Source organism: Acinetobacter sp. ANC5681, assembly GCF_023488045.1.
GTDB lineage: Bacteria > Pseudomonadota > Gammaproteobacteria > Pseudomonadales > Moraxellaceae > Acinetobacter.
The window spans coordinates 1-57,671 of sequence record NZ_JAMFKZ010000003.1 but is presented as its reverse complement, the minus strand read 5'-3'; the positions used below and the strand labels follow the sequence as shown (position 1 = coordinate 57,671).

Genomic DNA, 57,671 nt, shown 5'->3' with positions numbered 1-57,671 from the left:
AATCAGTAACTCAAAAGGAGAGCTGTAGTTCAGCTCAGTTTGGGGATGTGGTCTTTGCGTACGTAAACGTTCAAAAAAAGTCTGAATTTGTTTTTTGGTCATATTTTTGACAGGCATTTAGATTCCCTGTAATTCATTCAAACGTTGTTGTAAATCAAGTAATTGTGTTTGCTTGGATTCATCTGCACGTACACTTAACTGCTTTTCTAATTTTTTGATTTGCGTTCTAATTTTCGCAAGTTCAATTGTCGTTTTTGCATCTAATACAGGATTTTCTTTTGGTTTATCCATGAGTGTGATCAAGGGTACATTGTTAAGTGCTTGAGAAAATTGAGCAAAAAACTCGGTATCAATTTCAGCACGGACAATCGGTCCTTTACGACTCAAACGACGTTTTTCTTCTCGTTGAATATGCGCATAGTAACGATGTCTTAGATCATCTTGTTCAAGGGTACGCTGTTGAACTGTAGGTAATGGATTGGAATCTTCGACCAGATCAATACAATCTACAGGACAGGGTGGAATACATAACTCACAACCTGTACATAGATCAGTCAAGATACTATGCATTAATTTTCCGCTACCGATAATGGCATCAACAGGGCAGGCACTAATACATTTAGTACACCCGATACATTCATCTTCACGAATTATCGCTTTCATTTGTTGCGGTCGACCATCTGCTTGAATATCCCAAACACTCGGTTCCGCAATCATTGTTGGTCTTTTTAATAATGCTGCAAGTGCATCTGCAACGGGTTGCCCACCAGGAACGCATTTGTTTGCATCTTCACCTTCCACGATCGACTTTGCATAAGGTAAACAACCATCACGATGTCCACATAAACCACATTGCGTTTGTGGTAAAAGTTGGTCTACTTGAACGATAAGAGAGAGTTGTTGTGCTGAAACTGACATGAAAGAAGATAGGATAAAAACAATGTCGCTATTATAGCAAAGAATAGTTTAATCGGCGGCAATCGTTGCTTAAATCTACTTTTTATAGATTTTTATTTTTGCAATTTTATAGTGCTAATATTGTTTTATTTTAGTGCTAAATCTTGTATTTCGAATGATTTCTAATGCCTTATTACTAGGTTAAATGCTTATTTAAGCTATTTTTTTGAATATTTATTATAAAAATAATGAATATTTTTTAAATTAAAATATTGATTTAAAATAATAAAAAATATTATTTATGAAGATTGGCTTGAGAGTTGATCATAAAGGGTATTAAATGTGTTTAATATTCTATTTTGGTGCATTTTTTGCACTAAATTAAATCAATATCTGGGGGTGAGAGTTGAAATACGATAGCTTAAATGATTTCTTGGAGTATGTTAAAGCTAGAGATCCATATCAACCTGAGTTTTTACAAGCAGTAGAAGAGGTCATGACGAGTTTATGGCCTTTTATACAGAAAAATCCTAAATACGCTCAATACGGTTTGTTAGAGCGTTTGGTTGAGCCTGAACGTGTTATTCAGTTTCGTGTATCGTGGATGGATGACCAAGGTCAAACTCATGTAAATCGAGCTTTTCGGATTCAATTTAATTCAGCGATTGGGCCATTTAAAGGTGGCATGCGTTTTCATCCTTCAGTAAATTTATCGATTTTAAAATTTTTGGGTTTTGAGCAAACTTTTAAAAATGCATTAACGACTCTCCCTATGGGGGGTGGTAAAGGTGGTTCAGACTTTGATCCAAAAGGAAAGTCAGAAGCTGAAATTATGCGTTTTTGCCAAGCGTTAATGTTGGAGTTATATCGTCATTTAGGATCAGATACCGATATTCCAGCAGGTGATATCGGGGTTGGTGGTCGTGAAGTAGGCTTCATGGCGGGGATGATGAAAAAGCTGAGTAATGATACGGCTTGTGTTTTTACGGGCAAAGGTATTTCTTTTGGCGGAAGTTTAATGCGTCCAGAAGCGACTGGTTATGGCACTGTTTATTTTGCTGAAGAAATGCTGAAAACTCGTGGTGATAGCTTTGCAGGAAAAACGGTTTCGATTTCGGGTTCGGGAAATGTAGCGCAATTTGCCGCTGAAAAAGCTATGTTTTTGGGTGCAAAAGTGGTGAGTCTGTCAGATTCGAATGGCACTGTTTTTGTAAAAAATGGTTTTACTGATGCATTACTTGCCGAAGTGATGGAGCTGAAAAATATCAAGCGTGGACGTATTTCAGAGTTTGCATCGAAGCATGGTTTTGAATATTTTGAGGGTAAAACCCCTTGGCATATTCCTGTTGATATCGCATTACCTTGTGCCACTCAAAATGAGCTAGGTGCAGAAGATGCAAAATTATTACTAGAAAATGGTGTGATGTGTGTTGCAGAAGGAGCCAACATGCCATCTACCTTGGACGCAGTTGAACAATTTATCGCAGCTAAGATTTTGTATGCACCAGGTAAAGCATCAAATGCGGGCGGAGTTGCAACTTCTGGTCTTGAGATGTCTCAAAATGCGTTACGTTTTGGTTGGACACATGGTGAAGTTGATGAACGCTTACATGCCATCATGAAAGATATACATGCCAATTGCTTAAAATATGGAACCAAAGAGGATGGTACTGTCAATTATGTTGATGGTGCAAATATTGCTGGTTTCGTCAAAGTAGCAGATGCCATTCTTGCGCAGGGTATTTATTAAGGGTCTCCCAAAATCCCACTTTAATAAAGAGGGGATTTCCATAAAAAAATCCGATGTTGAAACATCGGATTTTTTTAACTGGCTAAAATTATGGTTTTTTCACGATTTCTTGTTCAACCACCATATCTAACACATCTGCAATACTTGATTGATCGGCAGCAGGGTTTTTAATGTCGAAACGTTTAACTCGAACGATTACACGTTGGTTTGGATTATGTTCAAAATCTTCGATTTGACCATAGTAAAGTGACCAATTTTTATCAGCGTATGTTTTGATGCCTTTATCGTCATATTTAATTTCACGAACTTGCATACAAGTTTGTGGTGCTACACCCGTACATGATTTAGTTTGTGGTGAAATTTCGAGGAAAACGATTTTAGCTTCAGACTGGTATTTTGCTTCAGCTGTCATTTTACCAAGGAACGTATATTTTTGACCTTTACTATCAGTTATCGTCAAGATCGCTTGATCATTTTGGGTACTGAGTGTGAAAGGAACTTTTTTCTCACTAAAAATATCAGCAGATATGCGTTCTTGTTGCATTAAATCATCCGCACACGCCATCATTGTTGATGCCAGTGGTGAGGTTACAATGGTATTATCTTCAACTTTCCAAGTCCCGCCTTGATTATTACAACCAGTTTGAATAGATAATCGTTGATTATCATCGAAAGATAAAACTAAAGGTTTTGATGCTTTTGAACCTTGATAAGTCCAATTATATTCAGTTAAATTTTTTGCTGCTGTTGTATTAATTTGAGAAATAACATTATCAGTTACATTTTGTACAGTTTGGCACGCCATCAAAGAAAGCGGTAATAAGGCAACAACTAAATATTTAATTTTCATAGTCAAACAACAGTAAATAAATAACAGTCATTAGCTTAAAGTATTCTTAAAAAAATAAAATGTAATCAGTTTATGGATTAAGTTCGTTAAATATATCTATTTGTAAATTTTAAGAAAATTGATTAGGGAAATGACTTACTCAAATATAAGTAAGCCATTTGAAAAGTCTGATGTTTGGTTTTTAATCAAAACGATAAATATCCATACCTAATGATCCCATTGAAAAACTACTATGCACGATACTAAAACGATGACCTGTTCCCATTGCAAAGAATAATGGTGCAAAATGTTCAAGGGTAGGATGATTTCGTTGCACGTAGGGTAAAGATGGCCAGTCAAGTACAGCGTCATAATCTTGATGATTCAGTTTACTAACTACACTATTTCGAAATGTGCTTGCCCATATTGGAACTTCAGCATCTGCATGCCATGAAAGTTCAGAAAGATTATGGGTAATGCTACCAGAGCCAATTAATAAAATTTGTTGTTCACGTAAAGGTGCTAAAACTTGCCCGATTTTGTAAATTTGCTCAGCATTCATTTCGATGGGTAAGGAAATTTCAATCACAGGAATATCTGCTTCTGGATACATATGTAATAAAGGCATCCATACACCGTGATCTCGTGGTCGTGTGCTATTTGCATGTGCAGGAATATCTGCTTCTGCAAATAGAGTCAGTATTTCCTCAGCAAGTTTTGGAGCGCCCGCAGCAGGATAACGGATCTCATAAAGTTCAGGGGGGAAACCACGAAAATCATGCCACGTTTGAGCTCGAGTTGATGTACTCACTTCTAGCGCTTGGCTTTCCCAATGAGCAGACATCACAATAATTGCTTGCGGTTTTGGTAAATTATTGCTTAAACGATGCAATGCGGGACCCACTTGTTCAGGATCAAGTGCAAGCATGGGAGAACCATGAGAAATAAATAACCCGGGTAAAGTCTGGAAATTCATAGATAAGCACCTGATTGGAAATACATCATTATCGTGACAAATTCATGAGAACAATGACAGCCCTTAAACATCAACAGATTGTTCTATAATCAGAACAATTTTAAGCACGATGATAAGGATGATTATGATTGATACTCATCGCTCTATAAAGTTGTTCAATCAGTAGAATACGAACCATGGGATGTGGCATTGTCAATTTAGAAAGAGACCAATGCCAAGCTGCTGCTTTGCGAACTGCGTCTGAATGTCCATCAGGACCACCAATCGCAAGAGCAATATCATTGCCTTCAAGCATCCATTGTTTCATGGTATCTGCCAGTTTTTCTGTACTGAGTTCTCGACCACCTACTTCTAAGGCAATTAACGTTTCATTGGGTTTAAGTGCATTTAAAATACTATCGCCTTCAATTTGACAATATTTTAAAATATCTGCTTCGGAATCATTTTTGCCTCGTTTTGCCATCGGGAGTTCAATCACTTGAGTTTGTACAAAAGGTTGAATGCGTTTGAAATAGTCTTCAAATCCAGTTAACACCCAAGCAGGCATTTTTTGTCCGATAGTCAGAATACGAATTTTCATAGAATAAATAGATCGAGAAATTACGCCTATTATAAACAGTGTTCTTTATCGATAGTGATCAGCATGAAAGGGAATAGTCGCTGAAAGTGTATTTATTGATTACGTTGTATAAAAAACGCAGCTCAAAATTGCGTTTGAGCTGCGATCAAAGTGTCATCAGTCTGGAGTTCGGATGACACTAAAAAATGGGTTCACTGAGTCAAGCTTCATCTTTATTTTTATCGACTCTATTTTATTATGCAATATATTGGTTGTTTTTCAACCCAATTATGTAACAAAAAAAGAGAGCCTAAGCTCTCTTTAATTTTCATTTACTTACTTGTTTAATGGCGCGCAGCCTTTGCTTCTTCTACTGGTTTAACAATAGGCGTTTTAGCTAAAGGCTTCGGCGTATCCGTCAATGCTAAAGGTAAGATCTCATCAATACTTTTTACAGCTTTGATTTCTAAGCCTTCTTTTACATTGTCAGGAATCTCAGCCAAGTCACGAACGTTATCTTGTGGAATAAAAACTAATTTAATTCCACCACGGTGAGCTGCAAGAAGTTTTTCTTTTAGACCACCAATACGCATCGCACGACCACCTAGACTCGTTTCACCTGTCATCGCAATGTCTGGACGAATCGCAATACCAGTAAATGCTGATACAAGCGCAGTTGTGAGTGCTAGACCAGCAGATGGACCATCTTTTGGCGTTGCACCTTCAGGTAAGTGAACATGGACATCAGTTTCATCAAAACGTGATGCTTCAATACCTAATTCATCAGCACGAGTACGAACTACAGTCATTGCAGCAGTAATCGATTCTTTCATCACATCACCGAGCGAACCCGTCGTAATGAATTTACCTTTACCTTTCACGGCTGCAACTTCAATAGTAAGCAATTCACCACCTACCGAAGTCCAAGCTAAACCATTTACACGACCGACTTGCGCTTCATCTTCAGCAACACCAAAGTCAAATTTGTGTGGACCTAGGTATTCAGGAAGATTGGCAGAAGTGACATCAACTTGTAAGTTTTTAGACTTCTTGCTAACGGCTTCTTTCACCACTTTACGTGCAATTTTAGACACTTCACGCTCTAGGCTACGGACACCCGCTTCACGTGTATAACGTTGTACGATGTCACGGATTGCTTCTTCGTGAACAGTCAATTCTTTTGCACGTAGACCATTGTTCTTAATCGCTTTTGGAACAAGGTAACGTTCAGCAATATTTACTTTCTCATCTTCGGTATAACCCGGTAGACGAATGACTTCCATACGGTCAAGCAATGCTTCAGGAATATTCATGCTGTTAGCCGTACAGATGAACATGACTTCTGAAAGATCAAGATCAAGATCTAAATAATGATCGTTGAACTTACTGTTTTGTGATGGATCAAGTACTTCCAATAATGCTGATGCAGGATCGCCACGGTAGTCTTGTGCCATCTTGTCAATTTCGTCGAGTAAGAACAGTGGGTTCTTCACGCCAACTTTTGTTAAAGATTGTACAATTTTACCCGGCATCGCACCAATATAAGTACGACGGTGACCACGGATCTCAGCTTCATCACGTACACCACCAAGCGCCATGCGAACAAACTCACGACCTGTTGCTTTAGCAACAGACTCACCAAGTGATGTTTTACCCACACCTGGAGGACCAACTAGACAAAGAATAGGACCACGGAGTTTTTTCACACGAGATTGCACTGCAAGATATTCAACAATACGATCTTTGACGTCATCTAAGCCGTAATGATCTGTATCAAGAATTTCCTGTGCTTTCGCTAAGTTAATGCTGACTTTGCTCGCCTTATTCCAAGGTGTATCTAAAATGACTTCTAGATAGTTACGAACAACGGCAGCTTCGCTTGATGCAGGTTGCATTGCTTTCAGTTTGCGAAACTCGGCTTCAGCTTTTTTGCGTACATGTTCAGGCAAATCTGCTTCAGCAAGACGTTTTTCAATTTCCGCAACGTCATCTTCAGCACCGCCGTTCATATCAGAAAGTTCACGTTGAATAACTTTCATTTTTTCATTTAGAAAGTATTCACGCTGGTTCTTTTCCATTTGACGTTTAACACTGTCATGTAACGTTTGTTCAATTTGCTGTTCAGCAGATTGATTCACCAAATAGCTCATCAACTCTTGCAAATGCGCTTCAAACTCGTCGTGCTCTAAAAAGTTTTGTTTCACTTCAATGTTTAAAGGCACACGGGTCGCAACGAAGAACATCAGTTGTAACAGGTCTTCGATTTTATTAGCTGCTGCAACAAGCTCACGTGCATTGCGTAATTTCGCTTCAGCATATTGAGCGAATAGGGTACGTAATTCGTTTAAGCGAGTTGCTTGAGCTTCCTTATCCAATGGTAATGTAATTGGACTGAGACTGTGCTCGGCAGTCAAGTATTCTTCACCATCAATGATGCGCTCTAATTTAGAACGATGCAGACCTTCAATCAGTACTTTAATGCAGTTTTCATCATTTTCATGATTTACGACTTGTACGATTTTAGCCACAGTTCCATATTGATAGAGGTTATCGTGATCAATTTCTTCTGTAAGCGAATCTTTTTGCGCAACTACAAATACTAAATTGTCACCGTTACGAGCCACATCCACTGCATTGATCGATTTTTCACGACCCACAAATAGCGCAATTTGCATGTGTGGATAGACCACAACATCACGTAATGCTAATAGTGGTAATACACTTGGAACCTGTGGCTCTAAGCTTGATTCATTATTTAAAATATATTCAGACATGGGCACTCCTAATGAGTGACAACGGTGTTGCCATGTTTTTTATAGTGATGTGCATTTCAAAAATTACAAGGGTTTTTACTTAGAAAATATTAAAAAAACTAAATTGGTCGGTTTTTTTCTAAAAAATATTAGAACAATAAGGTTAAGGCTTGAAAATATAGAACTTTTTAGGTGTTAGTAAACCATGAATCGGTTGATCCCATTTTTGTCTAGGTAAAGTTTGATCAATATATTGAAATGTATGAGCGAGACCCAAACGAAAAGGTCGATGCGGCGCACTTGCCAAAGTACGATCATAGAAACCACCTCCCATGCCGATTCGTGTCCCTAAGTGATCACAGGCAAGTAAAGGCATAATTAAAATATCCAAAATGGAAATATGATGACCGCGACTTGCCATGGGTTCTTTCATCCCGAGTGGATGATGGGAAAAGCGTTTATTTAAATATTGACTGGAGCTGATTTTTACCCATACAAGTTCTTGATTCATCGTGCAGATCATGGGTAGGTAAACGAGTTTTTTGTGTTTAAAACAAAGTTGAATGAGTTTGTGAGTGTGCACTTCGCCAAAAGCATGAAGATACAATCCAACGCTTTTTGCAAACTTGAATTGAGGTATTGATCTGAGGCGATTTAAAGCGTCTTGCTCACTTTTTTTATGTTCAAAGCGATTCACTCGTTTTCTTTTTAAACGAATATCTTTTCTGAGTACATGTAAATCACTATTCATCGTATTCAAAATATAACAAAGCCTCGAGAATCATACTTGATTTAAGTGTGCTTAAGTATCTAAATAAATTGAAGTTCTAATCTTGTTGGTCAGTTCTGGATTCTGACAATTCAAAGTAATCACACAGCTGTAGCACTAGACTTAATCAGTGTGCTGTCAAAAATAAGAATAAAATAACAAATTTTGGTTTTATGTGGCAAAAATATCACAAATTGCGTAAAAAGTGCTCTATAATCTTGCTGTGAAAATTGCAAATACTTGGTTATTTCACATATTTAAACAATTAAAAGGAATATTTTAGCGCTATGAATGAATGGGGTGTTTTATTTCATTCGTTACGATATTCACTGTGTCACTTTATAAAAATATTGAAAAGACCATAGGGTAATGTTGAGAGGGGAAAAGTATGTTTGATTCAAAAAATGTAATTGTCTTAGATCAAATGCTTATCTTAACTAAAGAAGGTAAAAATGATTTGGTTTATCACAATGATACGCTGTTGAAAGTAATGATGATCTCTAATCAGCATCTCATCGTCGCCGATGATTACCAAACCAGTTTCTTATTGAAACAGAAGGATGAAAATGTGATTTGGTCATTTATTTAATGTTATGTACTTTTTTGATGAGTATTGATTCAACTGTCTAGATTGATTGATGGAATTTATTGTTTGAGTTCCATCAATATTGGGCAACATTCATTTTCTGTCGTTTTACACTCGTCTAACCATGTGGAAAGTCTTTGCTTAAGACCCATAAGTTCCTGAATTCTTTCATCGATCTTGCTCAATCGTTGTTCAATAACATGTCTCACTTGGATGCGATCTTCTAAATTCAATGTGAGCAATTCTTTAATTTCATTCAGTTGTAATCCAGCATCCTTCGCTTTCTGAATAAAGCTCAAGGTCTCTAAGTCTTGCTGACTATAATGTCGGTAACTTTGAGTACTTTCAGGTACACGCATTAAACCTATACGCTGATAATAACGAATGGTTTCGACATTAACGTGGCAGGATTTTGCTAATTTTCCGATTGTAAGGTTCATTTTCTCATACCTTTGTTGGGATAGTGAAAAAGCACTTGACTCTGTACCTAGGTACAGACTTTATCCTAGTCCTATCGAGAAAGAAAAGATAGGTGTCGTCATGACTCAACAACCATCTTCATGCTGTTCTAAAAATGAAGTATCGCTTGTGTACGAATACATTGATCCAGTTTGCAGTATGACAGTCGCTGAAAATTCGCAGTACTATTTTGATTATCTAGGTATCCGCTATTTATTCTGTTCAGCAGGTTGCCAACAGAAATTCAGCTCAAAACCTGAAAATTATTTAAAATCAGATCAAGATCTAAAATTGACATCATCTTGCTGTGCTAAGCAGCCTCAACAAAAAGCAGGTTCATGTTGTGAAAGTGAACCACAGCAGCCTATTGAATTAGCTCAAACATCTTCTTGTTGTGAGTCTAAGCCAACGAAGCAAAAACTAAGTTCATGTTGTGGCTCTAAACCAGAAGTAGCATCTATTCAAGATGAAGCTAAAAAATCTTCTTCTTGTTGTGGTGGAAAGCATGATCATTCAAGTGAAAGCAATTTAGTTGATACAGAAATTGATCCTGTTTGTGGTATGTCAGTCAAAACCACGACAGATTTAAAAACAGATTATGAAGGTAAAACTTATTATTTCTGTAATCCCTCCTGTCTGGACAAATTTAAACATGACCCTGAATTTTATCTAATTCCAGTCGATCAGCGTCCAGTTCCCGAGGGAGCAATGGACATGGATTATACCTGTCCAATGGATCCTGAAATTGTACAAAAAGGGCCAGGAACTTGCCCAATTTGTGGGATGGCACTGGAACCGATGCAACCCACTTTGGATGATGGACCAAATCCTGAGCTAGTAGATTTTAGTCGACGTTTTTGGACTACATTACCTTTGAGTTTGTTGGTGATGATCTTGGCCATGGGTTCACATATTCATGCCTTTATTTCGCCACATATTCAGCCGTGGATTGAACTTCTTTTAAGTTTGCCTGTGGTGTTATGGGCGGGTTATCCCATTTTACAACGTTGCTGGGTGTCTTATAAAACAGGACATCTGAATATGTGGAGTTTGATTGGTGTCGGGGTACTTGCAGCATTTATTTATAGTGTTATTGCCACGATTTTTCCATCATTCATCCCTATTGAAGCGAAAACAGGACACGGTGTTGCTGTGTATTTTGAAGCAGCATGTATGATTGTTTCATTGAGCTTGTTGGGTCAAATTTTAGAACTAAAAGCACGTTCACAAACAGCAAATTCATTAAAAGCTTTACTGCGTTTACAACCTGCTAAAGCGAAACTTGTGCAGCATGATCAAGTTGTTGAAGTAGATATAGCGATGGTCAAACAAGGTGATATTTTGCAAATATCATCGGGTGAGCAAATTCCATTAGATGGTCTAGTCGTTGATGGAAAGACCTATGTTGATGAATCCATGATGACAGGTGAGCCTGTTCCTGTGAAAAAGGAAAAAGATGACCGAGTGATTGGCGGGACAATTAATCAACAAGGCGCTATTCGAATCCAAACAACTGCTGTGGGTACGAACACGACATTAGCCAAAATGATCCAAACTGTCGCTGATGCGCAACGCTCCAAAGCACCATTGCAACGAATTGCAGATGTGGTTGCAAAATATTTTGTGATCGCCGTACTCAGTATCAGTGTGCTGACTTTTATTGCGTGGATGGTATTTGGGAAAGCACAGTTTGATTTGGCTTTAATGTGTGCAGTCGCTGTTTTGATTATTGCTTGTCCATGTGCTCTTGGCTTGGCAACACCGATGTCAGTGATGGCAACCACGGGTCGAGCAGCTCAAAAAGGTGTGCTGTTTAAAGATGCAGAAGCAATTGAAGCCTTAAGCAAGGTCAATACCCTGATTATTGATAAAACAGGAACATTGACCGAGGGTAAGCCAAGTTTAAAAGAGATTCGGTCTTTATCTGAAGCGTATAGCCAGACACAAATTGAGTTATGGATTGCATCAATTGAACAATATTCGACACATCCAATTGCACAGACATTAACTAAACTGGTTGATCCAAATCAATTGCTCAATGTTTCTGATTTTGAAGATGTCACAGGCTTTGGTGTGAAAGGAAGCATTGATCACCAGACCCTGTATATTGGCAGTCAGAAGCTTATTGAACAGTTGGCGTTGACCTTAGATGCTGATTTAATCCATGAGTTGGATCAAAAACGTGCACAAGGCGATGTGTTTAGTTTTTTGATGTCAGAACAAGAAGTGATTGCCTATATTTCGATTCATGATGCAATCAAACAAAATGCCAAAACTTTGATTGATCAACTACATGCTGATGGAATTGAAGTAATTATGGCAACTGGTGATCATCAGAAAAATGCAAATATGGTTGCAGATGCTTTAGGTATTAAAACAGTCTATGCCAATCTTGATCCTAAGCAAAAACTTGAAATTGTGAAACAAGCACAAGCTCAGGGAAAAATTGTGGCAATGGCTGGGGACGGTATCAACGATGCACCAGCACTGGCGCAGGCGAATGTTGGTATTGCGATGGGAACAGGAACAGATATTGCCAAGCAAACAGCGCAAGTGACTTTAGTTAAAGGGGACATTCAAGGGGTTGCACAAGCAGTTCATATGGCAAAATTAGGGGTAAAAAATATGAAGCAAAATCTTGCATTCTCTTTTGTTTATAATGGATTAGGTGTTCCTGTTGCAGCAGGTTTATTTTATCCACTAACAGGATTATTGCTCACACCAATGTTTGCTGCTGTAGCAATGTCATTAAGCTCGCTCTCTGTTGTGGTGAATGCTTTACGTTTGAATAAATCATAATTCATTTTAAGAAAAATAAAGCCCCTATTCTCATAAATTGAGAGTGGGGCTTTATTTTGACCCAACTGACATCATCAAAATGAATGCAGTCAATTCTATTCCTTTGTTTTATCCTTAACTTGAATCAAAACTATTGGGAAATAGCTAAGGATGGATCTAAAGATGCAAAACAATAAATTTAGTCGTGTTGTAAAATCAATTTTACTGGCTTTGTTGCATAAACCTATGTGTAAAGGCTTTTCATCGATATAATTTTCAAATGAAGAGGCCTACACACAAAATCTACCGCACAACCAATTGGCCTGCATATAATCGAGCACTCATTCATCGCGGAAATATTGCCATTTGGTTTGATCCTGCTACGCAATGGTATGCTCCATCAAAAGGCAAACAAGGGCGAAATCAAACCTACTCCGATGCAGCCCTCCAACGCTGCATCCTTTGGGGCTTATGACACCAAGCAATGCCGTCAGGCCATTGCAGATTGGCAAGCACATACGGTGATTCCACCTAGAAAAAATGCGAAACCATGGAAAGATACAAAGAGTAGCTCGCTAGAGCGAAATGAATGACTTCGAACAGTTAAACGTTTAGGCAGGACACTATGGAAAAAATGGTCAGGCTATATCATCGACGAAGTTTGGTTGAAACTAAAATGCACTGCATTAAATTGTTAGGAGATAACCTCAGTGCAAGGCGTTTTGATAGCCAAGTCAATGAGATTCATGCACGTGTAGCAGTCCTCAACAGATTTACGGAATTAGGTCGACCACTTACCCAAGTTACGCCTTAAATTTAGCTCAATTAGGGGGCTTTGCATTTCAAATCTTTGTGCAACAAAGCCGTGATGAACTATTATAAAAAAGATTTAGAAAATTTAATCGGGATTAATTTAACAGTATAAATTCTATTCAAAATAAATAGTTTATTAAAAAATACTTGAGGTGAAATCATTATTTTTATAATTAAAAAAGTTGCTCCAGAGATGCCGCTGCATGGTCGTTACCCTGAACCCGATGAGTTCAAGGTGGAGGTGACGCATACTTACTGGGTTTCCTACTCGGGGGTAGGCATACACTCAAAATATACAGGACACATCCATAAATTTAAGTATCGGCAGGGGACTAGACGTACTGGCGAACACCCTAGAGACAGTTTTAGTATAACCGATCTTTACACGATGACAATCGCTACTTGTAAAGATAATTATTAATTGATGAGGCTTTGTGCAATTTTACTCAACAGTTTGTTCTATATCTTCCAAAATCGTTTGAAGTAAATGCTCACAATGTGCATATTTCTGTAATGATTTGTTTAAGCTAAACACTTCCTGAGCCATTTGCAGGGCAACCATAATCACAAGCTTGTTATGTTCAACACGTGGGGCATTACGGCGCATGTCATGAAATTTCTGGTTCAGTAATTCAGCAGCACGCTCTAGTTCCTCACGCTTTTCTTCAGTCGTGTTTAGCCGAAACGTCTGTTCAATGAGGCGAAGTTCAACAACAATCGGTTCACTCATGATCAGGTCTCCTCTTGTGTTTCAGCATTTGGGTGGGCAAGTTGCTGAATCTCTTGTGCATGTTGATCCTGTGCTGTACCAAGAACAGCCAGACGCTGGATAATCGCCTCAACTTTAGATTTTGCCAACTCATTTTTTTGTAGCAAGCGATCACGATCTTGTTGTAAATCTTGAATTTCTTGCTGACTATGACGTTGCTGTGCTTGTAACTTCTCTTTATTTACACGTAGATCATTACGTTCAGCCAAAATTTCCTGGAAGCGGTTTTTCAAATCAGTAGTACTTTTCTCTAAACGCCCGTAGCGTTCAGCCAAAGTTGTTGCATCTTGATTCAGTTGTTTAAATTGATCTTGTAACTGAGACAATTGTTCAGTTAAGTTATCAACTTCTTCCTGCTTTTGCGTGATGATGCTATTTTTCTGCACAACTTGTGCATGGTGGTCAGTTTCAGCGAGTTGTTTAGCCTCAGTAAGCGAAGTATTCTCTCGCTCTAAATGATGTAAGCGTGTTTTTAAAACACCAATATGCGCTTGTAGACGCTGTAATTGTTCTAACATAACGAAGGTCGCACAGAGTTGCAATCAAAGGTAATATATACAGCAGTATAGAGATTGGATAAACGAATGCAAGACGATATTTCAGGTTGGACGGAATGGAATGCCCATTTTGATGGGATTGAAGAAATTTCAAGCCCAAGTGAGTTACACGGTTTACTCACAGGTATAGTTTGTGTCACACAAGCGCCAACCACCGATGAATGGTCACAAATTTTAAACACCCTCAACGTGCCAGCTTTACAGTCAGAAGCACTCGAAAGTTTAACGGATGAAGCAGAAGATGTTTCTCATGCTTTGTCAGATGATGAATTAGATTATTTGCCGATGTTGCCAGATGATAGCCATTTGCTTGTAGATCGTGTGCAAGCTTTAGCCGATTGGTGCGCAGGCGTAGTCCTAGGTTTTGGTTTGGCTTCAGGTCATATTCGTGGTGAAGAACAAGAGCTGATTGAACATTTACAAGATGTTGCAGCAGTTGAGTTTGAAGACTCTGATAATGATGAAGAAGGCGAAGAAAGCTATCAGGAATTATATGAGTTTGTACGCCTGATTCCTGTGAGCTTGTCGATTGGTCGTAAAAAGATTGCTGTGGCTGAAAGTTCTTTGTTACAAAATTTTCATGCCAAAAGCAGAAATCAAGATAATCAGCCGACTGATCCGCAAACGGTTGTCGAAATGTTCACCCCACATCGTCCGAGTTAAGGCGGTTTTAAATCTCCCTAAATCCCTCTTTATAAAAGAGGGACTTTCTAGCTGTAGGATAATATGAAATTAACTCAAGCTGATTTTAAACAACGTCGTGATCTTCTTGCTAAACAAATAGGCAGCAATAGCATTGCCATTATTGCAACGCGAGCAGAAATGTATCGTAACCGCGATGCGGATTATAAATATCGTGCAGACAGTAGTTTTTATTATCTGACTGGATTCGTCGAGCCAGAAGCCGTTGCGGTAATCGAAACCTTTGCAGAGGGCGAGGAATATAGCTATAGCTTGTTCTGCCGTGAACGTAATCGTGAAATGGAAATCTGGAATGGCTATCGTGCTGGGATTGATGGTGCGATTGAAATCTATGATGCAGATGAAGCGTATGCAATTGATCTGCTCGATGAAGAAATTATCGACAAGTTGTTAAATAAACAGCGTCTTTACTATCGTATTGGCCAAAATGCGGAATTTGATGCACGTGTCAGCCAATGGATTCAAAAGGCAGATGCACAACAGCGTCGTGGTGGTGCCGCACCCGCTGAAGTGGTTCAGTTAGACCGTATTGTTGATGAAATGCGCTTGAAAAAATCAGCAAAAGAAATTGAATTGATGCAGATCGCATCTAATATCAGTGCAGAGGCGCATACCCGTGCCATGCAAACCGTTAAACCGAATATGATGGAGTATGCACTTGAAGCAGAACTCAATTATATCTTTGGTAAAAAGGGTTGTGTACCTGCTTATAACAGCATTGTCGGTGGTGGTGAAAATGCTTGTATCTTGCATTATGTTGAAAATAACAAGCCATTAAACGATGGCGATTTGGTCTTGATTGATGCAGCATGTGAATATGAGTTTTATGCATCGGATATTACGCGGACTTTCCCTGTAAATGGCAAATTTAGTCCTGAACAGAAAGCACTTTATAATATTGTTTTAGATGCTCAATTGGCTGCCATTGATGCAACTCGTATTGGCAATCACTATAAATATCCACATGAAGTAGCTGTCAAGATTTTAACTCAAGGTTTGGTTGATCTTGGGTTGCTGAGTGGCAATGTGGGTGAGTTGGTTGAGAGTGAAGCATTCCGTCAATTCTTTATGCATGGTACAGGTCATTGGCTCGGTATGGACGTGCATGATGTCGGTGCGTACAAGACTGGCGAAGATTGGCGTGCTTATGAAGCAGGTATGGTTGTCACTGTTGAACCTGGTTTATATGTTGCACTCGATGATGAAACAGTTGATGCAAAATGGCGGGGTATCGGCATTCGTATCGAGGATGATATTGTTGTGACTGAAAGTGGTCCATTGGTTTTGACGAAAAATGTAGTGAAAACTGTTGAAGAGATTGAGCAATTAATGGCTAGTTAAGTCAGAAATATTGATCTAAAGGTTTATTCTAGGATAAGCCTTTTTTATTTGTCGAATTAAAATAAAACACAGACCAAACAAAGTACAAATTCCATTGCTGATTTAAGTTAGAGTAAGATAGTCTCCAAACATCAAGTCATGAAAAACTGATAAGGAATAATATTATGCAGCAACAAGTCATCATTGTCGGTGGGGGTATGGTTGGACTCAGCCTTGCCTTAATGTTGGCAAAATCTAATATCGCAGTAAAGTTATTAGAAGCTGTGAAATATCCAAATTACGATGACGAAAACGTTGCCCCTTATCATTCTAGCTTTGATGCGCGTAACACCGCATTGTCACGCCGTAGCGTGCAAATTTATCAAAAGTTAGGATTGTGGGATGCATTACAACAGCATGCGACCCCAATTTTACAAGTGCATATCACAGAGCAAGGTAGCTTTGGTAAAGCACGACTAGTTGCAGAACAAGAAAAAGTAGAAAGCTTTGGACAAGTAATTGAGAATGCATGGCTAGGTCGAGTATTACTCACCCAAGTTCGTCAGCAGCCTCTGATTGAATTAATTGAAGGGGTGCAAGTGACGTCACTGACACAAGATGCAGATGAGGTTCACATCGAAGCCATGCGTAATGGTGAATATATACACTCGCTCAAATCAAAGTTAGTGATCGCAGCAGATGGTCGTGATTCTTTCTGTCGTCAAGCAATTGGTGTGGGTGTGGATGAACATGATTATGACCAAGTTGCGATTGTCACAACGGTTCAAACCTCTAAACCTCATCAACAGGTTGGTTTTGAGCGTTTTAGCGCATTAGGACCATTGGCGCTATTACCTTTACCTGGTGAATATCGTCGTTCTGTCGTTTGGCCAGTTAAAAAAGGTACTGAAGCTGAATGGTTGGGTGAAGAAAATGATCAGCACTTCTTAGATGCTCTACAAGAAACTTATGGTGATCGTGCGGGTAAATTTGAAAAAACGGGTAAACGTTTTAGTTATCCATTGTCACAAGTTCTGGCTCACAAGCAGGCGGTTGGTCGTGTAGTTCTCATGGGTAATGCAGCGCACACAATTCATCCTGTTGCAGGGCAGGGCTTTAACCTTTGTTTACGTGATGCTGATGTATTGGTTCGCTATTTACTAGAACAGCTAGCGAAGTCTGATGATATTGGTCATCCTGATAATTTATTGGCTTATGAGCAAGCACGTTTAACAGATCAGCAGCGTGTGATTAAGTTCTGTGATTCAGTGGTGCGCGGTTTTAGTAATCAAAATCCGCTTCTTAAATTAATAAGAAATACAGGATTGATTGCATTTGATGTGATTCCTGGCATTAAGCCTTTGGTTGCGAACTATGCGATGGGACTAAAAGCATGAGTGAAATGTTAGATGTCGTCATTGTTGGTGGTGGATTAGTCGGTGGTTTAACAGCGTTGTTGCTAGCACAAGGTGGCGTGCAAGCAACAGTATTGGATGCTGCACCAGTGCTTGATCAAGACAAAACTTTAGCCGTGATGAATCCACGTGTGTTGGCTTTAAGTCAAGCAACGATTCATCTACTAAAGACAGTTGATGTTTGGAATGATTTAGCACGACAAATGCCATATTCAGGTATGCAAGTCTGGAATAAAAATGGTTATGGTGAAATAAATTTTGGACATGCTTCCGAAGAGCAACCTCGTGCAGATCAAGCTTTAGGTTCAATGGTTGAGCCAAGTGTTTTGAATATTGCGATACAGCAAAAAATGTTACAGCAGCTCAAAAATTACCGTACTCAAGTAAAAGTTATTCGCATTGAGCAAATTGCAAAAGGTTGGTCGATTCAACTCGCCGATGGCACGATCCTCAAAACTAAGTTATTGATCGGTGCTGATGGTGCAAACTCATTTGTACGTGAGCAAGCTTATATTGATTTAGATATTTTAGACTACAAACAAGCCGCAATCAGTTGTGCGATTAAAACGACACAACCGAATCAATATATCGCACGCCAAATTTTTCTACCTACTGGTCCACTTGCATTTCTACCTATGGCAAGCTTAGATCAACAAGAAAATGGCTACTGGCAATCAATTGTATGGACTCTACCTGATGATTATGCGGATGAATATTCGAAGTTATCAGATCAGGAGTTTATGCAATTACTGACACGTGAAAGTTTGCAAATGTTGGGTGAAGTGGTCGATGTAAGATCAAGAGCACAATTCCCACTTAAAGCAAGAGCAGCTCAGCGTTATATCAAATCTGGTTTAGCTTTGATTGGAGATGCTGCACATGTCATCCATCCTTTGGCAGGTCAGGGCGTAAATATCGGTTGCTTAGACGCAGCAGTTTTATGTGATGTTTTATTGCATGATTTAAAACGTGGTGTATGGGCAAATGAGCAAACTTTGCTTCGCTATGAACATCAACGTAAAGGTCAAAACGACGCTATGATGCACAGTATGTCAGCAATCGGGTGGTTAGAAAGTTCAGAATTATTTCCATTTGTTTGGGCACGGAACTTTGGTCTAAAACAAGTTGAACAATTCGATTGGTTTAAAGATCGCTTTATGCGACAAGCGAATGGATTAGGGGCTTTACAGCACACTCGTTATGCTTGCTAAAAAACAGTAGATATTTTTTAAACAATCATTTATAAATCAGAGTGAATTTGGTTATAAAAAGCACAATTTAATGAATATTTTGCTTTGATAAATGAGAAGAGCTTGTTAAATTTCATCAAGTTCTGATGACCAAATAACGATGATGAGAGTTTAGTCATTGTGGGGAGAGTAATATGACGGAAATGAATGATTACGACGAAAACACTGAAGATTCTGCGGTAGACGATGAAGAAGCGAAAGCTGCAGAAAGTGGTGCTGATAGCGAAGAGTCAAGTGCCAATGATGCAGATTTGGCTGAAGCAGAAACCTTAACAGTGACTGCTAAACAGAAACAACGCCAAGCTCTAGAAGATGAGGTTGCAGCGTTTTTGGCACGTGGTGGGCGTATTACCGAAGTGCCACCGGGTGAGACTCACGAATAAGCTGAAAAGATTTAAAAGCATCACGACTGTGGTGCTTTTTTATGTTGGTGAGATTCATGCTCACATTCAAGTGGTTGATGTAACTCTTTTAAAATACCACATTGCTGAATTGTACGATATTGAGAGCATTGCTGTTTTAAGTGATAAAGATCTTGCTTGAGATGTTCTAGATTTTTTATTTTCTGAGAAACCTCATTAAGATATTGATCTATTAGATGGTCCACTTCCATACATGTTTGATCTGGTTTTGCGGATAGTTCTTTGAGTTTTTGAATATCGTGCAGCGTAATTCCAAGCTCTCTGCAATGCTTTAGAAATAAAAGCTCTGAAAGCATCTGTTCAGAGTAATAGCGATAATTTCCCGCACTTCTTTTTGCTTTTTCAAGCAATCCAATTTTTTCATAATAACGAATGGTATCGACTGACACACCAGTCTCTTTTGCTAATTGTCCAATCGTAAGATTAATCATGCTTGACTCTGGAGTTACTCTAGGGTTTTAAATCACTATAAAAGATTATGTGAGAAAAGTCATGGCAGGATGTGGATGCAATACAGCATGTGCCCCAGCAAAAAAAATTAGTCCAAAATTCAGAAAAGCACTTTGGATTGCTTTAGTTTTAAATGCAATGATGTTTTTTGTTGAGATTATTGGTGGTTCACATGCACGTTCTGTGTCGTTATGGGCAGATGCATTAGATTTTGCAGGTGATGCCGCCAACTATGCCATCTCATTGGCAGTGTTGTCGATGACCTTGTATTGGCGGGCAACAGCGGCTTTGTTAAAAGGTATTACCATGGCTGTGTTTGGCATTTTTGTTATGATGAAAGTGATGTGGACATGGTGGCTTGGGATCACGCCTGAACCAATGCTGATGGGAACGATTGGTGTACTGGCATTAGTTGTGAATGTGGTTGTTGCATTAATGCTTTATGCATTCCGTGATGGTGATGCAAATATGCGGTCAGTATGGCTTTGTAGCCGTAATGATGCGATTGGTAATATTGCAGTGATTATCGCTGCGGTGGGGGTATTTGGGACAGGAACCATGTTTCCAGATTTAATTGTTGCTTTTATCATTGCATATTTAGGTGTTTCATCTGGTCTTAGTGTCATTCAACAAGCTAGAGCAGAAAGAAAAATAGACCCAGATACTTTCGGTACAAAAGCTTAAAAGAGATTGTTTTGATACTTTATCTTAACAAAGGTGTAGATTTCACAGAAATCTACACCTTTGTTTTTTTTAATCTTTTTGAGTGAGTTCCAAAGCACGTTGATAAGCAACTTTCTTTTTGATACCTGTCAAATCAGCAGCCAATTGAGATGCTGCCTTGACTGATAAATCCTGTAATAAGCGTTTTAGCAACTCATCCAATTTATCTTGCTCCATATCTTTTTCAGCAGTGGCACCACCCACCACAACTACAATTTCACCTTTCTCTTGGTTGTGATCATTTTCAATAAAAGTGACCAATTCTTTTAAAGTCATTTTTTTAATAGTTTCAAAGGTCTTTGTGATTTCACGAGCAAAACCTACAGGTCGATCTTCACCAAATACCTCAGCCATATTTTTTACACTGTCTAAAATACGATGTGGCGCTTCATAGAAAATGAGTGTTTGTGTCTCATCTTTTAGTTTTTCAAGTTGGCTAATTCGTTGTGAAGCCTTTGACGGTAAGAAACCTTCAAAACTAAAGCGATCACTTGGTAAACCTACAGCACTCAATGCTGCAATTGCAGCACAGGCACCTGGTACTGGAATGACGCGGATCTTATGTTCTTGTGCTGCGCGTACTAACTTAAATCCAGGGTCACTAATTAACGGTGTTCCTGCATCACTAATCAGAGCAATACTTTCACCATTTAACATTCTTTGTATAAGTTGATCAATTTTGTTACTTTCATTGTGATCATGGCACGCTGTTAACGGTGTTGAGATATTATAGTGTTTAAATAATTGAGCAGATTGACGAGTGTCTTCTGCCGCAACCACCGATACAGATTTTAAAATATCAATCGCACGAAAGGTCATGTCATCTAAGTGCCCAATCGGGGTTGCTACAACAAATAATTGAGCACTCATAAAAGGTAACTCCCTCATGTATTACAAAAAATATTGTTTGCTGCTAGGTTTGGCAGCGCTTGTAAGTCCTGTATATGCGGACATACTCGTGATTCTACCTGAATCGGGTACGATGGCGCGAGCGAGTCAAAGCATCAAACGCGGTTTTCTGAGCGCTTATACCGCATCTGGCAGTAAAGAAAAAATTATTTTTGTAGATTCTGAAAAAAATAGCATAGATTCAATCTTCAAAAAAAAGCTGACAGCGAAGACTCGATTGGTTGTTGGGTCATTGGCAAGACCTGAAATTGAAAAGGTGATCGAGCTTGATCCAAAAATTCCTGTACTGGCCCTCAATGATGTCAACACACAGTCAGCCAATGTCTGGCAATATAGTCTGGCCAAGCAGGATGATGCGGTTGCCCTCAATCGATTGCTGAAAAAGGATGGGGTGAAAAAATTACTTGTTTTACGCCAGACAGGAACCGAGTCAGCCACTGCGCTGTTTTTCGTGGCATTAATGGCGGAATTCGGTTCAGATATTGAAATGGTCAATCAGTTACCAAAAAAACTCTCAAGAAAAGAGGGCGCGTTGCTATTGGGTGATCATCAATGGATGGAACAACTGGGACCACTACCTGAGAAGAATATTTATGCGACACCCCTGAGTATTGAACAGGGACAGTTCATACCTTTGGGGCTGAGTTTCTGTGATGTACCCGCGCTATATAATGGGCAATGGGCAGATTTAATCGAAGCCTATAAGAAACAACCAGAAACAATGGCATTTCAACGTTTATTAGCTTTTGGAGGAGATGCTTGGACGATAAGTCAACAGTTCTTGGAGCAAACTGGACAGGTGCAGTTCTCTTTTGTTGGGCGCACAGGTGCAATTGAGTTAAAAGACCGTAAAATCTACAGGCAGCCATATTGTTACAGGCAGCAGAAAAATAGCATTGAAATTTTAAAATAAGATATGGGCACAATGGAACAACACAAACATCTTTTGGGACAATGGGCAGAACAGACGGCATTGCTATTTTTACAGTCCCAGCAGTATCAATATGTCAATAAAAACTACCATTCACGTTTTGGAGAAATTGACCTGATTGTCAAACGTGGAAATGAGCTGGTTTTTGTGGAGGTGAAAGCCCGTTCCGAAGGCAGTTATGCAGGGGCCTGTGAAGTGATTTCGTATTCACAGCAACGTAAGATTATTAAGACGGCGCAGTTCTTTTTACAAAGATATCCCAATTATTACAATTTTGACTGTCGTTTTGATGTGATCTGTTTTGATTTTCCACAGAAACTTGCAAAAACACTACAACCAGATTTTTCAAAATTGAAGTATGATCAGCAATGGATTAAACATGCGTTTACTTTGGATTGAGATACGGTTGAGTCATTTCAAGAAAAGTGCAGTAGATTGAAAAAGTTAGTGGATAGGGAGTCTTGCCAAGTGTTGAAACGTTTAACGATGACGTTGGTTTGCGTTGCAAGTTTATCGGGATGTGCGAGTTTTATTTCTGGTGGAACAGGATCGGCGCCTGTTGGTACAAGCAGTGGTGAACGCAGTTTAGGGCAGGTTTTTATTGATTCCTCAATCAAGCGTACTGCAAATATCAACCTATACAAACTAGACCATCGCTTTAAGCAGTCACGCATCAATATTGAAAGTTTTCATAGTAATGTTTTATTAACAGGGCAAGTTCCTGATCCTTATTTGAAACAATTAGCAGAAGACAATTTAAGAGCGATGAGTGATGTAAAAGCTGTGCATAACTACATTACTGTTGGTGATAAAGTAAATTACAACACGATTATGCAGGACTCTACTGTGACTGCAAATACTCGTGGTTTGCTAATGAGAGCACCTGTTGTATCTGACAGTAAAGTATTAGTTCATACTGAAAATGGCATCCTTTATGTGATGGGGCGTTTAAATACTGCTGAGATAAGAGACTTAGATGATGTCTTACAAAAAGTTGGTAATGTGAGTAAAATCGTGACACTGATTGATAATATTGATCAACCATCTGGAACGGTAGCAAGTGCTACAGCAGCAACACCGATGATTGGTGGTGCTTCAACACAACCTTTAGTTGAAACTCCAGTTGCAATTGATCCTGATCAGACTGAACCAGCGACTATTACTCCGACTAAACCCTAATCTATGAAGCAACTTATTCAACAAGTACAAGAAAATGTTATACGGGCGAAAAACTTTTATCAGGAATTTCGCCTGTATGATTTAGCAAGCTATTCGATGAATTATCTTACGCCAAAGGATACTTTTGAAAAAGAAGAACATCTTGCTTATGGATTAAAAGCCAGAAATCGACTGGATCTTTATCGAACCAAGAATCCAAAGAAACAAAAACCTTTGATTGTTTTTGTACATGGTGGATCATGGCAACATGGTAATAAGAGAGATTATTTATTCATTGGCGAAACCTTTGCTCGAGAAGGTTTTGATGTTGCTGTTATTAATTATCAACTCGCTCCAGAGAATATCTTTCCAGCATTTGTCGATGATCTAGCGCAAGCGATTCATTATTTGAATCAAAATAAAGTTAAATTGAATATTTCAACCGATAACATCATTTTGATGGGACATTCTGCGGGTGCCTTTAATGTGATGTCTGTGGTGTATTCTGCTCAGCCTCAGCAATTTAAATATACAGATAATATTAAGGCAATTGTTGGTTTGGCTGGCCCGTATCATTTTGACTATAAAGATGATCCTTTATCTGAACATGCATTTGATCCAAAAACATCGTACCAACAAGTGATGCCGTATTATTTTATTCATCCGAATAAGATTAAACATTATCTATTGATGGCTGAGAATGATCAGTTGGTTGGTAATCATAATAGTTTCGATCTTGATAAGGCATTGAGAGAAAAGGGTAATCATAGCCATGTGATGATTATTCCTAAAACTGGACACATTACCATTGTGGCGACTTTGGCCAGTTTTATAAGTCATTACTTCAAAACCAAGCGAACGATTTTGCATTTCTTAGATGAAGCTTTAGAAGATTAAATAAAAAAAGCATCTTGATTAAGATGCTTTTTTATTATCAACGATTTGCATAATCATTGCATGTGCAATACTACCTTTAAATGGAATTTCAGGTAGTTGATCAAACTTAAAGAATTGAGCCTCGCTAATTTCTTCCACTTGTAATTGAATATCACCTGAATCATATTCAGCATGAAAAGCAATCATTAAATTACTTGGAAATGGCCACGGTTGGCTCGACATATAACGAATATTTTTTAGTTTTAAACCGACTTCTTCAAAAGCCTCTCGTTGCACAGCTTCTTCTAATGTTTCTCCGACTTCAACAAATCCGGCAATTAGCCCGTACATATTACTTTTATTATGCGCCGATTTCGCAAGTAAGATTTCATCATCACCTTTGGTAATGATTGTAATAATACAAGGCTGAACGCGAGGATATTGATGATAGCCACAAGCTGGACAAACCATTGCGTATTCTTTGGCGTGAATTTCAGTCATATGACCGCAATGGCTACAGAATTTATGATTACGTCGCCATTCTAATAGTTGGACTGCTCGACTGGCTTGAAGAAATTCTGTAGTTGACCATGACTGAATCAGTTCACGGATTGGAACGAGCTGATAGCCATCCGGAATGGCTTCATTTTCAAGTAGATCACGCGCAATAACGTGATCATTATGATTCAAGGGTAAATCACTTGCTAACTTTTCAACTTCTGGCAGTTGAAGATTTTGGTCGACTAGCAGTTTTTGGTGTTGAAAAATATAAGCAAGTGATAGTTGAGTCATTATGCGGCTATGTTTTGTAATTGCTGACTGCTTGATAATGCCACATCAAACATAGATTGCAATACAGGTTGCTTATTGTTTAGGTTATCAACGAGTAAATCTAAACCAGCAACAACATTTAGAATGCAGTTAATTTGCTCAGCATCAATCGCTTCGTTCTGATTCAAACGATGCTGTGCAAAATGTGCTGCACCTAACAGTGCAGTTTGTTGAGCAGAGCTACCTAAGAATAAGGCAGCGCCTGATAACTCATTCAGATATACAGGAAGGGCTTCTAATGTATTAGATGTTGGATCTTGTACATACGAACTTAAGGTTTGAGTCAATGTTTCAATCAAAGTCTTAGTTTCAGTCAACAATGCTCGATGAGCTTCATCTAAGCGATCTAAAGAAATTTGCATATTGTTGACGCGTAATTGTAAACGACTGGAAGTGTAATTACGCTCTAAGATACCGATTGAATTCATCGATGCCAAAATGCTATTCATTAAATGTTGAATAGAAGTTGCATCAGTTAATGTATTCGGTTGACTCAATTTTTCAGCTTGCTGAGTTAATTCTTTAGCTGCTTCATTTAAGTTAAGTACCTTAAATACATTAGAAAGTTGTGTTAACTTTTGCTGTAGTTCTTGGGTTTTTTCAGCCGACATATTTTGATGGTTATACTCAATTTCATTACGAATTTGAGCCATTTCATTTGTTATTAATTGACTGATTGTATGTACCGTTTCATAGTCAGGACCGTATAAATGACGACTCAAAACTTGAAGTTGAGTATCACTGAGTAATTCATCACCAATGTTCAATTGTTGACGAATATGTTGTGATAAATCATCTTCTTGACTGATGCAGATCGTCAAAATATCTGCCAAATCAGCAATACTGTTTTGATAAGTTGTTGGTTGAGCCAAGAATTTTGCAATATTCGTTTCGATTTGAATAAGGGTACGTAAACGTGCTTCTGTAATCAAAAGCTCATCAATATGTCCTAAGCCTACATTGACCAATTGCCAATATTGTTGGCTCGGTAGATTGTTGGCTAAACCTGCAAGGTAAACACCAACGAGTTTAATTCCTTGTAAATCGAGAGGAGATTCACTTTGTTTAATCAGCTTGTTTAAGCATAATTTATAAAGTTGGTGGATATATTTCGATTGTTCCAAACTTGGTGCTTGTGGCAAATTAAAGTTTGGTGTCATGAAATCCAGTAACGGTTGAAGCGTTTGACCTTCTTTGGTAATTGGCTTGCCTAAAGCTTTCTCCAAGCGATTAAGCGTATCAATTAAGAACTGAGGTACTTTGACTTCACGTAAACAAATAAACTCAATATAGCGTTTTAACATCGTTGTACCTTCACTGAGAGCAACGATATCGCTAGTTTTAATTTGTTGCGGTTGAGCCATGATTTGACGCATAAGCTCAGCTGAATATTGAGTGATTTGTGCTAAATGAGGCATATCAATTAATGCAAGTACTTGTGTGCACTGTTCGAACTGATTAAGTGCGTCATCAATACCAAAAGGCAATGCTTGTTCTTCGGCAAGCGTATTGACCGCTGTCTCCACCAATTTAATCGAATTGTCGATCTCATTTTTTATTATTAATAATGCAGTTGGGTCGAAATGAATCGAGGTTTGGTAAGACATATGACCTACACCTTTCCTAAGTTGTTATATCCATGAACCTCCTAGAGTAGGAGGCAAAATCACTAACAGTTAATATAACTTAAGTTTGAAAACTTGAAATACAAAAAATTACGCTCAACAGCAAATTTATTTTGCAAAAAGGCAAGCGCTTCCATGTTTTTGCTCAAATTGTTTGACCCAAGTCTCATGTTCATTTAGTTCATGTTCTGATGGATAGATAATTGGTAAATCTACTTCGATACGAGAACGAATGGTTTTATTTTGGTTTTGTTCATTTTGTGAAAGGGCATCCATATCAAAAGAAACTTGTCCACCCGTCATTGCGAGATAAACATCAGCCAAAATTTCAGCATCGAGTAACGCACCATGGAAGGTACGATCACGTGCAGGAATTTCATAACGGCGAACTAAAGCGTCTAAAGAGTTCTTTTGCCCAGGATGTTTATTTTTAGCTAAAGCCAGTGTATCTGTAACTTCGCAAACATCTGATAGTAATGGCAGACCAACACGTTTGAACTCCATATTTAGGAAGTTCATATCGAATGTCGCGTTATGCGCAATAATTTCAGCGCCTTGTAAAAAATTAAACAGTGTGTCGGCAATTTCTGCGTATTTAGGTTTATCTTGCAAAAACTCGTCGCTGATACCGTGAATATCCTCAGAGTCACCTACAGGTTTTTCTGGATTGATATAAATATGAATTGAGCTTCCCGTAAGTTTACGATTGATCATTTCAATCGCACCAACCTCAATAATACGGTCACCATCTTGGAAATAGAAACCTGTAGTTTCGGTATCCAGAATAAGTTGGCGAGGGCCTTGTAAGTGTACTTTTGCCTCAGTAATAACAATCTGAGGGTGAACTTTCGCTGTTGATGTATTTGGGCTTATTGAGTGACTCATTACAGCTACATCAGGATTAATTTCCTCGATACTGATCTCTTCGACTTCTTCAACCAAGTTATCAATATCTTCATCAAGGTCGAGACCAAATGGGTCATCTAATAACCAGTCAGATTCAGGCTTTTTTGTATCAGCGTTAGCCTGCACGAGAGATTTCATTTGTTGAGCCGTTTGTTCGGCACCCAGATTGGCCAATTGATCAGCCATTTCATTACCAGCATGTCCAGCATGCCCTTTGATCCAATTCCATTCAATTTTTCGGTTAGCGCAAACAGCATCTAACTTTTTCCATAAATCAGGATTTTTAACATCTTTCCAATTTTTCTTTTTCCAACCATGAATCCATTCAGTAATACCTTGTTTAACGTAATTGGAATCAGTCCAAATAATCAGATGTGCGTCTGTAGGGCAAAAACTTACACCTTCAATCGCAGCTTGCAGTTCCATTCTGTTATTGGTTGTTTCAGGTTCTCCGCCACAAAGTTTATGTTCACCTTGTTCGGTAATGATATATGCACCCCAACCACCTAAACCTGGATTGCCTTTACATGCGCCATCAACATAAAGTGTGATTGTTTGAGACATAGTTAAACCTAAAGTTAAAAGTTTGTGTTGTATTGCGAGATTACATTCATAAAAAACGATGTTTTATTTGAATGTATATGGCTAGAGTTTAGCACTCTAGCTAGATAAGTTATATTTTAAAGCTTAATTCTGGTGTTGAGCGGTTACAAAACTCATATTTTTTAATTTCTTGTAACATTTCCATGCAAATCACGTTAAATTATTGCCTTGTCTAAGTGACATGCTTTACTACAATGGCAAATCAAAGAAATAAACTAGCGTGAGTTGACTGGAAGTTTTTATGTATAAATCGAACACATTGGTGCTGCAAACATCTGCAACATCATTATTCAAAATCACTGTACTCACTTCTGCTCTAACTGCGTTGGGAATCACGACAGGTTGTTCCTCAACACCACAATCAAACAAAGTATCATCATCTAAGCAAGTTGGTTCAGGTTATTTAGATGCAAGTAGTTTAGATTCTTTAGAAGATTTATTATCAGCTACCGATATGCGCGCTGTTGAAGGTGATCGTTTATTGGTACTGAAACACGGTGATGTGTGGAAGCGAATGACGGTTGGATTCAAAATGGATTTAAACCATTGGGATTCTCGTATTGAAGCACAACGTAGTTGGTTTATTTCTCGTCAACCATATTTAGATCGCTTAAGCGCGCGTGCCAGTCGTTATTTGTATCATACGGTTAAAGAAGCTGAACGCCGTGGTATGCCAACCGAATTGGCTTTACTTCCTGTTATTGAAAGTTCTTACGATCCAGCTGCAACCAGTAGTGCAGCAGCAGCGGGTTTATGGCAATTTATCCCAAGCACGGGGCGTATTTATGGTTTGCAGCAAACCAGTCTATATGACGGTCGCCGTGATGTGGTTGAGTCGACACGCGCTGCTTATGAGTTTTTAGGTAGTTTATATAATCAATTCGGTTCATGGGAATTGGCTTTGGCTGCTTATAACGCAGGACCGGGTCGTATTCAACAGGCGATTAACCGTAACCGTGCAGCAGGATTGCCAACAGATTACTGGTCATTAAAACTTCCGCAAGAAACCATGAACTATGTTCCACGCTTCTTGGCGGTTGCTCAAATTATTAAAAATCCAAGTGCCTATGGCGTAAGTTTGCCGCCTATCGCAAACCGTCCACACTTCCGTGAAGTTGGTTTAGCTGCACCTTTGGATATGAATCAAATTGCTTCAATTACAGGCTTAAGCCGTGCGGAATTGTATGCTTTGAACCCTGCTCATCGCGGTGAAACCGTTGATCCAATGAGCCCAATGCGTATTTTAATTCCTGCAGATTTAAGTCCGTCAGTCGATGCGAAATTACGTTCTGGAAAAGTAAGTTCAGGTGGTTTCTGGGCAAGCAATAGCCAACCACCTGCAATGAATAACAATACATCTAATGTCGCTACTACCACAGTTCGAACCAATATCAACTCAGGTCAGACGATTACACCGTCAACTAAGACACCACCGCCTTTAACGGCAAGTAATACAGTAGTAACGCGCCCAACAACATCAACGCTGACTAAAACCAATACACCACGAGGTTCTGATGCATTAGCTTCATTTGCTGCTGCTGCTGATGTACCTAGTGCCCCGCGTATTCCCGTTGCGATTACACCAGCGGAAAATGTAAAGCCAGTTAAGATTGAGCCACCGATTTCGGTTAAAGAGCGTGAACAAATTATTGCCGCTGTAAAAGAAACCGGCGAGAAGAAAACAGTTACTCAAGTATTAGAACCACAAGCGACACAAGCAGAAAAAGACCAAGTCGTTGCTGAAATTAAAGCAATTGCACCTCAAGGTACAGAAATTGTCGATCCATTTGATGGCAAGATTAAATTAACAGCAATTCAAACTAGCCAATCTGTTGCTGATCAGAAAGGCGTTGAGGTCAGCAAGGGCTTTGCTTATCCAAAGAACTTAGTTGAAGATGCAGCGACAGCAAATAGTGAAGATGCCAAACGCAATCAAGGAAAGCCGTATATTAAAACGGATACAGATGTTGTTGTGGTTGCACCGAAAGGAAAACGTAGCACTTATGTCGTGTTACCAGGCGATACCTTGGCTTTGATTGCACAAAAAAATGGTGTCAATTGGCGTGATATCGCAACGTGGAACCAGATTGATCCGACTGGAACTTTATTTGTAGGTGCAAGCCTGTATTTATATGATGCAAAACCACAGGTTGTTGAGGCTGCAAAAGTCGTTGAGCGTAAACCTGAGAGTTATGTCGTACAATCAGGGGATAATCTTACCAATTTAGCAACCCGTTTTGATTTAACTTTAAAACAGTTAGCAGACTATAATAATTTATCAGTGACAGATAATTTATTTGTTGGCCAAAAACTAACGCTCAAAGAACCAAAAAACAATCCACGGAACACTCAATTAAACGCGCCACAACAGTCAGCTCGCACTGTCGAAAATAAAGCAACGACGATGCAAAAGGTAGCCACGAAATCTTATACAGTGAAGCGTGGGGAATATTTAAAACTGATTGCTGATCGTTATGCTTTATCTAATCAAGAATTGGCTGATTTAACTTCTGGTTTGACTGCAAGCAGCAATTTATTTGTTGGGCAAAAAATTAACGTACCGCTGCATGAGGTTTCAAAAACAGAAGAAACTGTCGAACCTAAAAGTGCGGTTAAATATGAAAATGTAACAGCATCAAGTAACTATAAGACAGAGTCCTATATTGTACAGCGTGGTGATACTTTATCGAGTATCGCAACAAAATCTAAAATTACATTGAGTGAATTGGCTGAACTGAATAACTTCAAAGCCAACAAAAGTGTTCGTTTAGGGCAAGTTTTAAAAGTGCCAGCAGGTTCAACGATTCCTGAGCAATATGTCGTGCAATCTGGTGATAGTCTTAATGCGATCGCAAATAAATATCAGCTTACTGTGAATTATATTGCTGATCTAAATGGTTTGGAGCGCACAGCAGGTGTTCGCGTTGGACAAAAGCTAAAACTCACAGGTGATGCACCAAGCAAAAATAATCTCAGTGCAAATAGCAAGTTAAAAGAGAAAGAGCGTGAAGAAACTGCACCAGATGTTTATACCGTAAAATCAGGTGATACTTTAAGCAACATCGCGAGTCGTTATTATTTACAACTAGATTATGTAACTGCTTTAAATGGTCTATCTCGTGGTAGTAGTGTTCGTGTTGGGCAAAAGCTAAAACTTACGGGTGATGTACCAAAAGCTGAATCAGCAAAATCTGAAAATAGTAAAAACAGTGCTAAGTCTACGCCAAGCAAGAATACTGAAAAATATACGGTGAAGGCGGGTGAGTCTCTAAATAGTATTGCGAACCGTTTTGGACTGTCTGGTCGTGAATTGGCTGAGTTAAATGATTTGAAAGCCAATGCAAGTTTGCAACGTGGTCAAAGTATTTTAGTCCCTAAAACAGTGACTGAATACAAAGTAAAACGTGGTGATACTTTGATTGGTCTAGCAAGTAAATATGGTATGGATACTAGTGCACTTGCTGAAATGAATGATTTCACTCCAAGTACACAACTACGTATTGGTGATGTGATTAAAGTTCCAAATCTGTAATTAGGAATGAATCAATTTGTTTTAGTTAGAAGGCTTAGTCTATTCTATGGACTAAGCCTTTTTGCTCAGTTCGTATGCGCCACCATGCAGACGACACCTTATTTAGCCATGCATGTTCAACCTAAATATGCAAAGTTAAATGCGATGCCTTATGCCAATCCGAATGCACCTAAAGGGGGAATGCTCAGTCAATCTAGTTTAGGCACATTCGATAATTTAAATAGCATGAATGGCAAAGGGAGTTCTACGGAAGGTGTAAATTATCTTTTTGATAGTTTAATGGATCGTGCTTTAGATGAGCCACGCGTCATGTACCCATTATTAGCTGAGAAAGTGAGTTACGATCCTGATCATCTTAAAGATGTGATCTTTCATTTAAACCCTCAAGCCCGTTTTAACAATGGTCAGCCCTTGACCGCAGAAGATGTTAAATTTACTTTTGATACTTACCAAACCAAAGCCAATTTAGGCTTTCAAATGTATTTGTCTGATTTAGCAAAAACAGAAGTGCTTTCTAAGTATCAGGTCAAATTTATTTTTAAGTCCAAGAATAATGTGGAAATGCCACTGATTTTGGCGAGTCTACCGATCTACTCAAAATTGGATTGGAAAAATAAAGATTTTACGCGTGTGACATTGCAACCGATTGTAGGTTCAGGACCTTATATTGTTGAGCGAATTGATGCAGGGCGGAGTATCACTTATAAACGCAGTCCAAACTATTGGGCCAAGGATTTACCAGTCAATAAAGGGCGTTATAATTTTGATCGACTCAAATATGTGTATTATCGAAATTTAGATGTTAGTTTTGAGGGTTTTAAATCTCGCCAATTTAATTTATATGAAGAAAAAAATATTCGTAATTGGATGACAGCTTATCATTTTCCCGCCGTGCAAGCAGGTCAGATCAAAAAATACAAAGCACGTTTGGGGACACCGCTCGATATTCAAAGCTTGGTATTTAATATTCGTCGTTCACCACTGAATGATATTCATCTTCGTAAAGCCCTTACGTATGCTTATGATTTTGAATGGCAAAATAAAGCTTTATTCTTTAATCAAAATCAGCGTTTACAAAGCTATTTCGATAATACTGATCTGGCTGCAACAGGTCGACCCAGCGCCGCAGAATTAAAAGTCTTGAAACCTTTCTTCGCTCAACTAAATCCAGTCATACGACAAGGTGTGTTAGCAGATTGGCATTATCCTGTTTCTGATGGTAGTGGTTTCAATCGGCAGAATTTATTGGTTGCACAAAAGATTTTAAAAGATGCTGGCTATGTGATTCGTCGTAATCAATTATATGATCGGCAGGGTAAAGCGATTCGTATTGAATTATTAATGCAGCAAGAAAACCCACAACGTGAGTTGATGCCTTTTGTGCGTAATTTGAATCGTTTGGGAATCCAAGTTAACCTCAGACAGGTGGATGTTCCGCAATATGTGGAGCGAATCCGTCATCAGGATTTCGATATGATGATGTTGAAATTGCCACAGACATTGACACCCGGTAAAGAGCAAGCCCAGTTTTGGGGGAGTGCTGCTGCGGATGAAGCAGGAAATTATAACTATTCAGGGATAAAGAACCCTGCAATTGATCAGATGATTAACAAAATTGTCGCCGCAAAAACCCGAGAAGAAGTCGTCTTGTATACTCATGTCCTCGATCGTTTATTGCGTGCAGGGTATTATCAAATTCTGACCTATGGTAAACCTGAGCGATGGTTTGCTTATTGGGATATGTATCAGCAACCGAAAATAAAACCGAAACTTTCTGTAGGATGGGAATATTGGTGGGTGGATCGTGTAAAAGCTAATAAACTCGATCAACCAATACGAAAATCTGACTTAAAATAATGAAGGATCTTATGAGATGGTTCACTATATTCTGAAAAGAATGTTATTGATGATCCCGACATTATTTTTCATTGTGTTGATTAACTTTATTATTGTCCAAATTGCGCCAGGTGGACCTGTCGAACAAGCCATCCAACATATACAAAATGCACAGGGTTTAGGTACAGGAGCAAGCGCTTCATCTAGCCTAAGTAACTTGGCGCAATATCAGGGTGCACGTGGGCTCAGTCCTGAAATGATTGATAAAATTAAAGAACAATATGGTTTTGATCGTCCTGCACATGAGCGTTTCTGGTTGATGATCAAAGGCTATTTAACATTTGATTTTGGTACAAGCTTTTTTAAAGATAAACCTGTTACGCAATTGCTTTATGAAAAACTGCCTGTCACTTTGTCTCTAGGCTTGTGGAGTACCTTTCTGATTTACCTGATTGCGATTCCATTGGGCATCAAGAAAGCCAAAAATAATGGTTTGCTGTTTGATCAATCGACTTCGTTGTTGCTGGCGGTGAGTTATGCCATTCCATCCTTTGTCTTTGCGATTCTGCTCATTGTTTTCTTTGCAGGTGGGAGTTATCTACAGTGGTTTCCATTACAAGGATTAGTCTCTGAAAACTTTAATCAGTTAAGTTTTTTCGCCAAAATAAAAGACTATCTATGGCACATGAGTTTGCCGATTCTGAGTATGGTATTGGGGAGTTTTGCTGCACGAACCTATCTGACCAAATATTCTTTTGTAGAAGAATTAAAGAAACCGTATGTTCTGACGGCACGATCAAAAGGTTTAAATGAAAATCAGGTACTTTATGGGCATGTTTTTCGTAATGCCATTTTAGTGGTGGTTGCAGCTTTGCCCGAAGCATTGGTGGGTATTTTCTTTGTCGGCAATTTATTTATCGAAATTATTTTTAATCTCGATGGGATTGGTTTATTGGGCTTTGAAGCAATCACCCAACGTGATTATCCTGTAATTTTTGGAACTTTGTTCTTATTTACCTTATTTGGAATGATTTTACGTTTAATTGGTGATTTGCTTTACCAAATGATTGATCCTCGGATTGATTTTGAAGCGAGGGGGGGAAAATGATGTCACCTCTGATGCGCGCACGATTTCACCGTTTTAGACAAAATAAATTGGGCGTCCGTTGTCTCATTCTATTTTTAATCATTTTTATTTTGTCATTATTTGCTGAGATTATTGCTAACGATAAACCTTTGTTGGTTCGTTATCAGCAGTCTTTTTATTTTCCTATTTTTAAAGACTATCCAGAAACCACGTTTGGTGGTGTCTTTGAAACGGCGACAGATTATCAAGACCCTGCGGTAAAACAACTAATTCAAAATCAAGGCTGGATGATTTCTCCACCCGTTGCATTTTCTTATCAGTCACCAAATCTTTCGCTTACTGTACCAGTTCCCTCCAAACCGAGTTCACAAAACTGGCTTGGAACGGATGATCAGGGACGAGATGTATTCGCTCGTATTCTCTACGGTTTACGTGTTTCTCTCCTATTTGGCTTTGCTCTGACACTTTGTTCCGCCGTGATTGGTGTTATTGTCGGTGCAATTCAGGGCTATTACGGTGGTTGGATCGATTTAATTGGGCAGCGTATTTTAGAGGTATGGGGTGGTTTACCTATGCTTTTTATCGTCATGATTTTGGTCAGTATGTTTAGCCCTAGTGTCTATTGGTTGTTTTTGATCATGTTGTTGTTTGGTTGGACAGAATTAGTGGGTTTATTCAGAGCAGAGTTTTTGCGTGCCCGAAATTTTGACTATGTTCGTGCGGCTCAAGCTTTGGGTGTTCGTGATCATCAAATTATCTTTAAGCATATTTTACCCAATGCCATGAGTTCTAGCTTGTCGCAAATACCTTTTATGTTGACCGCCAATATTATCGCTTTAACTGCATTGGATTTTCTTGGTTATGGTTTACCACCAGATGCTGCTTCACTTGGGGAGTTGTTATTGCAAGGCAAGAATAATCTCGATGCACCTTGGTTGGTGCTTTCAGGATTCTTTACGCTAGCGATTGTACTTTCTTTATTAATTTATATTGGGGAGGCGGCACGTGATGCATTTGACCCAAGACGATAATACAGTTTCGAATCCAGCTTTATTAAGAGTTAAGCAACTTAGCATTCACAATGAAACAGGACATCGTCTTGTGGAAGATTTAAGTTTTGATGTTTATCCTGCACAGACTATTGCGATTGTGGGAGAAAGTGGGTCTGGTAAATCAATCAGTGCGTTAGCTTTATTGGGGTTGTTACCCAATAATCTAACAGTACAAGGACAAGTCGAGTTTGCAGGTCAAGCGCTGTTGTCTTTAAGTCCAGTTCAGTTACAGCAGATTCGAGGCAAGCGGATTGCCATCATTTTCCAAGAACCAATGACTGCATTAAATCCTTTGCATCATGTCGAAAAAATGATGGCTGAAAGCCTGATTTTGCAAGGTATTTCTAAAGCGGATATTCGACAGCAGACGCTTTCTTTATTGCAGGATGTTGGGATTGATGAAGCAGCGCAAATCCTGAAATGCTATCCACATGAGTTGTCTGGTGGGCAACGACAGCGTGTGATGTTGGCGATGGCTTTAGCTTTAGAGCCAGAGATTTTGATTGCGGATGAACCAACAACAGCTTTGGATGTGGTTTTACAGACGCAAATTTTAGCTTTATTAAAAAAACTACAACAGCAACAAAACATGGCGATGATTTTGATTAGCCATGACTTAAATCTTGTTAAGCAATATACAGATCATGTGGTCGTGCTGAATCAAGGTCAGGTAGAAGAGCAGGGCAGTACGACTGAAATTTTTACACACCCCAAAACTGCATATACACAAAATTTACTCAATCACGACTTTGGACAAGCTCTATCGCTAACGCCGAGCGAGACATTACTTGAACTAAAAAATGTCACGGTCAAGTATCCTATCAAACGTGGTTTATTGAACCAAATTAAAGCGTATAAGGTCGCAGCGGACTCAATAAATTTCAATTTGTCCAAAGGCGAGGCTTTGGGTATTGTTGGTGAGAGTGGTTCGGGAAAATCATCCTTGGCTTTGGCGATTGCACGTTTGATTTCAAGTGAAGGCGAAATTTGCTTTCAGTCTGAAGATTTGAATCGGCTTAATCAAAAGCAATTACGACCATTGCGTCGTGATTTTCAAATTGTATTTCAAGATCCATTTAGTAGCTTGAATCCTCGTATGTCTGTTGAGCAAATTATTGCGGAAGGGCTTCACCTTCAAAATATTACCAAGCAACGATCTGATGAGGAAATTGATGACGTTTTAACGAAAGTTGAACTCTCTTTAGAGGATAAAAACAAATATCCGCATCAACTTTCAGGTGGTCAACGACAAAGGGTCGCACTGGCACGCGCTTTAGTTTTAAAACCGAAGCTGATTATTCTAGATGAACCAACTTCTGCCTTGGATCGAGTAACACAACGTTCAATCATTGCGTTATTGCGTCGTTTACAGCAACAAGAGCAGATTAGTTATTTATTTATCAGTCATGACTTGCAAGTCATTAAAGCTTTGTGCCAAAAAGTCATGGTGATGCATCATGCGAAAGTATTGGAATATCAAGCAACAACACTTTTATTTAGTCAGCCTCAAACAGCGTATACCCGTCAATTGATTGCCGCGAGCGAATATTAGCATTGAAATTAAATTGACATATGATATTGTCAATTTATCGGAAGAACGCTTGACAGTTACAATAATTAGATTAAATTAGAGCAAATACTCTAATTGAGACAGAGGATGACCATGAGTCAGATTGCAGACAGTATTCAAATTCGTAATACCACATTTAAAAACCGCATTATAAAAGGGGCAATGAGTGAAGCACTTGCTAATCACGAAGGGCAGCCAAATGAATTGCACATAGGATTGTATGAGGCATGGGCAAAAGGTGGTTTAGGTTGTGCGATTACAGGCAATGTGATGGTCAATATTGCTGCCAAAAATGAGCCCGGTGTGGTTGCGATTGAAACTGAACGTGACTTAGCAAAATTAAAGCAATGGGCTGATGTTGGTAAAAAATATGGCATGGTGCAATTGATTCAATTGTCTCACCCTGGTCGCCAATGTCCAAAAGGTTTGAATAAAGAAACTGTTGCGCCATCGGCAGTTCCTTTTAGTCCAATGCTGGCGACCATGTTTGGCACACCGCGTGAACTGACCCATGATGAAATTCTGGATATTATCCATCGTTTTGCTACCGCCGCCGCTATTTGTGAAAAAGCAGGTTTTGAGGGGGTACAATTGCATGGCGCGCATGGTTATCTGATTAGTCAGTTTTTATCACCATTGACCAATAAGCGTACTGATCAATGGGGTGGTTCAATCGAAAACCGTACTCGTTTCCTACTGGAAATTTATAAGGCAGTACGTGCAGCCACTTCTGAAAATTTCATTATTTCTGTTAAATTAAACTCTGCCGATTTTCAGCGTGGTGGAATCACAGAGGAAGATGTTATTACTGTATTCAAGGCAATTGATGCTGTGGGTATTGATCTGATTGAAATCTCAGGTGGAACCTATGAAGCCCCAGCAATGGCAGGTGCAAAAGCCGAATCACGTAAAGCCAGTACCATTGCCCGTGAAGCCTATTTTCTTGAATTTGCTGAAAAGATTCGCCAGCAGGTATCCTGTAAATTGATGGTGACGGGTGGCTTCCGTACCGTTGCAGGTATGAATGCCGCACTTGAAAGTGGCGCATGTGACTTTATCGGCATTGCTCGTCCATTGGCAGTTGAGACTGATTTAACCGATCGCTTAATTGCAGGCAATGATGTGCGTTATGCGGTCAACCAGATTAAAACAGGTATTCCAATGGTCGATAAAATGGCCATTATGGAAATCATTTGGTATGCAGCGCAGTTTAAAGCAATTGGTCAGGGTAAAAAGCCAAATCCTAAATTATCGCCTTTACTGGTGTTCCTGAATTATGCCAAAGGCAATATTAAGGCTGTTGTTAAAGGTCGAGTGAATTCGCGTAAATCGGCATAACTGAATTACCACGCCATCGTCCAATAAGTTTGGAAAGTAGAAGCAGACCATTGTCCTTTAATGAGAGCAGTTTTAAAGGCGGGTCTGTTTTCTATTTGTTGGAGATAACGTTGGATATCCTCAAATTGCTTTATATTTTGAGAGCAAGCCAATAACGGAAACCACATTAATATATCGACAAGCGTTAATTGATCTCCAGCAAACCATAAATGATCTTTTAAATGCTTATCAATCATGGTCGTTTGTTGCTGTAACGATGGATTTAAATAGCCTTGATCAAATCCATATTTTAAAAATTTTGAAACGAAGCGAATAGGAAATGGTGTACGTTGTACAATTTGGTGAAAAATTTGTTTGAGCAGTAGGTCTGGAATAAATGTGGCTTCACAATAATTTTTCCAATAATAAAAACTTTGGAGTTGTGATCCTAATAATTTAGTTTGCCCTAATTGAGGATATAGATAAGACAAGTAATCAATAATCGCTGAGGTTTCGGCTAAGATAAAAATTTGCTCTTGATTTATTATTTCAACGGCAGGAAATTTCGATAATTGATGCGGTGAATTTTTCTTTTCATCTAAGTCTGAATGGTGGTTGATGACTAATTCGTAGGGAAGTCCTAATTCTTCTAAAAACCAAACGATGCGCTGAGAACGTGAATTTTGTAAGTGAAATAAACGGATTTGCATATTAGGTTTAAATTTATGGTTTTGATCTATTTTTAGTATAGGGTAGAAAATATGCTAAGAATAATAAAATAGATTTTTCAAAATAATTATTTTGTAGCAGCTCTATTTATAAAGAACCAATAAAAAAGCCACTGTCTTAAAGATGCAGTGGCTTTTTTGAATTTGGCGTCCCTACGGGGATTCGAACCCCGGTTACCGCCGTGAAAGGGCGATGTCCTAGGCCTCTAGACGATAGGGACTTCTTGAGGTGGGTGTATATTAGGGCTCTGTCACTAAACTGTCAAGAAGATGAGGAGACAGTTTGTTCAAAATATAGCAAAACAGTTCAGCCGTCTTTTGAGTATCGTACAATGCAGAATGAGCCTCTTTGCCATCAAACTCGATGCCAGCTTGAATACAAGCACGTGCTAGTACTGTTTGACCAAACATCACGGCACTCAAAGTTACAGTATCAAATACCGAAAAGCTGTGAAAAGGATTCTGATTTTTTGTACCAGATCGAGCAATTGCAGCTTGTAAAAAGCCTAAGTCAAAGTGAGCATTATGTCCTACCAATACTGCATGGGTACAATGCTGTGCTTTGCGGACTTCCGTGAGTGATTTGAAAATACGACGTAAAGCTGTCCGCTCATCTTCGGCCATCGCAACACGCATCGGATTAAAAGGATCAATTCCAATGAAGTCTAATGAGCGACGATCTAAGTTTGCACCTTCAAAAGGATTGATGTGTGCATGGAATGATGGGCCAGGTATGAACTGACCTTGCTCATCATAGATAATCGGGATACAAGCAATTTCAAGTAATGCGTCAGTCTGAGAATTAAAACCTGCTGTTTCAACATCAACAACAACAGGTAAGAATCCACGAAAACGTTGACCAATAACAGGAGCTTTGTTTTCTTCTTGTGTCACACTTTTCTCCATTGCAGTGTTTTACCTGCATGAAGTGGAATGATTTTTTGATCTTCTAGATAATCAAAAGATTCAGCAACCGTATTTTCTTCTTTCACTAAAGTGATAGTTGAAGTATTACGCGGTAAGCCATAGAAGTCAGCACCGAACATACTTGCGAAACCTTCTAAACGTTCTAACTTACCCACTTGATCAAAGGCTTGTGCATAAAGTTCAATTGCATTTGGTGCGCTATAACACCCTGCACAACCACAGGCATTTTCCTTGGCATTTTGAGCATGCGGCGCACTGTCGGTACCCAGAAAGAATTTTGGATTACCACTGGTCGCAACTTCAAGCAATGTAGTTTGATGGGTTTGACGCTTTAAAATTGGCAGGCAATAAAAATGCGGTTTAACCCCACCCACCAACATATCATTACGGTTAAACAATAAATGTTGCGGTGTAATCGTTGCGGCAACATTACGATCTTGTTCAAGTACAAAATTTGCAGCATCACTTGTCGTAATATGTTCTAACACAACTTTTAATTTTGGGAATTGCTTTAATAAAGGCGATAAAATTTCGTCAAGGAAGCGTTTTTCACGATCAAAAATATCGACATGATTGTGAGTAACTTCGCCATGTAACAACAACGGAACTTGGTGTTCTTCAAGTTGTTCAATCACGGCATAGACTTTACGAATATCGCTAACGCCATTATCCGAATTTGTCGTTGCGCCAGCGGGGTAGAGTTTGATCGCATTTACATATTCGGATTCTTTGATTTTAAGAACTTCTTGAGGTGAAGTGAAATCTGTAAAATAAAGAACCATACGCGGATCAAAATGTAGTCCTTCTGGAACATGAGCGAGAATACGATCTCGATATGCCAAAGCTTCTTCTACAGTTTTGACTGGTGGAACTAAGTTCGGCATACAGATCGCGCGTGCAAATTGTTTCGCAAGATCTGGGACAGTACGTTTTAAAGCTAATCCATCACGCAAGTGAGCGTGCCAATCATCTGGCTGTAAAAGTGTAATCGTATTCAAGGTGTACTTCAGGCTTAAAAAATAATATAAATAATAATGCATATAGTGCGAAAATGGTAACTACAATTATGGATAAGTGGTTACGCAAAGCGCATGAAAATATGAGAAATTGTGTTATTTTTATGCTGGATAAGAATACAGCATTATAAGAAGAGTGAGAGGGATGGAAAATCAATATGATATTAAGCAGTTATGTAAAGAAAAAGAAGATCTAGAACAGTTAGTCATTGCACATTCTAGAACCAAGAAAACACAAAAAAATTTGCCTACCCAACTCGAAAATGAGTTTTGGCAATTTAATATTGATCGAACTAGAATCAATGCGATTCAGTTCTTTGGTCAAGGGGTAATTACATATGCGATTTTTGTACTTTTGATTTTACCGTCGAATTTGTTGGTCATTCGAGCAAGCACCCATTTCATTTTAGATTTTGTATATAGCATTTTAAGCTTGGTTGTTGTCGCGGCAGCACTATTTTTATTTTGGGCATTTTCTCGTTTTAGACGGCTTAACCCATTATTTTATCCTGCAACCTGTGTGATTGTATTTTGTACAATTGTCATTCCCTCATTGTTAATGATGAGTATTTCTAATCTGGTGCTACAAAACCAGTCGATGGTGTTGATTGCATTCTTATATATGCTGGGTTTTATTTTGAGTGGGCTTAAACCCAAACATATGTTATGGATTGGTTCTTCAGCAGCAATTGTGATCTTATTGTCGTTATACTTTCTCAAAGTACCCTGTGATTTTTTAATGCTAGGGCGTACGTTTATAGGAAGTCTATTGTTGGGTTTTTCGATTAGTGTAATGCTCACCTCTAAGGACAGAAAATTATTTCTAAAAACTAAAATATCTGAAATTGATGAGAGAATTCTACGCTTACAAGCATCTGAACTTTTACATTTAAGCCAACATGACGAGTTAACAAAAGTTTCGAATAGACGTACATTTGAAGAAATGTTTAGTTATTACTATGAACTCGCTTGTAAAGAAAGTAAGGCCATGTCCGTATTATTTATAGATATTGATTATTTTAAAAATTATAACGATTTTTATGGTCATCAGATGGGGGATCAAGTTATTTCCGCGATTGCGAAAATGATTAAAAGCTCAATTCGGCACATGGATTTCATTGCACGTTATGGGGGCGAGGAATTTGTGGTGCTTTTACCAGAAACATCTGCTCAAGGTGCATATGCTGTAGCAACCAATATTTATCGAGCGATTGATCGGCAGATGATTCAACATGAAAAATCACTAGTTTCTAATCATGTGACCATTAGTTTGGGTATTACGGTGTTTAATGGAAACCCTAAAATTAGTCAAGATTCGGTGATTCATACTGCGGATAAAGCGCTATATAGAGCGAAACAACTTGGACGTAATCAGATTTACTATCAACCACTTCCCAGTGTTGAGTAAAGAATATAAAAACCGAATACCACAAGTATCCGGTTTTTTTATTGAACAATCTAAATTATTCGAGGAATTTAACGGTAACGCCAGAGCGTACTTTTCCACCGAGGTCATTGGCATCCCAGTTGGTAAGACGGATACAACCGTGTGATGCTGTCTTGGAAATTAATGATGGGTTTGGTGTACCATGAATACCAAAGGATTTTTTACTTAAACCAATCCAGATATTGCCCACAGGTGCATTTGGACCTGGTGGTAAGGTCAGTGGTTTAAGGTTTTTTCCTTGAATAAAGTTTGATGGCGAATAGCTGTAGTATGGATTTTTCGCAACACCGACTACTTTATAGGTACCTGTTGGAGAAGGCGTGTCAGAACTACCAATTGTCGCAGGAAATGACGCAATCATCTGGTTACGGCTATTAAACAGATAAAGCTGTTTTGCGCCTTTATGCGCCACGATTAAATGGATGTCTTCAGGCAAGTCGTTACGGACATTGGCAACAACAATTTTTTCACCTGCTTTCTTAAAGGTTGCAGTTGGATTTAATTTTTTGAGGAAACCTTCATCCATATGAAACTTTTCGCCCAACATCTCTGTTACACGCGTGTAGTACAAACCTTTCATTTTTGCTTGTAATGCATAGTCAGAAGGGATTGAATTTGCGTAAGGACCTTTTAAATCTGCATCCGTAATCGTGTATTCAACATAAGTTGGTTTAGTTTGTTGAGCGACTAAAGCATCCCAAGTTTCTTTAGTCAATTGACCTGTTGGTGTAAGGCCATTCATTTGTTGAAATGAAGCAATTGCTTTTAGTGTATTTTTACCATTTGAGCCATCAATTGCGCCTGGTGAGGCGTGAGCATTATTCAACATCACATGCGCACGTGCATATACAGGAAATTGACCTTTACCAATATTTTCATACCAGTCAGCTGTATTCAAACTGTCTAAAGTCCATGAAACTTTGACAGCTGGTGCTGTTGTAGTCGTGGTATCGGGTGCATTTTCTAGTTTTTGAGACACTGCCGAAGCAGCTCCCGTATTGACTTGTGGCTCAGAAGCAGCTTGAACAGCAACACTTGATGCGGATTGAGCCATTACACTCGATGCAGCAGAACGCTCGATAGATAATGGATCAATAGGATCTTGAACTGAAGCTGAAATTTTTTTTGGATTTAATGGTTGCTCAGTTGTTGGGGCAGCAAAAGCAACATTAGCAAGAATACAACTTAAACTCATAGCGAGTAATGAGCGAACAAACATGTAATTCAACCTTAAGAATTATTCATATTGAGATATAAGATATTGCAAGTATTACAGAAAATAGAACAGCTTGCAGTAGCAGTTTTGTGTCCAAGTAAAAAAAATAGTTGAAGTCTGATTTGTTGTATGGGTTTTCAATTATAAATTCGAGGTTAACTTTGCTATGATGCACTCAACATGAAAAAATTTAGAGATTGGTAATGACAACGTTGAAAAATGATCGTTTTTTACGAGCTTTATTACGTGAACCTGTAGACACCACACCCGTTTGGATGATGCGTCAAGCAGGGCGTTATTTACCAGAATATCGTGAAACTCGTGCTCAGGCAGGCGATTTCTTATCTCTATGTAAAAATACTGAATTTGCCTGCGAGGTAACATTACAACCGTTACGCCGCTATGAGCTTGATGCTGCGATTTTATTTTCCGATATTTTGACTATACCTGATGCTTTAGGTTTAGGTTTGTATTTTGAAACAGGTGAAGGACCAAAGTTTCATAAAACAGTGCGCACTGAACAAGATGTGGCGAATTTACCTAAACTAAATTCTAAATCAGATCTCGCTTATGTCATGAATGCAGTTTCAACGATTCGATCTGCTTTAAATGGACAAGTGCCGCTGATTGGTTTTTCGGGCAGCCCTTGGACCTTAGCAACCTATATGGTTGAAGGTGGTTCAAGTAAAGAATTCCGCTTCATTAAGAATATGATGTATGCGCAACCCGAAGTTTTACATGCCTTACTTGATCATCTTGCTGATTCAGTGATTGATTATCTGAATGCTCAAATTGATGCAGGCGCTCAAGCGATTCAAATTTTTGATAGCTGGGGTGGTGCGCTAGCGCATAGGGAATATATTGAATTCTCACTGAACTATATGACCAAGATTATTGCAGGATTACAACGTGAAAAGGATGGTCAACGTATTCCGATTATTGTGTTCACCAAAGGTGGCGGTCAGTGGTTGGAGACAATGTTGACCACAGGCGCTGATGCGTTTGGCCTAGATTGGACTACACCGCTTTATACTGCACGTGATGTGGTCGCAGGGCGTGCTGCTTTACAAGGGAATTTAGATCCTGCGGTGCTTTATGGTTCAGCTGCTTCAATTGAAAAATCTGTGAAAGCGATGTTGGATGATGCGTATGCCAATGGTGAAAAAACAGGGTATATCGCAAACTTAGGTCATGGTATTACCCAATGGGTCGATCCAGCACAGCCTAAGATTTTTGTAGATACTGTTCATGAATATAGTACTAAATATTTAGGTTGATATTTTTAATCATTTCAAAGTAAATGCGCTAGGATCAGTTTTGTGCAGTTGATTGTATTACCGCTCAACTTTATCTTTAAGGCAGCTTCGGCTGCCTTATTTGGGTTGTTGCTTTTGATTGCATTTGCAGTCACCGCACCGATGGGAAGTCATGAATATTGGGGATTTTTTCGTTACGATTATTTGTTGTTTTATGCACTGATTATTCAAGCCTGTCTGATTTATTTAAAGCTCGAATCGTGGGCAGAAGCGAAAGTGATTGCTTTATTCCATCTCATGGCGATGGGAATGGAAATATTTTTGACCCATCCAGCGATTGCCTCATGGCAATATCCTCAACCAGCCATATTTAAATTACTGACTGTGCCATTGTTTGCAGGGTTTATGTATTCAGCAGTGGGTAGTTTTTTTGCTCGGTCTTTGCGACTCTATAATGTTTCATTCGAGAATTTGCCGAATTTTGGTAATATGCTGTGTTTAGCAGTGTTGTCTTACCTTAATTTTATGACCAAGTTTTTTATTCCTGACTATCGAATGGTTTTATTTGTTTGGAGTATTATTATTTTTTGGAAGACCAAACTTTATTTTCAATTACAACAGCATCAGTTTAAAGTTCCGATGTTACCTGTACTATTGGTGCTTGCATTCTTGATTTGGATTGCAGAAAACATTAGTACATTTTATAAAATCTGGTTATATCCGAGTCAAGTTGATGCTTGGCATATGGTGGGTTGGGGCAAGTTAGGTTCTTGGTATCTATTATTACTTTTAAGTTTAGTTTTGGTTTTAAAAATATTAGGTGTGCGGGATAAAAATGGATCTTGGCGATTGCGTTAAAAGATTTTAGTCGTGCAAAAGGAGCTTTTATTGAGCTCCTTTTTGTTATGAATATTTCATATATATTTCAAAATTTATTTGCTAAAAAAGTTTAACCTCGTTATGTTAATCCTTGTGTAAGAACAATTACACAGCACAATAGTGATAACAAATAGTTAAAAATAATTGAGACTGGAGACATTTCTTATGTTAAAAAAAATTGCATTAGCAGCTTTGCTAGCAGCTGGCTCAAGTGTTGCAATGGCTGATAATGATGTTGGTTGCGGTGCTGGTACACAAATTTGGGCAGGTCAAAAAGGTATTGCACCTAAAATCCTTGCAGCAACAACCAATGGAATTTTTACTAACCAATTATTAGGGATCACATTCGGTACTTTAGGATGCCGTCAAGGTGGTACAGTAACGGCTCAAGTTGTGATATTTACCAATGAAAATGCAGAGTCTTTAGCGCGTGATATGGCGGTTGGTCAAGGCGAAAGCTTAAATGTACTTGCTGAATTAATGCAAATCAAAGCCAACGACAAAGCACGCTTCTTTGCTGTGTCTAAAGCAAACTTTGCTGAAATTTATTCAAGCAAAAATACAAACTCACTTCAAGTTTTAGATGCTTTACAAAGCGTGATGGCAAAAGACGCTGTGCTTAAAGCATACGTTTAATACGTTTGAACATAAAACCCTGTCTTAATGGCAGGGTTTTCTTATACCTATTCTGATTATTTAAAAAATTGCGATTGAATGAAATTAGCTACTTTTGTATTTACGTCTTTGATATGTCATTTTACATATGCCTCGGTTGAATCTAATTTACAAAAGTATTTAGACCTTGCTCAACAAAAACAATTAGATCATAAAACCACATGGCAACGCTTGATGTATGCCGATCAAAAACAAAACAGTGAAGTCACTTATGCTGGTTATTTTTATGCCACAGATGGAAAAACAAATTTAAATAGTGAATTACAAGCAAATATTAAAGCCTTGTTTGTTCAAGCCCCAGATAACCAATCCATTCGTTGTAAGTTTCCTGCACGTAGTCGTTGGTTGATGCAGCAACTCAATATTGATGTACAACAACTTCCAAAAGTAAATTGCGTTGAATTTAATGATTGGATCAATCAAATCAAGCCGCATAAAGCCACTTTGATTTATGCCACTGACTTTATGGGCAATCCGAGTTCGATGTTTGGGCATACTTTGTTACGATTAGACCCTAAAGATCAGAAACAACTCAATTTGGTTTCCTATGCAGTAAATTATGCGGCCACAGTGAAAGGTGATGATAACTGGTCTTATGCATGGAAAGGTTTAACAGGACAGTATCCCGGTGAATATTCACTAATGCCGTATTATCGTAAAGTAAAAGAGTATGGTGATTTTGAAAGCCGTGATCTATGGGAATATGAGCTAAATTTAACACCTGAAGAAACTCTTTTTTTGGTTGAACATATTTGGGAAATGCAGCATGTGAGTTTTCCCTATTATTTCGTCAGTGATAATTGTGCTTATCGTTTATTAGGCCTAATTGATTTAGTACGTCCCGATTTAAACCTAAAACAGCAGTTTATTTACGCTGCAATTCCAATCGAAACCTTAAAGGCTGTTGATCAGCAAGCTTTAGTTAAAGAAGTGGTCTATCGTCCTGCATTGGAAACTCAACTACTTTCGCAAGCCAAACAACATGGTACAGATTTGGCTAAAGTTGCCCATCAAATTGCTTTTACCGAGACTGACCAAGTTCAATCCATGCTAAAAACATATAGTCAGCAAGATCAGGCCAAGATTTTAGAAATGGCTTACGATGATTTATATCTACAATATATCAGCCGTCAAGTTGATGCCAATATTGCTCAGCCAAAATTAAGGCAGCTTCTTGCTGAAAGAAGTCAAATTCAAGTTGAAAAGCAACGTCAACAACCAGAGCACCCTAAAAAACAGCCTGTAGAAGGGCATCATGCACGTAATTTGTCAGTGAATGTGGGTGATGTGCAAGGACAAAAGTTTGTGGAGCTGGGTCATCGTCAGGCCTATCACGATTTGATTGATCCACAAGGGGGTTATCGCACAGGCACACAATTACTGTTTTTAGATGGTAGTCTGCGATATCGTGATGACAAGCTCAAGCTCGAACATTTAGATCTATTATCGGTGAATTCTTATAATCCAGTTCAACCTTTTAAATCGCCGTTAACTTGGGGATTTAATCTAGGTTGGAAACAGGAAGCAATTGAAAATGGGAAGTTCAGTGAAGATGTGCAACATGGTGTAATGAATCTAAATATGCAAGTTGGTTATAGCATGGCAGATTATGATCGTCGACATCTGTGTTATGCCCAACTACAAAGCCATATTCAAGGTGGAAAAAAATTAGATAAAGGTTGGCGCGTTGGAGCTGGGCCGACTGTAGGGTGTATGAACGTATGGTCTGATAATATTAATAGTGTGGTGCAAGTTGAACTGCCGTATTGGCAAAATCAGAACCAGTGGAATTTAAGAGTCGGTACACAGCTACAATATAGTCTGAATACAAATCATACTCTGCGTCTGAATTGGGATTTTGAACAACAAGATCATAAAGACTGGAATAAAGTAGGTTTAGGCTATGTTCTGTTTTTTTAGATAAGATATCACTAGGAGCAGGTTAATTTCCAGTATCTAGACCTCAACGATGACGTAGTATTTTTTAACCGCTTCAATGACTTCAAATGTACCGACAAATGAGGGTGGGATAATACCTGCATGGCCCGCAGAAACTTCAATATATGAATCTGTTTTGGGATCATGAATACGAACAACACCTTCAATGACTTGAAAGAACTCTTGTTTATTGTCTGCAAACTGAATGTTCCAAGCACCCACTTCACATTGCCAAATTCCACATCCCATATGTGGGTGTGTATATAAGTCATAGGTAAGACGTTGTGGATTGCCCTTAACCAAACGATCAGGCCGAGGATAATCAATGCTGGCTTCAGATTGAATTAACTCACCAAAGCCTGCTAATTGGATTGAAGACATGACAATGCTCTGATTAATAACTTTCAGGGACAGCGCTTAAAAACTCACGACGTGCATCTTTGTCCGTTTTAAAATCACCCACAAAAGAAACAGTACGAGTGGTAGATTCTTGCTTACCAACACCGCGCATCATCATACACATATGTGCAGAATCGATCACTACAGCCACACCACGTGCTTGTGTCACCTCGGCAACAGCTTCAGCAATTTGTTGAGTCAAGTTTTCTTGAATCTGCAAACGACGTGCAAACATTTCAGTAATACGCGCAAATTTAGAAAGACCTAAAACTTGACCTTCGGGTAAATAAGCAATATGGACACGACCATAAAAAGGGAGAAGGTGATGTTCACAAAGCGAATAAAACTCGATATTTTTGACCAATACCATTTCATGGTTATCGGATGGGAAAACCGCACTATTTGTAACTTCTTCAAGGGTTTTGCTATAACCAGAAGTTAAAAAAGAAAAAGCTTTAGCCGCACGCATAGGCGTATCTTTTAAGCCTGGGCGATTTAGATCTTCACCAACGGCAGTTAAAATATTTGCGTACGATTGCTGCATAGACATAACAATGTTCACTTAGGTGGGTTGAACAAAACGGGAATTGTATCAGAAAACGACTCAAAAACTTAATTTTGAACCAAATGCCGATTATTGTTTATGCTTTGGGTTCTTTTCTGCACGTTTTAAGAGCACTAAAACAGCACCAGTACCCCCTTGATTTTCAGGTGCGCTGACAAATGCAAGTACATCACGATGTTGTCTAAGCCAGCCATTGACATAGGTTTTTAAAATGGCTTCAGGTCCTTTACCGTGAACAATTTTGATGACATTTTGATTTTCGTCTTTAGCCATCTGAATGATTTGTAAAACTGCGGCGCGTGCTTGCTCGACAGTACAACCATGTAAATCTACAGCTTCAAACCAGCGAATTTTACCTGCTTTTAAGTCTTCAAATACTTTGTGCTGTAAAGTTGCAATTCGATAGCTTAATGCAGCTTGGCTTGCCACAGGATTCAAAATCGCTTGAGTATCTGAAATCTCAGTGAGTTCCTGTTCAGTGCTACCTTCAGCTGCTGCACGTTTTGCAAGGGTTTGCGCATCAATTTTTTTTACGCGTTTCGGTTTGATTTGTGCAATGTTACCGTTATCAATTGGCTTTACACCTGTTAAGGCTTTTTTAAAAAGCTCAGTATCTTCCACTTCTTCTTCAACAGCTTGAGATTTTTTCATCTCTGCTTGTTTAGCAAGATTGCTGGATTGAGGATTTGAGATTTGCTTTTTAAAAGCTTTCAGTAAATTAAACTGATCTTTAGAAAGCGAAGAATCATTTTTACTCATAAGTTTAGAAAAATAGGCAAGATACGAGAGATGTAAAATTATAGTCTGAAACCGTGATGATTTGAACTAAATTGCATTCATGGAGCGATATGAGCTTTAAAGTGATGATAAATGCTTCAAAGTATAGAAGGGATAAATTGATTTAGTTTCTTTATCCATTATCTACGGAAGCTACGTTTGTAATTTTTCATTCATTAAGAGGGAGTTAGAATCCTTATAATTCGTGATTGGTTTAAGCCTTTATTTTTAAAACGGTCGTACAGTTCAAAGCAAATATGTTGGTTAATTTGAACACGGGGTAAAGTATCATCGAAGTCAAAATAACGAATATAACCAGATTGATCCATCACAATCGCTAGCCGCTCGAAGTGACCTTTCCGTTTCTGAAAAGTTTTATATTGTTCTACTACACCGCATTCTTCAGATTTAATAAATGTATCTACAGGGGAAAAGTACATTCCACTGCTAATAAAGATAACTCCAGGAATTAAACTAAAGAAATAAAATACTCTTGGATCTTTGAACTTCTGAATTTTTTGATAGCAATAGAGATGACTATAAATTGGAAAGCCAACTAAAAAGATCAGCCCTAGAATTAATAAAAAATTACTCATGTTTTTTCATCAGTCTTTAATCGTTGATTAATCTATTGGTATTTTCTAACTCTAATTTTTATTCTTTATTAAGAACTTATATTTAGTTCTAGCATCATTTAAAAGGTTCAAGGCAAAATTTCACCTTGAACCCCATAAATTTAAACCTGTTCAGGCTTTCCAAACAACTCAGTAAACGCTTGATCTGGACGAGGCTGTTTCATAAAGCTTTCACCGACAAGGAAAGTATGAATATCATTGGCTTGCATCATTTCTACATCAGCAGGAGTTGCAATACCACTTTCAGTAACCAATACACGCGAAGCAGGTAACAATTTCTTTAAACGTAATGAAGTATTTAAATCCACCTCAAAGGTTTTAAGATTACGGTTATTGACACCCAAAATACATTGCTCAGAAAGCTTTAACGCACGTTCTAATTCATATTCATCATGCACTTCAACCAATACATCAAGTTGATGCTCAAATGCAGTTTTTGACATTTCTTCAAGTTGTTGATCTGATAAACATGCCACGATCAATAAAATACAATCGGCATGCAGCGCACGTGCTTCAACAACATTATAAGGATCAACCAAGAAATCTTTGCGCAACGCAGGTAGGGCACAGTGATTACGTGCAATCGCAATATTTTCATCCGCGCCTTGGAAGAAATCCACATCTGTCAATACAGACAAGCAAGCAGCACCTGCTTGTTCATATTGCTGTGCAATTTCAGCAGGATTGAAATCTGCACGAATAACACCTTTAGAAGGTGACGCTTTTTTAATTTCAGCAATAACGGCTGGACGTTTATGTTGCAAAGCCTTAGCAAAACCACGCACTGGTGTTGCTTCTTTTGCCCACTGTTCTACATCATGCAAACTACGTTGTTTTAAACGTGTTGCAAGCTCCTCATGTTTGCGGTCAACAATTTTACCTAAAATGGTATTTTGAATATCGATCATGAGAAGTCCTTAGTCTGCCTGATATTGTTTCAATGTCTTGGTAAATTCAGCCAAGATACTCATTTTTTCTAAGGCTTGTCCGCCGTACAGAATATCTTGAGCGAACTCAACTGCTTGCTTGTAAGTCTTGGTGATACCAGCAACATAAATACCTGCACCTGCATTGAGTGCAATCATGTTTGCTGCTTTTTCACCAATTTCTGATTTGTCACGGCTTAAAGCATCTTTGATTAGCTTTAAGCTTTCTTCTGAACTATTCACCACTAAACCAGTGAGGGTTTGAGATGGAATACCTACATCATCTGGTGTCAAAGTCCATTCAGTAATTTCGCCATCTTTCAGTTCAGCAACTGTGGTTGGTGCTGCAAGACTGATCTCATCTAAACCATCTTTAGAGTGTACAACCAGTACATGCACTGCACCCAACTGCTTTAATACTTCAGCGATAGGGCGGCATAACTCATCTGAAAATACCCCAATCACAAAACGATTCACACCAGCAGGATTGGTTAATGGACCAAGTAAATTAAAAATACTACGAATACCCAACTCACGACGAGGTGCAACTGCATAACGCATGGCTTTATGATGATTTGGTGCAAATAGGAAACCTACACCCATTTCACGGATGCAGCGTTCGGTTTGTTGCATATCTAAATCAAGCTGAATTCCCATTTGTTCGAGTACATCGGATGAACCTGACTTACTCGACACGCCACGGTTACCATGTTTGGCAATCGTTGCACCAGCAGCAGCGATAACGAAACTTGAAGCTGTAGAGACGTTAAATAAATTCTGACCATCTCCACCTGTGCCGACAATATCGACCAAGTGAGGAATATCACTCACATCAATTTTAATTGCAAACTCACGCATAATGCGTGCTGCTGCAGTGATTTCATCAATACTTTCACCTTTCATGCGCAAGCCCATCATCAGCGCACCGATTTGTGCATCAGTTGCTTCGCCCTGCATAATGCTACGCATGACATCTTCCATTTGTGGCTGGGTAAGATGAATGTTTTTGGTAATGTGATTAAGAGCCTGTTGGATATTCATAGTCATGAGTTACAGCATTAATGATTAAAATTCTTAAGTGAAGTTGGTTAGTAAAGGAGAAGGGCTTGGTTTTGTGAGAAATGGCTCACTTGCTAATCGGCTATGTTAGCAGAAAATAGTCTCAGTTTTATGTTTGTGCTTAGATTTTAATTTAAATAGCTAGCTAGAGTGGTTCTTAATCTTTTCTAATCATGATCTGTATAAAATCAAAAGCCAATCATCGAATCGAATGATTGGCTTTGATTGAAACAATATTTGATCAATCGTTATTTGTGCTGTTTCTAAGCCCAAGTATTCGACTTGTTGCCACTCCGGCAGTCATGGAGCCATTTACATTTAAAGCCGTACGGCCCATATCAATTAACGGTTCAATCGAAATCAGCAAAGCCACTAAAGTAACTGGTAATCCCATTGCTGGTAATACAATTAAAGCAGCAAAAGTTGCATCGCCGCCAACAGCTGCGACACCGATTGAACTCAGTGTAACGATTGTTACCAGTTGCGCTATGCATAAAGGATCAAGAGGATTAATTCCTACTGTAGGCGCTACCATAACCACAAGCATAGCTGGGTATAAACCAGCACAACCATTTTGACCTATTGTTGCTCCAAATGATCCTGAAAAACTGGCGATGCCTTCTGGAACACCCAATTGTTTATGTCGCACTTCAAGTTTTACTCTGCCATCATACCGATCAGTACTTTTTTAGAAAGACTCCAATCTTGTCGGTAGCTAAAAAATAATCCTGCAATCAACAAGAAAGAACAATAATATTCAATAAAACTAAGATATTCACAATAGGTTATCCTGATTGATATTTCAGGGGGAGATCTCTAGAAAATAATGATTCAGATTCTATTATTCGGCGCCCATGAAGCTTAATCCTTCCTATGACTATACTTAATCTAAAAAATTAAAAGGAATTTCAAGACTAGAAAAAATAATGATGAATTTTTTCTTCTGAAATACATGAAAAATATTTTAATTTTTTAGAAAGAATGATTTGCTTTGAATTAAATCTTTAAGTCCTGATTTTAGTGCTGAAAAAATAATCAGTAGATCTCTTGCGAAAGTTAATTTAAGAGCATTCAATTCACCATTCCAGCAATTAAATTCATTCTTAGACCAAAGCGTTTCCGTCTATTTCTATAGCGTTCTGTTAATATCCGAAAATGTTTAAGTTTGCCGTTGATATGTTCAATTGTGATCCTACGCCGACTGATTTCTTGGTTGATCTTTTTTGCTATTTGGGGTAATGATAAATTCTTAGGTTTCTTGATTGGAACGAGTAACTTACTCTTAATCTGATGAAATCCTTTATAAGCTAAATCTGCCATGATATAAGGATAGATGACCATCTCCTTCAAATACTTACGCGCAATCGTCAGATCGTGTTTTCTGCCATCTTCAATCTGTATACTTACAATTTGCTTTAATTTTGGGTTAAAAATGACCTGTGTTTTTAGCGTATGTTTCTTCTTTTTACCGCTATAGAATTTTCTTTGTTTTTTTGGGACGCTCAATCTGTGACTCAGTGAGATCAACGATTACATAATCCTCTTCACTAAACTTTTGACTCCTTTTAGGCAATGCGAAAATCCGTGATTGAATCAGAGCATTTTCAACTTTCTGAATCGTACGATTCACATTACTTTCAGCTAGGTTATAGTCGGCGGATAACTCAATTTGAGTTCTATAACAGCGTAAGTAATTTAAAGTTAAAAACAATTGATCCTCTAAACACAACGAATGAGGTCTTCCAGATTTTTTCTTGGCAAGTTCAGCATGTTGTAACACTGATACCATTTTTAAGAATAATGGGCGAGGAACTCCAACAAGTCGTTTAAATTCCTCATCATTAAATCTAGTTAAATTTTCATACTTCATGGGACTAGTATAAACAATTTTTTACTTTCGCAAGAGGTCTAGTGTGTATGAGTTATATAGTGATTTTATATGTTCAAAATAAAAACAGCTTATTAATACAAATAAGCTGTTTTTAAATAAAACTTAGTAATTAAGCGTAAATATCTAAGAAGTTTTTAAAAATTTGATGACCATGTTCGCTCAAAATAGATTCGGGATGGAACTGAACGCCTTCAACAGGAAGTGTTTTATGTTTCACACCCATAATTTCTTCAATTGTGCCATCTGTTTGGTTCGTCCAGCACGTCACCTCTAGACATTCTGGCAACGTTTCTTGCTCAATTACCAATGAGTGGTAACGTGTAGCAGCAAACGGGGATGGTAAATGACTAAAAATTCCTTTGTCACTGTGATGCATATCAGATAAACGACCATGCATAACCGTTTTAGCACGGATAATTTTGCCACCAAATGCCTGCCCAATCGCTTGATGCCCAAGACAGACACCCAATAAAGGAATTTTACACGCAAAATGGTTAATTGCAGGAATAGAAATTCCTGCTTCACTTGGTGAGCAAGGACCTGGACCTATAACCAAGTATTTTGGCTGCCATCGTTCAATGTCCTCTAATGTCACTTGATCATTACGAACGACTTTTACTTCTTGGTTCAACTCGCCAAAATACTGGACGATGTTGTAAGTAAATGAGTCATAGTTGTCGATCATCAGAAGCATTTTTAATTCAACCTTTTGAATTTATTAAAAATTGTTTTCATTTACTTATTTCATACTCACATTCATACTCATTTAATGAATTGCGAAATAAAACAAAGCCGCTTATTAAGCGGCTACTGTATCAGATTCCGATATGTTTGTGACTACTGCTTGAACATAAGATAGAAGCCAAAAACTTTTGCGACCATCTTTGTGCGGCTTCTGGTATCGACCCTCTCTAATTCGAGCATCCAGTGTTTCAGGTTCAATATTTAGCATGTGAGCAAACTCTTGGCGACCAATACGCCTTTCTTGGTTATTTTCCATGCGCCTTTTTAGTTCTTGCATTTCAATGTAAATCTGCTCAAGCAAATCAAGTTCTGCTGTAGTTCTCATTCACCCCTCCGTATCTGCTTTCGGTTCTAAAACTACACCATCAAAAGTTCCTTCCCCACCACAGTTTAAGCAATGAGTATAAACACCAAGCCCATCGCCATCTGGGCTAAAGTTTTCAGGTAATGGCGCATCTAAAAATTCTGTACCACCAATTGGTGTTGTATGAATATGAGGGCCAAGTCCGAAATAAGGAAAAATACATTCTCCATTTCCATCATCACAATGGTCACAAGTTTTAATTTTCTGATTACTCATTTCCGTCCCTCGCTGCTTTTGGCTCATATTCTTCATCAAAAATTCTATTTAGAAATTCATTGATGAATGGCGAACCAATGCGCTCTTGTTCTGTTTCTTCACCGCAGCATAGAGTATGAAGATCATCTTCGCTTAATTTAGACAGCTCTGTTTCAGCCAACATTAATTCATTGCTGTCTAAAGTCATCAACCATTGATTTAATAATTCAACTTTTACACCGTATGGCTCATGACGATTAATCCTGCCATTGTCACACCAGATTTCTGTAGCTGCTTCTAAAATATTTGGGAAACATTCAGCCAAACGTTGACTAATAAACATTTCTAGTTCATCTGGTAGAACAAGCAAATGATCAGGGTATTCTTCAGGGCTTGACCTATCTGAAAGCTCACAAATATCACGAATAATTAATACGATTTTGTCCTTTAAATTACTCATCATTTCCGCCCCTTGCTGCTTCTACTTCATCTTTATTGCCAACAAAGAATGTGCGTTGACCACTTTGATAAACCCAAGCTCCAAATTTTGTGATTGATGGCAAGTGGATTGTATGATGCTCATTAATTTCCATGATTTCATCATCTTGAATATGCTGAGCAATAAAAGATAAATCATCTTCTTTAGTTGCAAAATTCTCAGGCTCTTCACTGTCTTGCCACCAAACTTCAATCTGATCTTTTGGCACCACCACGCAGCCTTCGAGTTTTTTTGCTTCGTGGGCTTTGGCTTGCTTCCAGGCAGACCAGCTAAAAAGAAGGGCTGTGATTAATTTTCCACACTTCTTTTCAATATCAGCAGGAACATCAGTACGTTTGATGTATGCTCCAAATTCAAAAAATGTGTACTGTGCAACATGCTCAAGACGTTTAAAGCATTCGGTTTGCTCAAATTCAGCTTTTAATTTTTCAATATCCATCATGCCACCTCACATTCACGTTTAGTTCTAGCAAAAAGGGCGTATGCATCATCTTCGCTAAAGCCAATATCAATTAAGAAAAATCC

57 protein-coding genes, 1 tRNA gene, 1 other RNA gene and 1 pseudogene (1 of these 60 running past the window's edge) are annotated in these 57,671 nt (G+C 38.5%); 26 read left to right on the top strand and 34 right to left on the bottom strand.

What is annotated here, in order from left to right:
• On the bottom strand, positions 1-117 hold the start of the coding sequence (gene nth, locus M5121_RS02865) for an endonuclease III (protein WP_005157880.1). 570 nt of this gene lie to the left of the window's left edge; the window shows 117 of its 687 coding nt (coding positions 1-117); it begins with the start codon at positions 115-117; its stop codon lies off the left edge, out of view.
• Complete coding sequence (locus tag M5121_RS02860) at positions 118-918, bottom strand: RnfABCDGE type electron transport complex subunit B (RefSeq protein WP_005157878.1); 801 nt, start codon at positions 916-918, stop codon at positions 118-120. It abuts the gene before it with no gap.
• Positions 919-1,303: 385 nt separating this feature from the next.
• On the opposite strand from M5121_RS02860, the gene gdhA reads away from it, so the two are divergent.
• Positions 1,304-2,647 (top strand): NADP-specific glutamate dehydrogenase, encoded by a 1,344-nt coding sequence (gene gdhA, locus M5121_RS02855; RefSeq protein WP_249570261.1) that lies wholly within the window; start codon positions 1,304-1,306, stop codon positions 2,645-2,647.
• Positions 2,648-2,735: 88 nt separating this feature from the next.
• Here gdhA and M5121_RS02850 read toward each other — a convergent pair whose 3' ends face one another.
• The 5 genes from M5121_RS02850 to M5121_RS02830 all read right to left on the bottom strand — a co-directional run bounded on the left by M5121_RS02850 (position 2,736) and on the right by M5121_RS02830 (position 8,515).
• Entirely contained in the window at positions 2,736-3,497 is a 762-nt protein-coding gene (locus M5121_RS02850) for an META and DUF4377 domain-containing protein (protein ID WP_249570260.1), read from the bottom strand.
• 181 nt (positions 3,498-3,678) lie between these two features.
• Positions 3,679-4,452 carry a DODA-type extradiol aromatic ring-opening family dioxygenase gene (locus M5121_RS02845; RefSeq protein WP_046739158.1) on the bottom strand — a complete coding sequence of 258 codons (774 nt, stop codon included), beginning with the start codon at positions 4,450-4,452 and terminating at the stop codon, positions 3,679-3,681.
• 100 nt (positions 4,453-4,552) lie between these two features.
• On the bottom strand, positions 4,553-5,032 hold the full coding sequence (rlmH, locus tag M5121_RS02840) for a 23S rRNA (pseudouridine(1915)-N(3))-methyltransferase RlmH (protein WP_004663191.1): 480 nt from the start codon (positions 5,030-5,032) through the stop codon (positions 4,553-4,555).
• Between the two features lie 323 nt (positions 5,033-5,355).
• A complete protein-coding gene (gene lon, locus M5121_RS02835) occupies positions 5,356-7,785 on the bottom strand; it encodes an endopeptidase La (protein WP_249570259.1) in 2,430 nt (809 codons plus the stop codon).
• A gap of 142 nt (positions 7,786-7,927) precedes the next feature.
• Positions 7,928-8,515: a 5-formyltetrahydrofolate cyclo-ligase gene (locus tag M5121_RS02830; protein WP_249570258.1), complete on the bottom strand. Its 588-nt coding sequence runs from the start codon at positions 8,513-8,515 to the stop codon at positions 7,928-7,930.
• 406 nt (positions 8,516-8,921) lie between these two features.
• Between M5121_RS02830 and M5121_RS02825 the strand changes: the two genes are divergently transcribed.
• Complete coding sequence (locus M5121_RS02825; protein ID WP_004663186.1) at positions 8,922-9,122, top strand: hypothetical protein; 201 nt, start codon at positions 8,922-8,924, stop codon at positions 9,120-9,122.
• Positions 9,123-9,178: 56 nt separating this feature from the next.
• On the opposite strand, the gene M5121_RS02820 is transcribed toward M5121_RS02825, so the two are convergent.
• Positions 9,179-9,559 (bottom strand): MerR family transcriptional regulator, encoded by a 381-nt coding sequence (locus M5121_RS02820; RefSeq protein WP_249570257.1) that lies wholly within the window; start codon positions 9,557-9,559, stop codon positions 9,179-9,181.
• A 100-nt stretch (positions 9,560-9,659) separates the two neighbouring features.
• On the opposite strand from M5121_RS02820, the gene M5121_RS02815 reads away from it, so the two are divergent.
• From M5121_RS02815 to M5121_RS15955, 3 genes are all read left to right on the top strand, one after another.
• On the top strand, positions 9,660-12,377 hold the full coding sequence (locus tag M5121_RS02815) for a heavy metal translocating P-type ATPase (RefSeq protein ID WP_249570256.1): 2,718 nt from the start codon (positions 9,660-9,662) through the stop codon (positions 12,375-12,377).
• 371 nt (positions 12,378-12,748) lie between these two features.
• A complete protein-coding gene (locus M5121_RS15960) occupies positions 12,749-12,949 on the top strand; it encodes a hypothetical protein (protein WP_502798263.1) in 201 nt (66 codons plus the stop codon).
• A gap of 32 nt (positions 12,950-12,981) precedes the next feature.
• A complete protein-coding gene (locus tag M5121_RS15955; RefSeq protein WP_502798262.1) occupies positions 12,982-13,170 on the top strand; it encodes a transposase in 189 nt (62 codons plus the stop codon).
• A gap of 179 nt (positions 13,171-13,349) precedes the next feature.
• On the opposite strand, the gene ssrS is transcribed toward M5121_RS15955, so the two are convergent.
• The 3 genes from ssrS to M5121_RS02795 all read right to left on the bottom strand — a co-directional run bounded on the left by ssrS (position 13,350) and on the right by M5121_RS02795 (position 14,456).
• Positions 13,350-13,532: non-coding RNA, 6S RNA (ssrS, locus tag M5121_RS02805), on the bottom strand.
• 79 nt (positions 13,533-13,611) lie between these two features.
• Positions 13,612-13,899 carry a cell division protein ZapA gene (locus M5121_RS02800; RefSeq protein ID WP_249570255.1) on the bottom strand — a complete coding sequence of 96 codons (288 nt, stop codon included), beginning with the start codon at positions 13,897-13,899 and terminating at the stop codon, positions 13,612-13,614.
• Between the two features lie 2 nt (positions 13,900-13,901).
• A complete protein-coding gene (locus M5121_RS02795) occupies positions 13,902-14,456 on the bottom strand; it encodes a hypothetical protein (protein ID WP_249570254.1) in 555 nt (184 codons plus the stop codon).
• A gap of 66 nt (positions 14,457-14,522) precedes the next feature.
• On the opposite strand from M5121_RS02795, the gene M5121_RS02790 reads away from it, so the two are divergent.
• The 5 genes from M5121_RS02790 to M5121_RS02770 all read left to right on the top strand — a co-directional run bounded on the left by M5121_RS02790 (position 14,523) and on the right by M5121_RS02770 (position 19,565).
• On the top strand, positions 14,523-15,158 hold the full coding sequence (locus M5121_RS02790; RefSeq protein ID WP_249570253.1) for a UPF0149 family protein: 636 nt from the start codon (positions 14,523-14,525) through the stop codon (positions 15,156-15,158).
• Between the two features lie 63 nt (positions 15,159-15,221).
• Positions 15,222-16,538 (top strand): aminopeptidase P N-terminal domain-containing protein, encoded by a 1,317-nt coding sequence (locus M5121_RS02785; RefSeq protein ID WP_249570252.1) that lies wholly within the window; start codon positions 15,222-15,224, stop codon positions 16,536-16,538.
• A gap of 164 nt (positions 16,539-16,702) precedes the next feature.
• Entirely contained in the window at positions 16,703-17,914 is a 1,212-nt protein-coding gene (gene ubiH, locus M5121_RS02780) for a 2-octaprenyl-6-methoxyphenyl hydroxylase (protein WP_249570251.1), read from the top strand.
• A complete protein-coding gene (locus M5121_RS02775) occupies positions 17,911-19,143 on the top strand; it encodes an FAD-dependent monooxygenase (RefSeq protein WP_249570250.1) in 1,233 nt (410 codons plus the stop codon). Before ubiH ends, M5121_RS02775 begins: the two co-directional genes overlap by 4 nt.
• A gap of 173 nt (positions 19,144-19,316) precedes the next feature.
• Positions 19,317-19,565, top strand: a complete 249-nt coding sequence (locus M5121_RS02770) for a hypothetical protein (protein WP_004663162.1) — start codon at positions 19,317-19,319, stop codon at positions 19,563-19,565.
• A gap of 20 nt (positions 19,566-19,585) precedes the next feature.
• Here the strand turns inward: M5121_RS02770 and M5121_RS02765 are convergent, their stop codons facing one another.
• Positions 19,586-20,035 (bottom strand): MerR family transcriptional regulator, encoded by a 450-nt coding sequence (locus M5121_RS02765; RefSeq protein WP_249570249.1) that lies wholly within the window; start codon positions 20,033-20,035, stop codon positions 19,586-19,588.
• Between the two features lie 61 nt (positions 20,036-20,096).
• Here M5121_RS02765 and M5121_RS02760 point away from each other — a divergent pair, with 61 nt between their 5' ends.
• Positions 20,097-20,738 carry a cation efflux transmembrane domain-containing protein gene (locus M5121_RS02760; protein ID WP_249570248.1) on the top strand — a complete coding sequence of 214 codons (642 nt, stop codon included), beginning with the start codon at positions 20,097-20,099 and terminating at the stop codon, positions 20,736-20,738.
• 69 nt (positions 20,739-20,807) lie between these two features.
• Here the strand turns inward: M5121_RS02760 and rsmI are convergent, their stop codons facing one another.
• Positions 20,808-21,647: a 16S rRNA (cytidine(1402)-2'-O)-methyltransferase gene (rsmI, locus tag M5121_RS02755; protein WP_249570247.1), complete on the bottom strand. Its 840-nt coding sequence runs from the start codon at positions 21,645-21,647 to the stop codon at positions 20,808-20,810.
• A 16-nt stretch (positions 21,648-21,663) separates the two neighbouring features.
• Between rsmI and M5121_RS02750 the strand changes: the two genes are divergently transcribed.
• The 4 genes from M5121_RS02750 to M5121_RS02735 all read left to right on the top strand — a co-directional run bounded on the left by M5121_RS02750 (position 21,664) and on the right by M5121_RS02735 (position 24,672).
• Positions 21,664-22,599 (top strand): penicillin-binding protein activator, encoded by a 936-nt coding sequence (locus M5121_RS02750; RefSeq protein ID WP_249570246.1) that lies wholly within the window; start codon positions 21,664-21,666, stop codon positions 22,597-22,599.
• Between the two features lie 12 nt (positions 22,600-22,611).
• Positions 22,612-23,016: a YraN family protein gene (locus M5121_RS02745; protein ID WP_249570245.1), complete on the top strand. Its 405-nt coding sequence runs from the start codon at positions 22,612-22,614 to the stop codon at positions 23,014-23,016.
• 69 nt (positions 23,017-23,085) lie between these two features.
• Positions 23,086-23,796 carry a BON domain-containing protein gene (locus M5121_RS02740; RefSeq protein WP_178882579.1) on the top strand — a complete coding sequence of 237 codons (711 nt, stop codon included), beginning with the start codon at positions 23,086-23,088 and terminating at the stop codon, positions 23,794-23,796.
• A 3-nt stretch (positions 23,797-23,799) separates the two neighbouring features.
• Positions 23,800-24,672: an alpha/beta hydrolase gene (locus M5121_RS02735; RefSeq protein WP_249570244.1), complete on the top strand. Its 873-nt coding sequence runs from the start codon at positions 23,800-23,802 to the stop codon at positions 24,670-24,672.
• Positions 24,673-24,690: 18 nt separating this feature from the next.
• On the opposite strand, the gene nudC is transcribed toward M5121_RS02735, so the two are convergent.
• The 3 genes from nudC to dnaQ all read right to left on the bottom strand — a co-directional run bounded on the left by nudC (position 24,691) and on the right by dnaQ (position 28,577).
• Entirely contained in the window at positions 24,691-25,443 is a 753-nt protein-coding gene (gene nudC, locus M5121_RS02730) for an NAD(+) diphosphatase (RefSeq protein WP_249570243.1), read from the bottom strand.
• A complete protein-coding gene (locus tag M5121_RS02725) occupies positions 25,443-27,089 on the bottom strand; it encodes a chemotaxis protein (RefSeq protein ID WP_249570242.1) in 1,647 nt (548 codons plus the stop codon). The genes nudC and M5121_RS02725 overlap by 1 nt, the downstream gene beginning before the upstream one ends.
• A 126-nt stretch (positions 27,090-27,215) precedes the next feature.
• Positions 27,216-28,577 (bottom strand): DNA polymerase III subunit epsilon, encoded by a 1,362-nt coding sequence (gene dnaQ, locus M5121_RS02720; RefSeq protein ID WP_249570241.1) that lies wholly within the window; start codon positions 28,575-28,577, stop codon positions 27,216-27,218.
• 280 nt (positions 28,578-28,857) lie between these two features.
• Between dnaQ and M5121_RS02715 the strand changes: the two genes are divergently transcribed.
• From M5121_RS02715 to M5121_RS02690, 6 genes are all read left to right on the top strand, one after another.
• Positions 28,858-32,148, top strand: a complete 3,291-nt coding sequence (locus M5121_RS02715; protein ID WP_249570240.1) for a lytic transglycosylase — start codon at positions 28,858-28,860, stop codon at positions 32,146-32,148.
• 6 nt (positions 32,149-32,154) lie between these two features.
• A complete protein-coding gene (locus tag M5121_RS02710) occupies positions 32,155-34,005 on the top strand; it encodes an extracellular solute-binding protein (protein ID WP_249570239.1) in 1,851 nt (616 codons plus the stop codon).
• 16 nt (positions 34,006-34,021) lie between these two features.
• Complete coding sequence (locus M5121_RS02705) at positions 34,022-35,092, top strand: microcin C ABC transporter permease YejB (RefSeq protein ID WP_249570238.1); 1,071 nt, start codon at positions 34,022-34,024, stop codon at positions 35,090-35,092.
• Positions 35,092-36,102: an ABC transporter permease gene (locus M5121_RS02700; RefSeq protein ID WP_249570373.1), complete on the top strand. Its 1,011-nt coding sequence runs from the start codon at positions 35,092-35,094 to the stop codon at positions 36,100-36,102. The genes M5121_RS02705 and M5121_RS02700 overlap by 1 nt, the downstream gene beginning before the upstream one ends.
• On the top strand, positions 36,080-37,675 hold the full coding sequence (locus M5121_RS02695) for an ABC transporter ATP-binding protein (protein WP_249570372.1): 1,596 nt from the start codon (positions 36,080-36,082) through the stop codon (positions 37,673-37,675). The genes M5121_RS02700 and M5121_RS02695 overlap by 23 nt, the downstream gene beginning before the upstream one ends.
• 111 nt (positions 37,676-37,786) lie before the next feature.
• Positions 37,787-39,031 carry an NADH:flavin oxidoreductase/NADH oxidase family protein gene (locus M5121_RS02690; protein ID WP_249570237.1) on the top strand — a complete coding sequence of 415 codons (1,245 nt, stop codon included), beginning with the start codon at positions 37,787-37,789 and terminating at the stop codon, positions 39,029-39,031.
• Positions 39,032-39,036: 5 nt separating this feature from the next.
• On the opposite strand, the gene M5121_RS02685 is transcribed toward M5121_RS02690, so the two are convergent.
• The 4 genes from M5121_RS02685 to pyrC all read right to left on the bottom strand — a co-directional run bounded on the left by M5121_RS02685 (position 39,037) and on the right by pyrC (position 41,663).
• Positions 39,037-39,720, bottom strand: a complete 684-nt coding sequence (locus tag M5121_RS02685) for a glutathione S-transferase (RefSeq protein ID WP_249570236.1) — start codon at positions 39,718-39,720, stop codon at positions 39,037-39,039.
• Between the two features lie 163 nt (positions 39,721-39,883).
• Positions 39,884-39,959: transfer RNA gene (locus M5121_RS02680), tRNA-Glu, on the bottom strand.
• 19 nt (positions 39,960-39,978) lie between these two features.
• A complete protein-coding gene (gene rnt, locus M5121_RS02675) occupies positions 39,979-40,644 on the bottom strand; it encodes a ribonuclease T (RefSeq protein WP_034601574.1) in 666 nt (221 codons plus the stop codon).
• The gene (pyrC, locus tag M5121_RS02670; protein ID WP_034602647.1) at positions 40,629-41,663 is read right to left on the bottom strand and encodes a dihydroorotase; all 1,035 of its coding nucleotides are present in this window, start codon (positions 41,661-41,663) and stop codon (positions 40,629-40,631) included. Before pyrC ends, rnt begins: the two co-directional genes overlap by 16 nt.
• Before the next feature lie 163 nt (positions 41,664-41,826).
• Between pyrC and M5121_RS02665 the strand changes: the two genes are divergently transcribed.
• Positions 41,827-43,089 (top strand): GGDEF domain-containing protein, encoded by a 1,263-nt coding sequence (locus tag M5121_RS02665; RefSeq protein WP_249570235.1) that lies wholly within the window; start codon positions 41,827-41,829, stop codon positions 43,087-43,089.
• 55 nt (positions 43,090-43,144) lie between these two features.
• Here the strand turns inward: M5121_RS02665 and M5121_RS02660 are convergent, their stop codons facing one another.
• On the bottom strand, positions 43,145-44,347 hold the full coding sequence (locus tag M5121_RS02660) for a L,D-transpeptidase family protein (RefSeq protein ID WP_249570234.1): 1,203 nt from the start codon (positions 44,345-44,347) through the stop codon (positions 43,145-43,147).
• Positions 44,348-44,547: 200 nt separating this feature from the next.
• Between M5121_RS02660 and hemE the strand changes: the two genes are divergently transcribed.
• The 4 genes from hemE to M5121_RS02640 all read left to right on the top strand — a co-directional run bounded on the left by hemE (position 44,548) and on the right by M5121_RS02640 (position 49,074).
• Positions 44,548-45,621 (top strand): uroporphyrinogen decarboxylase, encoded by a 1,074-nt coding sequence (gene hemE / locus M5121_RS02655; protein WP_249570233.1) that lies wholly within the window; start codon positions 44,548-44,550, stop codon positions 45,619-45,621.
• Between the two features lie 42 nt (positions 45,622-45,663).
• A complete protein-coding gene (locus M5121_RS02650) occupies positions 45,664-46,458 on the top strand; it encodes a DUF817 domain-containing protein (RefSeq protein ID WP_249570232.1) in 795 nt (264 codons plus the stop codon).
• A 186-nt stretch (positions 46,459-46,644) separates the two neighbouring features.
• Positions 46,645-47,115 carry a DUF3015 family protein gene (locus tag M5121_RS02645; protein WP_249570231.1) on the top strand — a complete coding sequence of 157 codons (471 nt, stop codon included), beginning with the start codon at positions 46,645-46,647 and terminating at the stop codon, positions 47,113-47,115.
• Between the two features lie 78 nt (positions 47,116-47,193).
• Positions 47,194-49,074, top strand: coding sequence for an Lnb N-terminal periplasmic domain-containing protein (locus M5121_RS02640; protein WP_249570230.1), 1,881 nt, complete (start codon positions 47,194-47,196; stop codon positions 49,072-49,074).
• Between the two features lie 36 nt (positions 49,075-49,110).
• Here the strand turns inward: M5121_RS02640 and M5121_RS02635 are convergent, their stop codons facing one another.
• The 13 genes and pseudogenes from M5121_RS02635 to M5121_RS02575 all read right to left on the bottom strand — a co-directional run bounded on the left by M5121_RS02635 (position 49,111) and on the right by M5121_RS02575 (position 57,588).
• Positions 49,111-49,473: a cupin domain-containing protein gene (locus M5121_RS02635; RefSeq protein ID WP_249570229.1), complete on the bottom strand. Its 363-nt coding sequence runs from the start codon at positions 49,471-49,473 to the stop codon at positions 49,111-49,113.
• 13 nt (positions 49,474-49,486) lie between these two features.
• Positions 49,487-50,035: a GTP cyclohydrolase I FolE gene (gene folE / locus M5121_RS02630; protein WP_017397502.1), complete on the bottom strand. Its 549-nt coding sequence runs from the start codon at positions 50,033-50,035 to the stop codon at positions 49,487-49,489.
• A gap of 90 nt (positions 50,036-50,125) precedes the next feature.
• Positions 50,126-50,815, bottom strand: coding sequence for a Smr/MutS family protein (locus M5121_RS02625; protein WP_249570228.1), 690 nt, complete (start codon positions 50,813-50,815; stop codon positions 50,126-50,128).
• 194 nt (positions 50,816-51,009) lie between these two features.
• Entirely contained in the window at positions 51,010-51,429 is a 420-nt protein-coding gene (locus tag M5121_RS02620; RefSeq protein WP_087536276.1) for a hypothetical protein, read from the bottom strand.
• A 140-nt stretch (positions 51,430-51,569) separates the two neighbouring features.
• Positions 51,570-52,376, bottom strand: a complete 807-nt coding sequence (gene trpC / locus M5121_RS02615; RefSeq protein ID WP_249570227.1) for an indole-3-glycerol phosphate synthase TrpC — start codon at positions 52,374-52,376, stop codon at positions 51,570-51,572.
• Between the two features lie 9 nt (positions 52,377-52,385).
• The gene (trpD, locus tag M5121_RS02610) at positions 52,386-53,435 is read right to left on the bottom strand and encodes an anthranilate phosphoribosyltransferase (protein WP_249570371.1); all 1,050 of its coding nucleotides are present in this window, start codon (positions 53,433-53,435) and stop codon (positions 52,386-52,388) included.
• A 259-nt stretch (positions 53,436-53,694) separates the two neighbouring features.
• Positions 53,695-54,099 (bottom strand): annotated as a pseudogene (locus M5121_RS02605) (cation:dicarboxylate symporter family transporter); the annotation flags it as partial.
• Between the two features lie 425 nt (positions 54,100-54,524).
• Positions 54,525-55,323, bottom strand: a protein-coding gene (locus tag M5121_RS02600) for an IS5 family transposase (RefSeq protein WP_249570226.1) whose coding sequence is annotated in 2 segments (ribosomal slippage) — positions 54,525-54,942 and positions 54,941-55,323 — 801 coding nt in all. Because the reading frame shifts where the segments join, the coding sequence is not laid out codon by codon here.
• Positions 55,324-55,453: 130 nt separating this feature from the next.
• On the bottom strand, positions 55,454-56,038 hold the full coding sequence (locus M5121_RS02595) for an anthranilate synthase component II (protein ID WP_249570225.1): 585 nt from the start codon (positions 56,036-56,038) through the stop codon (positions 55,454-55,456).
• Between the two features lie 105 nt (positions 56,039-56,143).
• Positions 56,144-56,413 (bottom strand): helix-turn-helix transcriptional regulator, encoded by a 270-nt coding sequence (locus M5121_RS02590; protein ID WP_249570224.1) that lies wholly within the window; start codon positions 56,411-56,413, stop codon positions 56,144-56,146.
• The gene (locus M5121_RS02585) at positions 56,414-56,668 is read right to left on the bottom strand and encodes a hypothetical protein (protein WP_249570223.1); all 255 of its coding nucleotides are present in this window, start codon (positions 56,666-56,668) and stop codon (positions 56,414-56,416) included.
• Positions 56,661-57,110 carry a hypothetical protein gene (locus M5121_RS02580; RefSeq protein WP_249570222.1) on the bottom strand — a complete coding sequence of 150 codons (450 nt, stop codon included), beginning with the start codon at positions 57,108-57,110 and terminating at the stop codon, positions 56,661-56,663. Before M5121_RS02580 ends, M5121_RS02585 begins: the two co-directional genes overlap by 8 nt.
• Positions 57,100-57,588, bottom strand: a complete 489-nt coding sequence (locus M5121_RS02575; RefSeq protein WP_249570221.1) for a hypothetical protein — start codon at positions 57,586-57,588, stop codon at positions 57,100-57,102. The genes M5121_RS02580 and M5121_RS02575 overlap by 11 nt, the downstream gene beginning before the upstream one ends.
• Positions 57,589-57,671: the final 83 nt, after the last annotated feature.

Bases quoted from the DNA above. Each gene is read 5' to 3' on its own strand.
- M5121_RS02860 (WP_005157878.1), bottom strand. From the start codon at position 918: ATGTCAGTTTCAGCACAACAACTCTCTCTTATCGTTCAAGTAGACCAA.
- M5121_RS02850 (WP_249570260.1), bottom strand. From the start codon at position 3,497: ATGAAAATTAAATATTTAGTTGTTGCCTTATTACCGCTTTCTTTGATG.
- M5121_RS02845 (WP_046739158.1), bottom strand. From the start codon at position 4,452: ATGAATTTCCAGACTTTACCCGGGTTATTTATTTCTCATGGTTCTCCC.
- rlmH (WP_004663191.1), bottom strand. From the start codon at position 5,032: ATGAAAATTCGTATTCTGACTATCGGACAAAAAATGCCTGCTTGGGTG.
- lon (WP_249570259.1), bottom strand. From the start codon at position 7,785: ATGTCTGAATATATTTTAAATAATGAATCAAGCTTAGAGCCACAGGTT.
- M5121_RS02830 (WP_249570258.1), bottom strand. From the start codon at position 8,515: ATGAATAGTGATTTACATGTACTCAGAAAAGATATTCGTTTAAAAAGA.
- M5121_RS02825 (WP_004663186.1), top strand. From the start codon at position 8,922: ATGTTTGATTCAAAAAATGTAATTGTCTTAGATCAAATGCTTATCTTA.
- M5121_RS02820 (WP_249570257.1), bottom strand. From the start codon at position 9,559: ATGAACCTTACAATCGGAAAATTAGCAAAATCCTGCCACGTTAATGTC.
- M5121_RS02815 (WP_249570256.1), top strand. From the start codon at position 9,660: ATGACTCAACAACCATCTTCATGCTGTTCTAAAAATGAAGTATCGCTT.
- M5121_RS15960 (WP_502798263.1), top strand. From the start codon at position 12,749: ATGCTCCATCAAAAGGCAAACAAGGGCGAAATCAAACCTACTCCGATG.
- M5121_RS15955 (WP_502798262.1), top strand. From the start codon at position 12,982: ATGGAAAAAATGGTCAGGCTATATCATCGACGAAGTTTGGTTGAAACT.
- M5121_RS02800 (WP_249570255.1), bottom strand. From the start codon at position 13,899: ATGAGTGAACCGATTGTTGTTGAACTTCGCCTCATTGAACAGACGTTT.
- M5121_RS02795 (WP_249570254.1), bottom strand. From the start codon at position 14,456: ATGTTAGAACAATTACAGCGTCTACAAGCGCATATTGGTGTTTTAAAA.
- M5121_RS02790 (WP_249570253.1), top strand. From the start codon at position 14,523: ATGCAAGACGATATTTCAGGTTGGACGGAATGGAATGCCCATTTTGAT.
- M5121_RS02785 (WP_249570252.1), top strand. From the start codon at position 15,222: ATGAAATTAACTCAAGCTGATTTTAAACAACGTCGTGATCTTCTTGCT.
- ubiH (WP_249570251.1), top strand. From the start codon at position 16,703: ATGCAGCAACAAGTCATCATTGTCGGTGGGGGTATGGTTGGACTCAGC.
- M5121_RS02775 (WP_249570250.1), top strand. From the start codon at position 17,911: ATGAGTGAAATGTTAGATGTCGTCATTGTTGGTGGTGGATTAGTCGGT.
- M5121_RS02770 (WP_004663162.1), top strand. From the start codon at position 19,317: ATGACGGAAATGAATGATTACGACGAAAACACTGAAGATTCTGCGGTA.
- M5121_RS02765 (WP_249570249.1), bottom strand. From the start codon at position 20,035: ATGATTAATCTTACGATTGGACAATTAGCAAAAGAGACTGGTGTGTCA.
- M5121_RS02760 (WP_249570248.1), top strand. From the start codon at position 20,097: ATGGCAGGATGTGGATGCAATACAGCATGTGCCCCAGCAAAAAAAATT.
- rsmI (WP_249570247.1), bottom strand. From the start codon at position 21,647: ATGAGTGCTCAATTATTTGTTGTAGCAACCCCGATTGGGCACTTAGAT.
- M5121_RS02750 (WP_249570246.1), top strand. From the start codon at position 21,664: ATGTATTACAAAAAATATTGTTTGCTGCTAGGTTTGGCAGCGCTTGTA.
- M5121_RS02745 (WP_249570245.1), top strand. From the start codon at position 22,612: ATGGAACAACACAAACATCTTTTGGGACAATGGGCAGAACAGACGGCA.
- M5121_RS02735 (WP_249570244.1), top strand. From the start codon at position 23,800: ATGAAGCAACTTATTCAACAAGTACAAGAAAATGTTATACGGGCGAAA.
- nudC (WP_249570243.1), bottom strand. From the start codon at position 25,443: ATGACTCAACTATCACTTGCTTATATTTTTCAACACCAAAAACTGCTA.
- M5121_RS02725 (WP_249570242.1), bottom strand. From the start codon at position 27,089: ATGTCTTACCAAACCTCGATTCATTTCGACCCAACTGCATTATTAATA.
- dnaQ (WP_249570241.1), bottom strand. From the start codon at position 28,577: ATGTCTCAAACAATCACACTTTATGTTGATGGCGCATGTAAAGGCAAT.
- M5121_RS02715 (WP_249570240.1), top strand. From the start codon at position 28,858: ATGTATAAATCGAACACATTGGTGCTGCAAACATCTGCAACATCATTA.
- M5121_RS02710 (WP_249570239.1), top strand. From the start codon at position 32,155: ATGAATCAATTTGTTTTAGTTAGAAGGCTTAGTCTATTCTATGGACTA.
- M5121_RS02705 (WP_249570238.1), top strand. From the start codon at position 34,022: ATGGTTCACTATATTCTGAAAAGAATGTTATTGATGATCCCGACATTA.
- M5121_RS02700 (WP_249570373.1), top strand. From the start codon at position 35,092: ATGTCACCTCTGATGCGCGCACGATTTCACCGTTTTAGACAAAATAAA.
- M5121_RS02695 (WP_249570372.1), top strand. From the start codon at position 36,080: ATGCATTTGACCCAAGACGATAATACAGTTTCGAATCCAGCTTTATTA.
- M5121_RS02690 (WP_249570237.1), top strand. From the start codon at position 37,787: ATGAGTCAGATTGCAGACAGTATTCAAATTCGTAATACCACATTTAAA.
- M5121_RS02685 (WP_249570236.1), bottom strand. From the start codon at position 39,720: ATGCAAATCCGTTTATTTCACTTACAAAATTCACGTTCTCAGCGCATC.
- rnt (WP_034601574.1), bottom strand. From the start codon at position 40,644: ATGGAGAAAAGTGTGACACAAGAAGAAAACAAAGCTCCTGTTATTGGT.
- M5121_RS02665 (WP_249570235.1), top strand. From the start codon at position 41,827: ATGGAAAATCAATATGATATTAAGCAGTTATGTAAAGAAAAAGAAGAT.
- M5121_RS02660 (WP_249570234.1), bottom strand. From the start codon at position 44,347: ATGTTTGTTCGCTCATTACTCGCTATGAGTTTAAGTTGTATTCTTGCT.
- hemE (WP_249570233.1), top strand. From the start codon at position 44,548: ATGACAACGTTGAAAAATGATCGTTTTTTACGAGCTTTATTACGTGAA.
- M5121_RS02645 (WP_249570231.1), top strand. From the start codon at position 46,645: ATGTTAAAAAAAATTGCATTAGCAGCTTTGCTAGCAGCTGGCTCAAGT.
- M5121_RS02640 (WP_249570230.1), top strand. From the start codon at position 47,194: ATGAAATTAGCTACTTTTGTATTTACGTCTTTGATATGTCATTTTACA.
- M5121_RS02635 (WP_249570229.1), bottom strand. From the start codon at position 49,473: ATGTCTTCAATCCAATTAGCAGGCTTTGGTGAGTTAATTCAATCTGAA.
- folE (WP_017397502.1), bottom strand. From the start codon at position 50,035: ATGCAGCAATCGTACGCAAATATTTTAACTGCCGTTGGTGAAGATCTA.
- M5121_RS02625 (WP_249570228.1), bottom strand. From the start codon at position 50,815: ATGAGTAAAAATGATTCTTCGCTTTCTAAAGATCAGTTTAATTTACTG.
- M5121_RS02620 (WP_087536276.1), bottom strand. From the start codon at position 51,429: ATGAGTAATTTTTTATTAATTCTAGGGCTGATCTTTTTAGTTGGCTTT.
- trpC (WP_249570227.1), bottom strand. From the start codon at position 52,376: ATGATCGATATTCAAAATACCATTTTAGGTAAAATTGTTGACCGCAAA.
- trpD (WP_249570371.1), bottom strand. From the start codon at position 53,435: ATGAATATCCAACAGGCTCTTAATCACATTACCAAAAACATTCATCTT.
- M5121_RS02595 (WP_249570225.1), bottom strand. From the start codon at position 56,038: ATGCTTCTGATGATCGACAACTATGACTCATTTACTTACAACATCGTC.
- M5121_RS02590 (WP_249570224.1), bottom strand. From the start codon at position 56,413: ATGAGAACTACAGCAGAACTTGATTTGCTTGAGCAGATTTACATTGAA.
- M5121_RS02585 (WP_249570223.1), bottom strand. From the start codon at position 56,668: ATGAGTAATCAGAAAATTAAAACTTGTGACCATTGTGATGATGGAAAT.
- M5121_RS02580 (WP_249570222.1), bottom strand. From the start codon at position 57,110: ATGATGAGTAATTTAAAGGACAAAATCGTATTAATTATTCGTGATATT.
- M5121_RS02575 (WP_249570221.1), bottom strand. From the start codon at position 57,588: ATGATGGATATTGAAAAATTAAAAGCTGAATTTGAGCAAACCGAATGC.